The sequence below is a fragment of the Serratia sp. ID 25-353 genome, assembly GCF_054792795.1.
The window spans coordinates 3,061,305-3,116,707 of sequence record NZ_CM139236.1; the positions used below are offsets into that span (position 1 = coordinate 3,061,305).

The 55,403-nt window shown below is 60.9% G+C and carries 56 protein-coding genes, 1 tRNA gene and 1 riboswitch (2 of these 58 cut by a window edge); of the genes, 30 read left to right on the plus strand and 27 right to left on the minus strand.

Features of this window, described 5'->3' with window-relative positions:
* From dacA to lipA, 4 genes are all read left to right on the plus strand, one after another.
* A protein-coding gene (gene dacA, locus ACYF6X_RS14810) for a D-alanyl-D-alanine carboxypeptidase DacA (protein ID WP_004940010.1) crosses the window boundary here: on the plus strand, window positions 1–1,063 show its 3' portion. The gene continues 149 nt to the left of window position 1, outside the view; only the last 1,063 of its 1,212 coding nucleotides appear in the window; its start codon lies off the left edge, out of view; the stop codon is at window positions 1,061–1,063.
* A 104-nt stretch (window positions 1,064–1,167) separates the two neighbouring features.
* The gene (gene ybeD / locus ACYF6X_RS14815; protein WP_004940012.1) at window positions 1,168–1,434 is read left to right on the plus strand and encodes a DUF493 family protein YbeD; all 267 of its coding nucleotides are present in this window, start codon (window positions 1,168–1,170) and stop codon (window positions 1,432–1,434) included.
* Window positions 1,435–1,568: 134 nt separating this feature from the next.
* Entirely contained in the window at window positions 1,569–2,237 is a 669-nt protein-coding gene (lipB, locus tag ACYF6X_RS14820; protein WP_063991084.1) for a lipoyl(octanoyl) transferase LipB, read from the plus strand.
* A complete protein-coding gene (gene lipA, locus ACYF6X_RS14825; protein WP_063991083.1) occupies window positions 2,230–3,195 on the plus strand; it encodes a lipoyl synthase in 966 nt (321 codons plus the stop codon). Before lipB ends, lipA begins: the two co-directional genes overlap by 8 nt.
* A 93-nt stretch (window positions 3,196–3,288) precedes the next feature.
* Here lipA and tatA read toward each other — a convergent pair whose 3' ends face one another.
* Complete coding sequence (gene tatA / locus ACYF6X_RS14830; protein WP_130017566.1) at window positions 3,289–3,504, minus strand: Sec-independent protein translocase subunit TatA; 216 nt, start codon at window positions 3,502–3,504, stop codon at window positions 3,289–3,291.
* A 218-nt stretch (window positions 3,505–3,722) separates the two neighbouring features.
* On the opposite strand from tatA, the gene ACYF6X_RS14835 reads away from it, so the two are divergent.
* Window positions 3,723–4,790 (plus strand): diguanylate cyclase, encoded by a 1,068-nt coding sequence (locus ACYF6X_RS14835; RefSeq protein ID WP_130017565.1) that lies wholly within the window; start codon window positions 3,723–3,725, stop codon window positions 4,788–4,790.
* A gap of 1 nt (window position 4,791) precedes the next feature.
* On the opposite strand, the gene ACYF6X_RS14840 is transcribed toward ACYF6X_RS14835, so the two are convergent.
* Entirely contained in the window at window positions 4,792–5,220 is a 429-nt protein-coding gene (locus tag ACYF6X_RS14840) for a GNAT family N-acetyltransferase (protein WP_063991081.1), read from the minus strand.
* 81 nt (window positions 5,221–5,301) lie between these two features.
* A riboswitch (Fluoride riboswitch) is annotated at window positions 5,302–5,364 on the plus strand.
* 79 nt (window positions 5,365–5,443) lie between these two features.
* On the opposite strand from ACYF6X_RS14840, the gene crcB reads away from it, so the two are divergent.
* The 3 genes from crcB (at window position 5,444) to ACYF6X_RS14855 (ending at window position 7,909) form a co-directional block, all read left to right on the plus strand.
* Window positions 5,444–5,827, plus strand: coding sequence for a fluoride efflux transporter CrcB (crcB, locus tag ACYF6X_RS14845; RefSeq protein ID WP_004940022.1), 384 nt, complete (start codon window positions 5,444–5,446; stop codon window positions 5,825–5,827).
* A gap of 288 nt (window positions 5,828–6,115) precedes the next feature.
* Complete coding sequence (locus ACYF6X_RS14850; protein WP_107227267.1) at window positions 6,116–6,712, plus strand: TetR/AcrR family transcriptional regulator; 597 nt, start codon at window positions 6,116–6,118, stop codon at window positions 6,710–6,712.
* Window positions 6,713–6,718: 6 nt separating this feature from the next.
* Entirely contained in the window at window positions 6,719–7,909 is a 1,191-nt protein-coding gene (locus ACYF6X_RS14855; protein ID WP_130017564.1) for a multidrug effflux MFS transporter, read from the plus strand.
* A 57-nt stretch (window positions 7,910–7,966) separates the two neighbouring features.
* On the opposite strand, the gene cspE is transcribed toward ACYF6X_RS14855, so the two are convergent.
* The gene (gene cspE / locus ACYF6X_RS14860) at window positions 7,967–8,176 is read right to left on the minus strand and encodes a transcription antiterminator/RNA stability regulator CspE (RefSeq protein ID WP_004940030.1); all 210 of its coding nucleotides are present in this window, start codon (window positions 8,174–8,176) and stop codon (window positions 7,967–7,969) included.
* Window positions 8,177–8,522: 346 nt separating this feature from the next.
* On the opposite strand from cspE, the gene ACYF6X_RS14865 reads away from it, so the two are divergent.
* The 6 genes from ACYF6X_RS14865 (at window position 8,523) to ACYF6X_RS14890 (ending at window position 14,439) form a co-directional block, all read left to right on the plus strand.
* The gene (locus ACYF6X_RS14865; protein WP_130017563.1) at window positions 8,523–9,686 is read left to right on the plus strand and encodes a M20 peptidase aminoacylase family protein; all 1,164 of its coding nucleotides are present in this window, start codon (window positions 8,523–8,525) and stop codon (window positions 9,684–9,686) included.
* Window positions 9,687–9,874: 188 nt separating this feature from the next.
* A complete protein-coding gene (locus tag ACYF6X_RS14870) occupies window positions 9,875–11,200 on the plus strand; it encodes an LLM class flavin-dependent oxidoreductase (protein WP_063991077.1) in 1,326 nt (441 codons plus the stop codon).
* A gap of 26 nt (window positions 11,201–11,226) precedes the next feature.
* Complete coding sequence (locus ACYF6X_RS14875; RefSeq protein WP_130017562.1) at window positions 11,227–12,147, plus strand: ABC transporter substrate-binding protein; 921 nt, start codon at window positions 11,227–11,229, stop codon at window positions 12,145–12,147.
* Between the two features lie 9 nt (window positions 12,148–12,156).
* Complete coding sequence (locus tag ACYF6X_RS14880) at window positions 12,157–12,684, plus strand: GNAT family N-acetyltransferase (RefSeq protein WP_107227266.1); 528 nt, start codon at window positions 12,157–12,159, stop codon at window positions 12,682–12,684.
* Between the two features lie 30 nt (window positions 12,685–12,714).
* Window positions 12,715–13,602, plus strand: a complete 888-nt coding sequence (locus ACYF6X_RS14885) for an amino acid ABC transporter permease (protein WP_063991074.1) — start codon at window positions 12,715–12,717, stop codon at window positions 13,600–13,602.
* 9 nt (window positions 13,603–13,611) lie between these two features.
* Window positions 13,612–14,439 (plus strand): amino acid ABC transporter ATP-binding protein, encoded by an 828-nt coding sequence (locus ACYF6X_RS14890; protein ID WP_015376924.1) that lies wholly within the window; start codon window positions 13,612–13,614, stop codon window positions 14,437–14,439.
* Between the two features lie 36 nt (window positions 14,440–14,475).
* Here ACYF6X_RS14890 and ACYF6X_RS14895 read toward each other — a convergent pair whose 3' ends face one another.
* A complete protein-coding gene (locus tag ACYF6X_RS14895) occupies window positions 14,476–14,985 on the minus strand; it encodes a VOC family protein (RefSeq protein WP_038877409.1) in 510 nt (169 codons plus the stop codon).
* Window positions 14,986–15,151: 166 nt separating this feature from the next.
* Between ACYF6X_RS14895 and ACYF6X_RS14900 the strand changes: the two genes are divergently transcribed.
* The gene (locus tag ACYF6X_RS14900; RefSeq protein WP_004940042.1) at window positions 15,152–15,631 is read left to right on the plus strand and encodes a cold-shock protein; all 480 of its coding nucleotides are present in this window, start codon (window positions 15,152–15,154) and stop codon (window positions 15,629–15,631) included.
* Between the two features lie 81 nt (window positions 15,632–15,712).
* Window positions 15,713–15,874 carry a YnfU family zinc-binding protein gene (locus tag ACYF6X_RS14905; protein WP_216637450.1) on the plus strand — a complete coding sequence of 54 codons (162 nt, stop codon included), beginning with the start codon at window positions 15,713–15,715 and terminating at the stop codon, window positions 15,872–15,874.
* A 6-nt stretch (window positions 15,875–15,880) separates the two neighbouring features.
* Here ACYF6X_RS14905 and ACYF6X_RS14910 read toward each other — a convergent pair whose 3' ends face one another.
* The 3 genes from ACYF6X_RS14910 to ACYF6X_RS14920 all read right to left on the minus strand — a co-directional run bounded on the left by ACYF6X_RS14910 (window position 15,881) and on the right by ACYF6X_RS14920 (window position 19,534).
* Window positions 15,881–17,329, minus strand: a complete 1,449-nt coding sequence (locus ACYF6X_RS14910; RefSeq protein WP_063991178.1) for a GGDEF domain-containing protein — start codon at window positions 17,327–17,329, stop codon at window positions 15,881–15,883.
* 629 nt (window positions 17,330–17,958) lie between these two features.
* Complete coding sequence (locus ACYF6X_RS14915; protein WP_004940045.1) at window positions 17,959–18,510, minus strand: flavodoxin family protein; 552 nt, start codon at window positions 18,508–18,510, stop codon at window positions 17,959–17,961.
* A gap of 118 nt (window positions 18,511–18,628) precedes the next feature.
* Complete coding sequence (locus tag ACYF6X_RS14920; RefSeq protein WP_063991072.1) at window positions 18,629–19,534, minus strand: LysR family transcriptional regulator; 906 nt, start codon at window positions 19,532–19,534, stop codon at window positions 18,629–18,631.
* A gap of 97 nt (window positions 19,535–19,631) precedes the next feature.
* Here ACYF6X_RS14920 and ACYF6X_RS14925 point away from each other — a divergent pair, with 97 nt between their 5' ends.
* On the plus strand, window positions 19,632–20,696 hold the full coding sequence (locus ACYF6X_RS14925; RefSeq protein ID WP_063991071.1) for an aldo/keto reductase: 1,065 nt from the start codon (window positions 19,632–19,634) through the stop codon (window positions 20,694–20,696).
* 180 nt (window positions 20,697–20,876) lie between these two features.
* Here the strand turns inward: ACYF6X_RS14925 and ACYF6X_RS14930 are convergent, their stop codons facing one another.
* The 5 genes from ACYF6X_RS14930 to ACYF6X_RS14950 form a co-directional block, all read right to left on the minus strand.
* Window positions 20,877–22,409 (minus strand): glycosyltransferase family 39 protein, encoded by a 1,533-nt coding sequence (locus tag ACYF6X_RS14930; RefSeq protein WP_130017561.1) that lies wholly within the window; start codon window positions 22,407–22,409, stop codon window positions 20,877–20,879.
* 125 nt (window positions 22,410–22,534) lie between these two features.
* A complete protein-coding gene (locus ACYF6X_RS14935; RefSeq protein WP_162846218.1) occupies window positions 22,535–22,678 on the minus strand; it encodes a hypothetical protein in 144 nt (47 codons plus the stop codon).
* Between the two features lie 108 nt (window positions 22,679–22,786).
* The gene (locus ACYF6X_RS14940) at window positions 22,787–23,113 is read right to left on the minus strand and encodes a gamma-glutamylcyclotransferase family protein (RefSeq protein WP_063991069.1); all 327 of its coding nucleotides are present in this window, start codon (window positions 23,111–23,113) and stop codon (window positions 22,787–22,789) included.
* A 131-nt stretch (window positions 23,114–23,244) separates the two neighbouring features.
* Window positions 23,245–23,321 (minus strand) — tRNA-Arg (locus tag ACYF6X_RS14945).
* Window positions 23,322–23,734: 413 nt separating this feature from the next.
* On the minus strand, window positions 23,735–23,944 hold the full coding sequence (locus tag ACYF6X_RS14950) for a hypothetical protein (protein ID WP_207221079.1): 210 nt from the start codon (window positions 23,942–23,944) through the stop codon (window positions 23,735–23,737).
* A 205-nt stretch (window positions 23,945–24,149) separates the two neighbouring features.
* On the opposite strand from ACYF6X_RS14950, the gene folD reads away from it, so the two are divergent.
* Together folD and ybcJ are read left to right on the plus strand one after the other, a co-directional pair.
* Window positions 24,150–25,016: a bifunctional methylenetetrahydrofolate dehydrogenase/methenyltetrahydrofolate cyclohydrolase FolD gene (gene folD, locus ACYF6X_RS14955; protein ID WP_004940177.1), complete on the plus strand. Its 867-nt coding sequence runs from the start codon at window positions 24,150–24,152 to the stop codon at window positions 25,014–25,016.
* A 10-nt stretch (window positions 25,017–25,026) separates the two neighbouring features.
* Window positions 25,027–25,239 (plus strand): ribosome-associated protein YbcJ, encoded by a 213-nt coding sequence (gene ybcJ / locus ACYF6X_RS14960; RefSeq protein ID WP_055312584.1) that lies wholly within the window; start codon window positions 25,027–25,029, stop codon window positions 25,237–25,239.
* A 61-nt stretch (window positions 25,240–25,300) separates the two neighbouring features.
* On the opposite strand, the gene cysS is transcribed toward ybcJ, so the two are convergent.
* Window positions 25,301–26,686, minus strand: a complete 1,386-nt coding sequence (gene cysS, locus ACYF6X_RS14965) for a cysteine--tRNA ligase (protein WP_130017560.1) — start codon at window positions 26,684–26,686, stop codon at window positions 25,301–25,303.
* 309 nt (window positions 26,687–26,995) lie between these two features.
* Between cysS and ppiB the strand changes: the two genes are divergently transcribed.
* From ppiB to purK, 4 genes are all read left to right on the plus strand, one after another.
* Window positions 26,996–27,490, plus strand: coding sequence for a peptidylprolyl isomerase B (ppiB, locus tag ACYF6X_RS14970; RefSeq protein WP_004940183.1), 495 nt, complete (start codon window positions 26,996–26,998; stop codon window positions 27,488–27,490).
* Between the two features lie 10 nt (window positions 27,491–27,500).
* Window positions 27,501–28,223 (plus strand): UDP-2,3-diacylglucosamine diphosphatase, encoded by a 723-nt coding sequence (locus ACYF6X_RS14975; RefSeq protein WP_063991023.1) that lies wholly within the window; start codon window positions 27,501–27,503, stop codon window positions 28,221–28,223.
* A gap of 149 nt (window positions 28,224–28,372) precedes the next feature.
* Window positions 28,373–28,897: a 5-(carboxyamino)imidazole ribonucleotide mutase gene (gene purE, locus ACYF6X_RS14980; RefSeq protein WP_039566960.1), complete on the plus strand. Its 525-nt coding sequence runs from the start codon at window positions 28,373–28,375 to the stop codon at window positions 28,895–28,897.
* A complete protein-coding gene (purK, locus tag ACYF6X_RS14985) occupies window positions 28,894–29,961 on the plus strand; it encodes a 5-(carboxyamino)imidazole ribonucleotide synthase (RefSeq protein ID WP_063991022.1) in 1,068 nt (355 codons plus the stop codon). Before purE ends, purK begins: the two co-directional genes overlap by 4 nt.
* Before the next feature lie 64 nt (window positions 29,962–30,025).
* On the opposite strand, the gene ACYF6X_RS14990 is transcribed toward purK, so the two are convergent.
* From ACYF6X_RS14990 to ybbA, 3 genes are all read right to left on the minus strand, one after another.
* Window positions 30,026–31,432, minus strand: a complete 1,407-nt coding sequence (locus tag ACYF6X_RS14990) for a sugar porter family MFS transporter (protein WP_033642138.1) — start codon at window positions 31,430–31,432, stop codon at window positions 30,026–30,028.
* Between the two features lie 353 nt (window positions 31,433–31,785).
* Entirely contained in the window at window positions 31,786–34,218 is a 2,433-nt protein-coding gene (gene ybbP / locus ACYF6X_RS14995; RefSeq protein ID WP_130017559.1) for a putative ABC transporter permease subunit YbbP, read from the minus strand.
* Window positions 34,215–34,901 (minus strand): putative ABC transporter ATP-binding protein YbbA, encoded by a 687-nt coding sequence (ybbA, locus tag ACYF6X_RS15000; RefSeq protein ID WP_004940192.1) that lies wholly within the window; start codon window positions 34,899–34,901, stop codon window positions 34,215–34,217. The genes ybbP and ybbA overlap by 4 nt, the downstream gene beginning before the upstream one ends.
* Between ybbA and tesA the strand changes: the two genes are divergently transcribed.
* From tesA to ACYF6X_RS15015, 3 genes are all read left to right on the plus strand, one after another.
* Window positions 34,872–35,510 carry a multifunctional acyl-CoA thioesterase I/protease I/lysophospholipase L1 gene (gene tesA, locus ACYF6X_RS15005; protein WP_165384367.1) on the plus strand — a complete coding sequence of 213 codons (639 nt, stop codon included), beginning with the start codon at window positions 34,872–34,874 and terminating at the stop codon, window positions 35,508–35,510. The two genes, ybbA and tesA, sit on opposite strands and share 30 nt — an antisense overlap.
* A 26-nt stretch (window positions 35,511–35,536) precedes the next feature.
* On the plus strand, window positions 35,537–36,313 hold the full coding sequence (locus ACYF6X_RS15010) for an SDR family oxidoreductase (RefSeq protein ID WP_107227211.1): 777 nt from the start codon (window positions 35,537–35,539) through the stop codon (window positions 36,311–36,313).
* 77 nt (window positions 36,314–36,390) lie between these two features.
* The gene (locus ACYF6X_RS15015; protein WP_033647233.1) at window positions 36,391–37,245 is read left to right on the plus strand and encodes a co-chaperone YbbN; all 855 of its coding nucleotides are present in this window, start codon (window positions 36,391–36,393) and stop codon (window positions 37,243–37,245) included.
* Window positions 37,246–37,528: 283 nt separating this feature from the next.
* Here the strand turns inward: ACYF6X_RS15015 and cfa are convergent, their stop codons facing one another.
* The 5 genes from cfa to ACYF6X_RS15040 form a co-directional block, all read right to left on the minus strand.
* Window positions 37,529–38,680: a cyclopropane fatty acyl phospholipid synthase gene (cfa, locus tag ACYF6X_RS15020; RefSeq protein ID WP_107227210.1), complete on the minus strand. Its 1,152-nt coding sequence runs from the start codon at window positions 38,678–38,680 to the stop codon at window positions 37,529–37,531.
* A 194-nt stretch (window positions 38,681–38,874) separates the two neighbouring features.
* Window positions 38,875–39,777, minus strand: coding sequence for a carbamate kinase (locus ACYF6X_RS15025; protein WP_107227209.1), 903 nt, complete (start codon window positions 39,775–39,777; stop codon window positions 38,875–38,877).
* Between the two features lie 21 nt (window positions 39,778–39,798).
* Window positions 39,799–40,668: an oxamate carbamoyltransferase subunit AllH family protein gene (locus ACYF6X_RS15030; protein WP_130017557.1), complete on the minus strand. Its 870-nt coding sequence runs from the start codon at window positions 40,666–40,668 to the stop codon at window positions 39,799–39,801.
* A 16-nt stretch (window positions 40,669–40,684) separates the two neighbouring features.
* The gene (locus ACYF6X_RS15035; RefSeq protein WP_055312589.1) at window positions 40,685–41,950 is read right to left on the minus strand and encodes a YlbE family protein; all 1,266 of its coding nucleotides are present in this window, start codon (window positions 41,948–41,950) and stop codon (window positions 40,685–40,687) included.
* Between the two features lie 9 nt (window positions 41,951–41,959).
* Window positions 41,960–43,627, minus strand: a complete 1,668-nt coding sequence (locus ACYF6X_RS15040) for an acyl-CoA synthetase FdrA (protein ID WP_130017556.1) — start codon at window positions 43,625–43,627, stop codon at window positions 41,960–41,962.
* Window positions 43,628–43,985: 358 nt separating this feature from the next.
* On the opposite strand from ACYF6X_RS15040, the gene allD reads away from it, so the two are divergent.
* The 4 genes from allD to allE all read left to right on the plus strand — a co-directional run bounded on the left by allD (window position 43,986) and on the right by allE (window position 48,556).
* On the plus strand, window positions 43,986–45,035 hold the full coding sequence (gene allD / locus ACYF6X_RS15045; RefSeq protein ID WP_063991013.1) for an ureidoglycolate dehydrogenase: 1,050 nt from the start codon (window positions 43,986–43,988) through the stop codon (window positions 45,033–45,035).
* Between the two features lie 173 nt (window positions 45,036–45,208).
* On the plus strand, window positions 45,209–46,456 hold the full coding sequence (gene allC / locus ACYF6X_RS15050) for an allantoate deiminase (protein WP_130017555.1): 1,248 nt from the start codon (window positions 45,209–45,211) through the stop codon (window positions 46,454–46,456).
* Complete coding sequence (locus ACYF6X_RS15055) at window positions 46,453–47,712, plus strand: MFS transporter (protein WP_130017554.1); 1,260 nt, start codon at window positions 46,453–46,455, stop codon at window positions 47,710–47,712. The genes allC and ACYF6X_RS15055 overlap by 4 nt, the downstream gene beginning before the upstream one ends.
* Window positions 47,713–47,770: 58 nt before the next feature.
* Window positions 47,771–48,556 (plus strand): (S)-ureidoglycine aminohydrolase, encoded by a 786-nt coding sequence (gene allE, locus ACYF6X_RS15060; protein ID WP_049213831.1) that lies wholly within the window; start codon window positions 47,771–47,773, stop codon window positions 48,554–48,556.
* Window positions 48,557–48,609: 53 nt separating this feature from the next.
* On the opposite strand, the gene ACYF6X_RS15065 is transcribed toward allE, so the two are convergent.
* The 6 genes from ACYF6X_RS15065 to allR all read right to left on the minus strand — a co-directional run.
* Window positions 48,610–49,752, minus strand: a complete 1,143-nt coding sequence (locus tag ACYF6X_RS15065; protein ID WP_130017553.1) for a glycerate kinase — start codon at window positions 49,750–49,752, stop codon at window positions 48,610–48,612.
* A gap of 129 nt (window positions 49,753–49,881) precedes the next feature.
* A complete protein-coding gene (locus ACYF6X_RS15070) occupies window positions 49,882–51,135 on the minus strand; it encodes an MFS transporter (protein ID WP_223915619.1) in 1,254 nt (417 codons plus the stop codon).
* Between the two features lie 253 nt (window positions 51,136–51,388).
* Complete coding sequence (gene glxR / locus ACYF6X_RS15075) at window positions 51,389–52,270, minus strand: 2-hydroxy-3-oxopropionate reductase (RefSeq protein WP_063991007.1); 882 nt, start codon at window positions 52,268–52,270, stop codon at window positions 51,389–51,391.
* Window positions 52,271–52,280: 10 nt separating this feature from the next.
* Window positions 52,281–53,060, minus strand: a complete 780-nt coding sequence (hyi, locus tag ACYF6X_RS15080) for a hydroxypyruvate isomerase (RefSeq protein ID WP_039566969.1) — start codon at window positions 53,058–53,060, stop codon at window positions 52,281–52,283.
* A gap of 11 nt (window positions 53,061–53,071) precedes the next feature.
* Window positions 53,072–54,853 carry a glyoxylate carboligase gene (gene gcl, locus ACYF6X_RS15085; protein WP_107227200.1) on the minus strand — a complete coding sequence of 594 codons (1,782 nt, stop codon included), beginning with the start codon at window positions 54,851–54,853 and terminating at the stop codon, window positions 53,072–53,074.
* A 119-nt stretch (window positions 54,854–54,972) separates the two neighbouring features.
* Window positions 54,973–55,403: the 3' portion of an HTH-type transcriptional repressor AllR gene (allR, locus tag ACYF6X_RS15090; protein WP_063991005.1), read on the minus strand. Its footprint extends 385 nt past the window's final position; only the last 431 of its 816 coding nucleotides appear in the window; its start codon lies beyond the right edge, outside the window; its stop codon occupies window positions 54,973–54,975.

The window sequence follows — 55,403 nt, forward strand, 5'->3', positions numbered from 1 at the left end:
CCTGATTGATTACAACTCCGGCAAGGTGCTGGCCGAGATGAACGCCGACGCGCGTCGCGATCCGGCCAGCCTGACCAAAATGATGACCAGCTACGTCATCGGCCAGGCGCTGAAAGCGGGTAAAATCGGCCAGGACGATCTGGTGACCGTCGGCCAGGACGCCTGGGCGACCGGCAACCCGGTGTTCAAAGGCTCCTCGCTGATGTTCCTGAAGCCGGGCGATCGCGTGCCGGTCTCCAAACTGACCCGCGGCATCAACCTGCAATCCGGTAACGACGCCTGCGTGGCGATGGCCGACTACGTCGCCGGCAGCCAAGACGCGTTCGTTAACCTGATGAACACCTACGTCAGCAAGCTGGGCCTGCAGAACACCCACTTCCAGACGGTACACGGCCTGGATGCCCAGGGCCAATACAGCTCGGCGCGCGACATGGCGCTGATCGGCCAGGCGCTGATCCGCGACGTGCCGGAAGAGTACGCGATTTACAAAGAAAAAGAGTTCACCTTCAACAATATCCGCCAGATGAACCGCAACGGTCTGCTGTGGGATAACAGCCTGAACGTCGACGGCATCAAAACCGGCCACACCGACGCGGCGGGTTACAACCTGGTGGCTTCGGCGACCGAAGGCCAGATGCGTCTGATCTCCGCTGTGATGGGCGGCCGCACCTACAAAGGCCGCGAAGCCGAAAGCAAGAAACTGCTGACCTGGGGCTTCCGCTTCTTTGAAACCGTGGCACCGCTGAAAGTCGGTAAAGAGTTCGCTTCCGAGCCGGTCTGGTTCGGCGATGCCGACCGCGTTGAGCTGGGCGTGGACAAAGACGTCTACCTGACTATCCCGCGCGGCCGCATGAAAGATCTGAAGGCCAGCTATGTGCTGAACACCCCTGAAATTCACGCGCCGCTGGCGAAAAACCAGGTGGTCGGCAGCATCAACTTCCAGCTGGACGGCAAAACCATCGACCAGCGTCCGCTGGTGGTGATGAACGAAGTGAAAGAAGGCGGTTTCTTCAGCCGCATCGTGGACTACATCAAACTGATGTTCCACCACTGGTTCGGTTAACGGTTGAAACGGGCGAAATTGCCCCCATATACTGAATAACATTAACTCCCGCCCCGGCGGGAGTTATAATTTATAGATTAGCTAGCACTCTGGAGCGCACGCACATGCAAAAAACTAAACTGAACGAACTGCTCGAATTCCCTTGCTCGTTTACCTACAAGGTGATGGGCCTGGCGCAGCCTGAGCTGGTTGACCAGGTAGTTGAAGTGGTGCAGCGCCATGCACCGGGCGATTACAACCCGCAGGTTAAGCCGAGCAGCAAAGGCAACTACCACTCGGTCTCCATCACCATCAACGCCACTCACATCGAGCAGGTCGAAACCCTGTACGAAGAGTTGGGCAATATTGAAATTGTTCGCATGGTGCTGTAATCCCAGCATAAAACCCTGCTTATCAACCCGGGATGGCGCAGCGTCTTCCCGGGTTGCGCATTTTTGGTCAGCGAAAGGCTGGCCGCAGACCGGAGCGCCCGGTATAATGGCTTTACCACTTCTGTAACCTGACGATGACTCTTTTGCAACCAGACAAGATCATTTTGCGTCAGCTGGGGTTGCAGCCCTACGCGCCTGTATCCCAAGCCATGCATAACTTCACCGACAGACGTACCGAGACTACGCCGGACGAACTGTGGCTGGTGCAGCATCACCCGGTGTTCACCCAGGGCCAGGCCGGCAAAGCCGAACACGTGCTGATGCCCGGCGATATCCCGGTTGTCCAGAGCGATCGCGGCGGCCAGGTGACCTACCACGGGCCGGGCCAGCAGGTGATGTACGTGATGGTCGATCTGAAACGCAACAAGGTCGGCGTACGCCAATTGGTCACGGCAATAGAAGATACGGTTATCAACACCCTCGCCCACTTCCGCCTCGAATCGCGCGCCCGTCCGGATGCGCCGGGCGTGTACGTGGGGGAGCAGAAAATCTGTTCGTTGGGTTTGCGGATCCGCAAAGGCAGCTCATTCCACGGCCTGGCCCTGAATGTGGCGATGGATCTCAGCCCCTTCCAACGCATCAACCCTTGTGGTTACGCCGGCATGCAAATGACGCAGGTCAGCGCGCTGGCGCCCGGCGTTGGCATTGAAGACATACACCCAATCCTGGTACAGGAATTTGTTCATTTACTCGGCTACCAGACGGTCGAGCTTCGTAACTGGAACCTGCACGATTATGAGTAAACCAATTCAGATGGAACGCGGCGTCAAATACCGCGATGCTGACAAAATGGCGCTGATCCCGGTCAAAACGGTGGTCACCGAACGGCAGGAGCTGTTGCGTAAACCCGAGTGGATGAAGATCAAACTGCCTGCCGATTCAACGCGCATTCAAGGCATCAAAGCCGCCATGCGTAAGAACGGCCTGCACTCCGTCTGTGAGGAAGCTTCGTGCCCTAACCTGTCCGAGTGCTTCAACCACGGCACCGCCACCTTCATGATCCTCGGTGCTATCTGCACCCGTCGCTGTCCGTTCTGCGACGTGGCCCACGGCCGCCCGATCGCGCCGGACGCCAACGAGCCGGAAAAGCTGGCGCAAACCATCGCCGACATGGCGTTGCGTTACGTGGTAATCACCTCGGTTGACCGCGACGATCTGCGCGACGGCGGTGCTCAGCACTTTGCCGACTGCATCTCGGCCATCCGCGCCAAGAGCCCGAACATCAAAATTGAAACGCTGGTGCCGGACTTCCGCGGCCGTATGGATCGCGCGCTGGAGATCATCACCGCCACGCCGCCGGACGTGTTCAACCACAACCTGGAAAACGTGCCGCGCGTATATCGCCAAGTGCGCCCGGGCGCCAACTACGAGTGGTCGCTGAAGCTGCTGGAGCGCTTTAAAGAAGCGCACCCGGATATCCCGACCAAATCCGGACTGATGGTCGGCCTGGGTGAAACCAATGCGGAAATCGTCGAAGTGATGCGCGATCTGCGCCGCCACGGCGTGACCATGCTGACGCTGGGCCAATACCTGCAGCCGAGCCGTCACCACCTGCCGGTGCAGCGCTACGTCAGCCCAGCCGAGTTCGACGAGATGAAAGAAGAAGCGATGGCGATGGGCTTCACCCACGCCGCCTGCGGCCCGTTCGTGCGTTCGTCTTACCACGCCGATCTACAGGCCAAAGGGATGGAAGTGAAATAACGCGTAATAGTTTGTTACGCTAAAGACGGCGGAAACGCCAAAAAACGGATGTCCGCAAGGCATCCGTTTTTTATTGCGCGCCGTCAGACGGGGTTAAACGTCTTTCTTTTCGACGCTCTGCTGAGCGGACTGGCTCTCGGCGGTGTTGTTGCTGGCGGCCGGCGGCGTGCTGTCGTCGCCCACAGCTTTTTTAAAGCCTTTCAGCGCCGCGCCAAGATCGGCGCCGAGCGTGCGCAGTTTGCTGGTGCCGAACAGTAAAATCACCAATACCGCAATCACCAGAAGTTTGGTAATACTGATACCTTCCATACTCACCTTCTTATCATAGAGCGCTGCGTGAACAGCGAGAAAAACTGACCTTGCCTGCGAATATTTAGCGACTTTCCCCCCGCTCGCACAACCGCAACATGTAACAGAGTGAGATCCGTCGCAGGAATGCCACGCGGCCCCGCGGCATGAATCCCAGACTATTCTTAGTTTATCACCCGCATGATACGCTGCCGTGATACTTATCAGGGAGAGGCCGGATGTATATTGCTCCATCCATTTTCGATGCCCGAAAATCCGGCCTCAGCTTCGCCAAACGCACCTATCTGCCCCGCGTCGCCGGCCTGGGGCTCGGCTTTATTTGCGTTTGCGCCGCGCTCTACCCCTTGGCCCCGCCCACGGCGGTCTGGCTATTGCTGGCCTTTCACGGTTTTCTCTGGCCGCATCTCGCCTACCGCCTGGCCTGCCGCGCCAAAGATCCGTTCAAAGCCGAGATCCGCAATCTGCTGATCGACTCCGCCTTCGGCGGCTTCTGGGCGGCGATGATGGCGTTCAACGCGCTGCCGGCGATTGTCATCCTGTCGATGATGAGCATGAACAACATCGCTTCGGCCGGTAAGATACTGTTTGTCAAAGGGTTGGCGATTCAATTGGCCACGGCGGCGCTGACCGGCGCGCTGCTCGGCTTCCCGTTCCACCCGCACAGCACGCCGCTACAAATCTATCTGTGCCTGCCGATGATCTACCTTTACCCGACGCTGCTCGGGCTGGTGACCTACCGCACCGCCAAACGGCTGGCGGAAAAGAAACAGGAGCTGCAACGCATCAGCACCCGCGATGGACTGACCGGCTTGTATAACCGCCGCCACTGGGAACACCTGCTGCATCGCCAGTTCGACAGCTGCCGCCGCTACCAGGACAACGCCACGCTGATTCTGATGGATATCGATCGCTTCAAAACCATCAACGACACCTTCGGCCATGCGCTGGGGGATGAAGCCCTGGCGGCGCTGGCGGAAGAGCTGCTGATCGGCTTGCGCAACGTGGATATCGTCGGGCGCTACGGCGGCGACGAGTTTGGCGCGGTGCTGCCGAACACCAGCGCTGAACAGGCGGAAATCGTCCTGCGGCGCATCCAACAGCGGCTGGACGCCGTTATCTTCAAAGAGGCGCCACAGCTGCGGCTGCAGATCAGCGCCGGCATCGCCAACTACCACCCCACGCTGGGCGGTTATCTGGACTGGCTGAAAGCGGCCGACGGCGCGCTTTACCGGGCCAAGCAAAATGGCCGCAATCGGCTGGAAACGGCGGCGCCGACGGGCGACTAACTTACTGGTTTAATAATTTGGCAAAATACTTCGGCGCTTCGACAAAGCCTTCGCGCCGGTAAAACGCATGCGCCCGCTCGCGGCGGCTGTGGCAATGGACCTCCAAGCGATCGCAGCCGCGACGGCGTGCCAGCATCTCGCCCTCCACCAGCAACCGCCGCCCTACCCCCGCGCCGCGCGCCCGATCGTCGACGCAAAAATAGCTGATGCGGCCAATGTCGCCGGCCAACGCCAGCTGCGGCAGAAAATGCAGCGACAGCACGCCCAGCACCTGCTCGCCTTCCACCGCCACCAGCAGCGCCTCGTCCGGATGCGCCAGCAGTTGGCGCATCCGCTGCGTCAGAAACGCTTCGGTGCCGGGATAATCCAACGCCGTCATTAATTCGGCGATAGCCTGGCGATCGCTCAGGCGCGCCGTTCTGATTTCCATGGGGTGACCTCGCAGGTTGTCGATACTACAAAATAGGCGGCGTTAGGTGTAACATCCACCGGGTACGGCAAAAAGGCCGTGCGGCACGCTGGAGATGACATTCCTCCCTAACCGCCTTCACAGGCTGATGATGTCTACGTAACCTCTCGGAGAGAGGCGCGTAGCGTTACGCCTGTCCCTTTCCGAGTCCCGTGAATTTCTCTGATTGAAAGGTAGTTGCCCCATGTTGAGCTCTTTACTGGCCGTATTTATCGGCGGCGGCGTCGGCAGCGTTTTACGCTGGGCGGTAAGCATGAAAATGAATCCGCTGAACGCCCATATTCCGCTCGGTACGCTGATGGTCAATCTGATCGGCGGTTTTATCATCGGCCTGGCGATGGCGATTTTCACCCGCATGACGCATCTGGATCCCACCTGGAAATTACTGATCACCACCGGGTTCTGCGGCGGCCTGACCACCTTCTCCACCTTTTCGCTGGAGGTGGTGTACCTGATGCAGGATGGCCGCTTCGGCTGGGCGCTGGCCAATATGCTGCTCAACCTGGCCGGATCGCTGGCGATGACGCTGCTGGCTTTCATGCTGGTGATGTGGGTCAACGGGCGCTAAGCCTTAATGTTTCCTTAATCTTGCATGCGCATAATCTCATCCAGTACTCCTGACTGGATGAGAAACCGCTATGTTTAGCCTGCCGAAAACCGCCGCCGAAGCGATTGCCGTTGCGCTGTGCGTGCTGATCGTCGCCGCCTTTATCAAATCCTACCTGTTCGCTTAAGCGCCTTTTCCCCGCAGCACGCGTTCATCTTGCGTCTTTCCGGCCGATTACACTACAATTGAGAATGAACGTTCACACCCAAAAATGTGAACCCGGCTCACGCGTAGCAAAGGATCGGGCAGATGCTCTCCCCCAACGACAGTAAACAGGCCAAGGTGCAGGCCCGTCGCGATCAGATCGTCGAAGCGGCGAAAACCAGCTTCCGCCGCCACGGCTTCCACGCCGCCAGCATGGCGGAAATCGCCCAGGGCTCGCAGCTCAGCGTCGGGCAAATCTACCGCTATTTCGCCAATAAAGACGCGATTATCGAGGAGATCGTCAACCGCATCATCGCCAGCAAGATGCAGCGACTGGAAAACCTTGGCGATCACATCAACCTGATCGCCGGCACGCTGGCGGCGCGCACGCTGTTTCAGCAGCCGGGCGAAAGCGAAACCGATCACATGCTGATGCTGGAAGTGACCGCCGAAGCCACGCGCAACCCGGTGGTGGCCAAAATGCTCAGCGATGCGGAAGCGCGGCTGTTTCGCCACGTGTGCCACAATCTGCAGCGGCTGTATCCCCATTTCAGCGCGGAGGAGATCGCCGCGCGGGTGGAATTTATCGCCGTCATGAGCGAAGGCACCGGTTACCGTATCCTTACCACGCAAAAAGCCGATGCGTCCCTGCTGCGCGATCTGTATCAGCAGGCCATTTCTCACCTGTTCAGGAAATCTTAATCTCCCATGACCAAACACTTAGCCAGACAACGTCTGGTGTACGCCGTCGTGCTTGGCCTGTTGGCCGCGCTGGGGCCGCTGTGCACCGATCTCTACCTGCCCGCCCTGCCGGAAATGGCGGGCGAGCTGAATACCTCCACCGCCGCCGCGCAGCTCAGCCTGACCGCCGGGCTGCTCGGTCTGGGCGTCGGCCAGCTGATTTTCGGCCCTTACAGCGACAAACTGGGCCGCATGCGCCCGCTGTTGCTGTCGCTGATCCTGCTGCTGGGCGCTTCGCTGTGGTGTGCCTTCGCGCCCACCATCGACCAATTGCTGATCGCCCGTCTGCTTCAGGGCATCGCCGGTGCCGGTGGCGCGGTGATTTCCCGCGCCATTGCCCGCGATCTGTACGCCGGCCATGAGCTGACCCGCTTCTTCGCCCTGCTGATGCTGGTCAACGGCCTGGCGCCGATCGTCGCGCCGGTACTGGGCGGCGTTATGCTGCAGGTGATGAACTGGCGCGGTATCTTCGGCGTGCTGGCGGCCATCGCCGTGCTGCTGTTCAGCCTGTCGGCGCTGAAACTGCGCGAATCCCTGCCGGTAGAACGCCGCAGCCAGGGCGGTATCCTGGCGATGTTGATGTCGCTGGGCAGTCTGTTGACCCAACGCTACTTCATGGGCCTGTGCCTGACGCAGGGCTTCGTGATGGCCGGCATGTTCGCCTATATCGGCGCCTCGCCTTTCGTCTTGCAGCAGATCTACGGCCTCAGCCCGCAGATGTTCAGCCTGTGTTTCGCCATTAACGGCGTCGGGCTGATCATTGCGGCGCAGCTGGCCAGCCGCCTCAGTTCACGTTGGGGGGAGCGTCGGGTGTTGAGGGGCGGGCTAACGCTGGCGGCCGTCGCGTCGCTGTTGCTGCTGTTGGCCGCCGCGCTGCATGCGCCACTGGTATTGTTGCTGGTCCCGCTGTTCTTTTCGGTGGCGGTGATCGGCATCGTCGGCCCGACCGCCTCTTCGCTGGCCATGCAAAGCCAGGGTGACAAAGCGGGCAGCGCGTCGGCCTTGATCGGCGTGTGCATGTTCGCGCTCGGTGCCTGCGCCGTGCCGCTCACCGGGTTGGGCGGCACTTCCAGCCTGTCGATGGCGCTGACCATCGTCGGCTGCTACGCCGTCGCCATCCTGCTGTTCAGTCTGTTAGGCCGCCGTAGCGAGGCATAACGTACCCAATAAAAAACCCGCTCAATGAGCGGGTTTTAAGAAATTCAGCTACGCAGCTTAGATAGCAGTAACGTTAGCGGCAGATGGGCCTTTGGCACCGTTCGTGATTTCAAATTCTACACGCTGGCCTTCAGCAAGCGTTTTGAAACCGTTGCTAACGATGGCAGAGAAGTGAACGAAAACGTCCTTGCTACCATCTTCCGGAGTAATGAAACCGAAGCCTTTGGATTCATTAAACCACTTAACGCTACCTTTAATCTTAGACATCAAACTTACCTTTAACGTGAATGAAAGACACAAAACCTGTGTCGATTACAGTACAGCAAGCAGGCAGGATTTTGTCCACCACCGCGATCACAGAAATCCGATAAAGAGTGAAAAAATCCGTGTTGTCCGGTGTAAATGCATTGCACCGGTTGCGATAAGTTACCGTTCCAGGTCAATCCTCTCCATGCGCCGGCGAACAACGCGCGAACGCCCAAACCCGCCCGCTTACCCCAGCATTGACGCACCCGTGCAGACGCAATCGCTATGAAATATAACCAGATGGTCTTTTTGCTTCGGCGGCCGCTGCACTAGGGTTAGGGTTTATTTCCCACTGTGAGCCAAGCCTATGACCAGCCAGTTGGCAGACAAAATCATCGCCTATCGGCGTGAGCTGCACCAAAACCCGGAGCTTTCCAATCACGAATTCGCCACCACCGCCCGGCTGACGCGCTGGCTGCAAGAGGCGGGCATTCGTCTGCTGCCGCTGGCGCTGAAAACCGGCGTCGTGGCGGAGATCGGCAGCGGCAAGGAGCCGATTATCGCGCTGCGCGGCGACATCGACGCCCTGCCGATCGACGAAATAGCCGACGTGCCCTTCAGCTCGCAAAACCACGGCGTGATGCACGCCTGCGGCCACGACTTTCATACCTCGGTGATGCTCGGCGCCGCACACCTGCTGAAAGCGCGTGAGGCCGACCTGCCCGGCACGGTACGCATCTTCTTCCAGCCGGCGGAAGAGACCTTCAACGGCGCCCGGCACCTGATCGACGCCGGCGCACTGGATAACGTCGCGGCGGTATTTGGCCTGCATAATGCGCCGGAGCTGCCCACCGGCACTTTCGCCACCCGCGCAGGGCCGTTCTACGCCAACGTCGATCGCTTCCAGATCCTCATCACCGGCAAGGGCGCCCACGCCGCCAAACCGGAACAGGGCGTCGACACCATCGTCACCGCCAGCCAGATCGTCGGCGCGCTGCAGACGCTGCCCAGCCGCAGCTTCAGCTCGCTGGAATCACTGGTGGTGAGCGTAACGCGCATCGAAGGCGGCAATACCTGGAACGTGCTGCCGCAAACCGTGGAGCTGGAAGGCACGGTGCGCACCCACAGCGATGCGGTGCGCCGCCAGGTGCCGGACAAAATTCGCCAGGTGATCGACGGCATTGCCGCCGCGCTGGGCGCACAGGCCGAACTCCGCTGGCAGCCGGGGCCGCCGGCGGTGATCAATGACCCCCATTGGGCGGCGTTCAGCAAAACCGTCGCCGCCGAGGCCGGCTACCAGGTCGAAGAGGCGGACTTGCAGATGGGCGGTGAAGATTTCGCGCTGTATCTGCATCACGTGCCGGGCGTATTCGTCAGCATCGGCTCCGCCAGCGAGTTCGGTCTGCATCATCCGCGTTTCAATCCCGATGAACGCGCCCTGTTCCCCGCCGCGCAATATTTCACGCTGCTGGCGGAACGCACGCTGCAACAATTAACCACCGCGCCGGAAAAAGCCCTCAGCAACGCCTGAATAATGAAAAGTAGTATTTCCCCGACGCCGCACATGCCGCGTCGGGCTTTATTATTTCACCCGTCATGATATTTGCAGTTTTCAACATTTGAATATGCTGTTTTGTTGTTTTACATCCCGCCGCCGCTCATCAATAGTGAACCCATCAGACACCGCGCGCCTCTGCGGCGCATGACAGGATAATCACGATGAGCGACAACGCGAATAATCAACGGCAATTGCGCCTGGGCGCCATTCTGCATGGCGCATCGGGAAATATGTCCGCCTGGCGCCATCCGGACGCCACCGCCGACGCCAGCATTAACCTCGAATTTAATATCGCCTCGGCGAAAAAAGCCGAACAGGGGAAATTCGATTTCGTCTTCGTCGCAGATGGGTTATATATCAACGAAAAATCCATTCCGCATTTTCTTAATCGTTTCGAACCGCTCACCCTGCTGGCAGCGCTGTCCGCCGCCACCGATAAAATCGGCCTGGTGGGCACCCTCTCCACCTCCTATAGCGATCCGTTCACCGTCGCCCGCCAGTTCGCCAGCCTCGATCACCTGAGCAACGGCCGCGCCGGCTGGAACGTGGTGACGTCGCCGCTGGAAGGCTCGGCCAAAAACTTCTCGCGCACAGAACACCCGGAACACAGCCTGCGTTACCGTATCGCCGGCGAATTTCTCGACGTCGCCAAAGGGCTGTGGGATTCCTGGGAAGACGACGCTTTCGTGCGTAATAAGGCCAGCGGCGAATTCTTCCGCACCGGCAAACTGCACACTCTCAATCACCAGGGGGAGTTTTTCTCGGTGCAGGGGCCGCTGAACATCGGCCGCACGCCGCAGGGGCGCCCGATCCTGTTCCAGGCCGGCGCCTCAGAAGACGGCAAGCATCTGGCGGCCCAACACGCCGATGCGATCTTCACCCATCACGACACGCTTGAGCAGGCACAGGATTTCTATCAGGACGTGAAGCGGCAGCTGGTGGAACAGGGGCGCGAACCGGACGACCTGCGCATTTTCCAGGGCGTCAGCGTGATCGTCGGCGACGACGACGCGGACGTCGAGCGCCAGTACCAGGAGACCGCCCGCTTGGTCAGCATCGAGAATGCCCTCAACTACCTCGGCCGCTACTTCGAGCATTACGACTTCGCCCGTCATCCGCTGGACGCGCCCTTCCCGGACATCGGCGATCTGGGGCAAAACAGCTTCCGCAGCACCACCGACGCCATCAAGCGCAGCGCCCGCGAGCGTAATCTCACGCTGCGCCAGGTAGCGCTGGAGGCCGCCTCGCCGCGCCCGGTGTTCAGCGGCACGCCGGAAGCGGTGGCGGACGGTCTGCAACGCTGGTTCGACGGCAAAGCCGCCGACGGTTTCATCATCAGCGGCGGTACGCCCAACGCCTTCGGCCACTTCGTCGATCGGGTGGTGCCCGTCCTGCAACAACGTGGCCTGTTCCGCCAGGCGTACCACGGCGACACGCTGCGCGAACACCTGGGCCTGAAGCGCCCGTTGAACAGATTCACCCAATAATAAGATCGCTTTCAGGGATACCCGCTATGCAGAAAACCGTTACCGCCGCCCTCGTGGCGGCCTTGCTGAGCCTGACCGGCGCCGCGCAGGCGGGCACCGGCATCGATTTACAGGCCAATGAAATCCCGATCCACGCGCCGAAAAATCCTCAGGCGATCGCCAAAATGCCGGCCGATTTCCACTTCGTGAAGCCGGGCCAATTCACCGTCGCGATCGCCGCGCTCAACACGCCGCCGCTGGCGCTGTTCGCTGCCGACAACCGGCGGCTGATCGGCAGCGAAGTGGATATCGCGCAGCTGGTGGCCGACAGCCTGGGCCTAACGCTTAACGTGGTGCAAACCTCGTGGGAAGACTGGCCGCTCGGGGTGGTTTCCGGCAAGTATGATGCGGCCATCACCAACGTCACCGTGACCAAAGAGCGCAAAACCCGCTTCGACTTCGCCACCTACCGCATCGACTCGCTCGGCTTTTACGTCAAAACCGGCGGCAAGATCGCGACGATCAAACAGCCTGCCGATATCGCCGGATTAAAAATTATCGTCGGCTCCGGCACCAATCAGGAAGCCATCTTGCTGGCGTGGGACAAGCAGAATCAGCAGCAGGGGCTCAAACCCTTCCAGCCGATCTACGTGACCGACGATGCGGCCGCCACGCTGGCGATCCAGTCTGGTCGGGCCGACGCCTACTTCGGGCCGAACGTGCTTGGCGCCTATAAGGCGGCGCTGAACGGCCGCACCCGGCTGGCGGGCACGGTGGAAGGCGGTTGGCCCAAGGCGGCGCACATCGCCGTCACCACCCGTAAAGGCAACGGGCTGGTGCAGGCGGTGAACGAAGCGCTGAACGGCGCGATCCGCGGCGGGCAGTACGATCGGGTGCTCAACCGCTGGGGCGAGAGCGTCGAACGCCTTGCGCAGTCGGAAATCAACCCGCCCGGCCTGGGCGATTAGGAGCGCGCGATGACGCAAGACACCTTCATTCAAACGCTGCCGACCGATCCGCTGATCGCCCCGGTGATCGAGGGGCTGTTCGGCGAATATCGCCAGCGTTACGGCGACTATTTTGGTGACCAGGAACCGGAAGCGCTGGATCTGTACGCGCCGCCGCAAGGGGCCTTCATCGTGCTGTTGCGCGCCGGCACGCCGATCGCCATGGGCGCCTTCAAACGCTATGACGCACAAACCGCCGAGCTGAAGCGCATCTGGACGCGGGGCGATCTGCGGCGCCAGGGCCTGGCGCAGCGGGTGTTACAGCAGCTCGAAACGCTGGCGCTGGCGCAGGGATATCGCCGGCTCTATCTGACCACCGGTTTTCGCCAGCCCGAAGCGGTGGGCCTGTATCTGCGCAACGGGTATCAGCCGCAGTTCGATCCCACCGTCGACAGCGAGGTTTACAGCCGCCCGCCCTACGATGGCCGCCTGCCGTTCCGCAAAAGCCTGATTGCAGAGGACGCGTGTTGTTGCGCGTCGGAAAGGAAAATCGCCTAAGGCCCCTTTATCTGTATCAGGAGACATAAAATGTCCAAACAAGACGTCTTGAAAGTGGTGCCCGCCCGCTATCCGCTGCGGCTGATCGGCGCGCTGTTTTCGCTGTTTATTCTGGCCGCCATCGTGCAATCGGTGGCGGGCAACGCGCGCTGGGAATGGGGCGTGTTCGCCGAATGGTTCTTCGCGCCGGCGGTGCTGGCGGGGCTGGGGCAAACCCTGCTGCTGACGCTGCTCGGCACGTTGTTCAGCATCCTGTTCGGCACCCTGCTGGCGCTGGCGCGGCTGTCGCGCTCTTACCTGTTGGCGTCGCTGGCCTGGGGTTATATCTGGCTGTTTCGCTCACTGCCGCTGATTCTGGTGCTGATCATTCTGTACAACTTTTCCTACCTGTACGAGGCCATCTCGCTGGGCATTCCCTTCACTTCCGTGGTGTTCGCCAGCTACCCGACCATCGACATTCTCGGCCAGTTCGCCGTGGCGGTGCTGGGCCTGACGCTGGTGCAGTCCGCCTACACCGCCGAGATCATCCGCGGCGGCATCCTGGGTGTGGATTACGGTCAGCACGAAGCGGCGGCGGCGCTGGGCCTGCCGGGCTATCGCCGCACCTTCCGCATCATTCTGCCGCAGGCGCTGCGCTCCATTATTCCGACCGGCTTCAACGAGATCATCAGCCTGGCGAAAGGCACCTCAATCGTTTACGTGCTGGCGCTGCCGGAGCTGTTTTACACCATTCAGGTGATCTATAACCGCACCCAGCAGGTGATACCGCTGCTGATGGTCGCCACCGTCTGGTATCTGTTCATCACCACCGCACTGTCGGTGATCCAATACTACATCGAGCGCTATTTCGCCCGAGGCGCAGTGCGCGAACTGCCGCCGACGCCCTGGCAGAAACTGGCCGGCTGGCTAAAACGTTAGGAGACCCACATGTCTGAAGCCATTGATTATTATGCCTTGCCCGAGCAGCCGGCGCGCAATCTCACCCCGGTGCCGGCACGCGGCCTGATCGAAATCAGCAACGTCAGCAAGTTCTTCGGCAAACACAAAGCGTTGGACGACGTTAGCCTGACGCTGCAGCCGGGTACCGTGACCGTGATCCTCGGCCCTTCCGGTTCCGGCAAGTCGACGCTGCTGCGGGCGATCAACCACCTGGAGCGCGTCGATGAGGGGTTTATCCGCATCGACGGCGACTACGTCGGCTATCGCCGCAAGGGCAACCGGCTGTATGAGCTGAAGGAAAAGGCCATCCTTCGGCAACGCATCAACGTCGGCTATGTGTTCCAGAACTTCAACCTGTTCCCGCACCTGACGGTGCTGGAAAACATCATCGAAGCGCCGGTGGTGCACAAGATCCACTCCCGCGAACGGGCGAAAGCGGTGGCCTATGAACTGCTGGATACCGTCGGGCTGCGCCACAAGGCGGATGCCTACCCGCGCCACCTCTCCGGCGGCCAACAGCAGCGCATCGCCATCGCGCGTGCGCTGGCACTGAACCCGAAGGTGATCCTGTTCGATGAACCGACCTCCGCGCTCGATCCTGAGCTGGTCGGCGAAGTGCTGGACGTGATAAAGGGGTTGGCGGATCTGGGCGTCACGCTGGTGGTGGTTACCCATGAAATCGGCTTTGCGCGCGAAGCGGCGGATCGGGTGGTGTTTATGGTCGACGGGCAGATTGTCGAGCAGGGCGATGCCAGGCAAGTGCTGGCTCAGCCGCAACATCCGCGCACCGTCAACTTCCTCAACAAAGTGCTGTGATCGTCGGGGCGCCGCGGCGCCCCGTACCCGAGCCGCTTACCGGCCGGCGAAACGCCGCTTCTCGGCGGCGAAATCCAGTGGGCGGATCCCCTGCTGGTTTTTGTCCTCGTCGGTCAGCAGCGCCGGCGGAATAAACCAGGTCACCTCGAACAGCAGCCCGTCCGGATCGTGACCATAAATGCTCTTGTGCACACCGTGATCCTCTTCCAGCCCGAGAATGCCGCGTTCGGCCAACTGGTGACGAATGCGCTCCAGCTCCTCCAGGCTGTCCACTTCCCAGGCCAGATGGTACAGCCCAGCCGGTGGCTCATGCTCCGCCGGCGGCTCGTTGTTGGCGCGAAAGACCCCGGCGCGCTGCTGGCCCAGGTTCTTGCTGAACAGCGCCAAATCGTGATCGTTGTCCGAATCGGCGGCCTGGGTAAACACCGCCCGATCGGGACTGTCGGACGGCTTGAGCTTAAACCCCAACACCTGATGATAAAAGTCGGCGCTCTGCCGCACGTCGCTGACATACAGCACGGCGTGATTGAGACGTTTGATGCCCATCGATATTCCTTTTTCGCATTGAATGAAGTCAGCATGAACATAGCATGTGGGGGGAAAGCCGCTAAATGCCGTTATCGCATGACTAAATGCCGCCCGCGCAATCTGTCGCTGCAAGGCATTCCGCGCTATCATAAGCGCTGTATAGAACCCTTTTGTGAGAATAGCGATGAACGGCAAGATAACGACTTTTTTTGAAGACAAAGGCTTCGGCTTTATTACCGACGAGAACGGAGAAAATCGTTATTTTCACGTGATTAAAGTGCAAAACCCGGAGCTGATTAAGAAAAACGCAGCGGTGACCTTCGAACCGACCAACAACACCAAAGGCCCGTCGGCTTATGCGGTCAAAGTATTGGCGCCCAGCAAATACATCATCATCGCCAATGAAAGAATCAAGATCACCAGCATCAAGTCTTTCAATACTTTCACCAAGGAAGTGCCGGTCAAAGCCGACGTGGATAAAGAGAACACCGTGCTGTCGGTCGGCCTGCTGATGAACCGCATTCGCCCGCAGTCAGAAGACCAAGCGCAGGCCATGCAAACGCTGCGCATGCTGACCATCACCACCTTCCAGAACACCACCCATACCTTCTCCGAGCACGAGATCGATATGGATGAGACCATCAAGGCGCTGAAGAGCCTGTAAGCAGCGATGTGCAGAAAATAACCAACGTAATTTATCGTCTCCTGTGTTAGCGTGAGTTTTCACCTGGCACAGGCTATCGATATGTCCGATTCCCACAGCGTCAAAGGTTTTACCAACCGTTCCACCAACATCGTCTGCCCTAAATGCGGCTATGTTACCCGGCAGAAATGCGCGGCGATGCTGCAAGACGTAATACTGATTTGCCCTAATTGCGAGACCCGATTCGAACCCAGACAGGGCTGAAAACGCTTAGCGAAACAGGATATGCTCGACGCTGTTGCCGCTCACCACGTTGAACGACTCCACCCGATTACGCCCCTGCGATTTGGCGCGATACAGCGCGATATCCGCCATATTCATCAACTGCTCCAGCGATTTGACCTCGTTCATCGCCAGGCTGGCGACGCCGACGCTGATGGTGATTTTCAGCGTCTGTTTGCCCTCCGCCTGCAGCTGCGCCTGCTCCACCAGCCGGCGCAGATGCTCCCCCAGCGCCACGCCCTGCGCCGCCAGCGCGCGCGGCAGCATGATGGCGAACTCTTCCCCGCCCAGGCGGCCGAACAGCTGATCGTGGCGCAGTTCGCGCCGCACGATGTGCGCGAACGACGCCAAAACCTGATCGCCGGCGCTGTGGCCGTGCGTATCGTTGATCTGCTTGAAATGATCGATGTCGATCAGCAGGAGCGACACCGCCTCTTTCGAGCGGTGCTTGTGCTCCAGCAGCTCGCCCGCTTTGCGCGTCATCGCGCTGCGCGCCAGCACCCCGGTCAGAAAATCGTGGTTGGCGCTGTGCTCCAGACGCCGCATCAGCTTGCGATTGGCGGCGATAGAGCTGGCGAGGATCAGCGGCCCCATCACCAGCATGGCGATGCCCAAGCGGGCGGACATCAGCGTGTCGAGGAAGGCGTTGTGGTTGTTCGGCGTTTCGTACAGCACCAGGTTGGCGGAAATGCTGCTGATTTCGGTCATGCCGGTCAACAGCGTCAGCAACGTCACGGGGAACAGCGGGTAGCGCACCGCGCACCACAGCAGCGCCGGGATCGGGAAGGCGATGGCGCCCGGCCCGCCGATATAGACGCTGAACACCAGCGACAGCAGCAGCGCCAGCAGCGGCAGGCAGCCTTTCAAACGCCAACGCACCTGCATGCGCAACAGCTGCTTCAGCCGCGGCGCCGCCATCAGCACCGGCAACAGCAGCAAGGTCGTCGAGAACTGCTCGCTGAACCAGGCCAGCCAGGCAACCACCACCGTGTTGTTGTACAGGCTGTCGTTGCGCAGCACCGACAGCGTCGACGCCACCGCCGCACCGGCCAGACTGGCGCTGAACATATAGAGTATCGCCTGGGGTTTACCCATGCGCCGTTGAGACTGGGGCAGCATCAGCATGATGCCGTAACCGACGGCGATCAGCGACATGTTGCAGGCGTTCAGCCACAGCGCCAGGGACCAGCCTTCGCCGGTGCTGAGATCGGCGGCGACCATGCCCAGATAGGTGGTAAGCCAGCCGAGCGGCGTGGCATAAACGGGTTTGCGCAGCAGCAGGCCGAGCAGAATCGCATTCACCGGCCAAAATAAGGAAAGCGAGCCAATCGGTCGGCTAAGAATACCCACCAGAGAAAGTAAAAAAGCCAGCATGAAAAGATTGATCAGCTGAACCGTTAGCGGCAGGCCATGCCTGGCGTTTATTCTGGCGTTCATCGCCTCGCCCATATTTTGCTAATAACCAGAATAATAATATGCATACTCTCTCGCCCGGCCAGTGAGGGATAGTCAATTCGAATTTCAACCAAAAAAGCCAGACAAATCAATAATAAAAATAGTTAACATTTAATTAACAGACTTTTCTTAGCCTGATGCGACCGCGGCGGTCTCACCCGCATAGCGTCAGCAAATAATGCCGACTCTGCTGTCAGCATAGCGCATAGCGTAATAGGCCGCCGACGGCGTTAATTACATTAATAAGCTTGTGGTTATTGGTCGTTGAATGATGTTTGAATAACTGCGCGATTATTTTCCTGCAACTGGGCCGCCCGTGCAATAACAACCCAAAAAAAGCCCGCATAGCGCGGGCTTGCCTGAACAACAGCAAATCGACAGTTACAACACGGCCATGCATTGCATGCTCGTGCTGCCGCGCAGTATAGCGGTGAAAGCTTAAGCGGACCTTAGCAACAAAAAACCCGGCCTAGGAACCGGGAATATTTGTACGAAATGCAGTGTTAGCCCAAGCAGGCTAATAACATTTCGCAGCTTACACGCCAATTGTGCAGAGAAAATGAACGCGGCGTCCGTTCAACCGCACCGCCGCTCTCTCTGCACGGAAGGCCTTACGCCAGTTTGGCGGCAAAGCCCGCTACGCGCTGACCATAGAGCTTGGCGGTCGCCAGATCGCCCGACAACATCTCATCCACGCCGGCATCCGCCGGGGTCTGCACCAGCAGCCCCACCGAACCGCCCAGGTTATTGACGTCGGTGCGCTGCGCCGATTTGGTGTTGGCCGGCAGCAGCCCCAGGCTGACCCACAGGCCACCATGTTGCGAAGCCAGCGTCTGCAGCGCGATCAGCGTCACCTGCTTGTCGCCGTTCAGGCTGGCGCTGTTGGTAAAGCCGCCGAACACTTTGTCCTGCCACTTGCGGCCGAACCAGGCCTTAGAGCTCGCGTCGGCGAACTTCTTGAACTGCCACGACGGGCCCCCCATATAGGTTGGCGAACCAAAGATGATGGCGTCCGCCTCATCCAGCGTCTGCCAGGCTTCGTCGCTGATATCACCGTTCTGATCGATGGCGATCAGTTCCGCCCCGGCACCTTCCGCTACCACTTTCGCCAAACGCTCGGTATGGCCGTAGCCGGAATGAAACACCACTACTGTCTTCGCCATAGAAATTCTCCACTCATTGCACAAAGGCACCGACGGCACCCCTCTCGCGTTCAATCTAATCAAGCGCGCAGCGGCTGAATACCGAATAAAACTGACGGTGTTATTCAAAAAAATCGCGTTACACGCCCTGCTCTGCCGGTTGACGAGCAAAGTCGATAAAAGCGCGCAGCGGGCGCGGCATTTGGCGATTTGCCGGATAGTACAGATAGAAACCGGGGAACGGCGGCGTCCAGGCATCGAGCAGCGGCAACAACCGGCCATCGGCCATACCGGCGGCAACCTGTTGCTCAAACAGGTAGGCAATGCCAGCCCCATCCATCGCAGCCCGCACCAAGACTTCCGGCTCATCGACTATCACCGGCCCTTCCACGGCGATCTCCTGCTTTTCACCGTCGCGCTCAAATTCCCAGCGATACAAACTGCCGTTGGTCGGCCAGCGGTAATTCAAACAGCGATGTCGATGCAGGTCGCTCGGTGTTAACGGCCGGCCGTGACGCGCCAAGTACGCCGGCGAAGCGACGACGCGCATCCGCACCTCCCCGCCCAGTTTGACCGCCACCATATCTTTCGCCAGTTTCTCGTGCAGCCGCACGCCGGCGTCAAAACCGCCGGCAACGATATCCACCAGCCGCTCCTCAACATTAAGATCGAGCGTAATATCGGGGTATTGATGATGAAACGGCGCGATCAAGGGCGCCAGAAAATGCAACGCCGCCACGCGGGTTACGTTAAGCCGCAAAAGACCTGAGGGGTTCTGGCGTTGCTCTACCGCCTGCGCCACCGCCGCGTCGATCTCGGCCATCGCGGGCGTCAGGCGCGCCAACATCAGTCTTCCGGCTTCAGTCGGCGCCACGCTGCGAGTGGTGCGATTCAGTAAACGCACGCCCAGACGCGCCTCCAGGTTGCGCAGCGTTTGGCTGAGCGCCGAAGCGGACACGCCCAAATGTGCGGCGGCACGGGCGAAACCGCCGTGCTCAACAATCGCGGCAAAGGCGCGCAACTCGGCGAAATCACTGCCCCTCATTATGCTCTCTCTCCTTAATAATTCATGAAGATTATAGCGCATTCCTTAAACAACCTGCGGGCGCTATCGTAGACGCTACCTACACGGGAGAATGCCTATGAACACCTCACTATCGCTGGATCACTATCGTTTATTGGGCCGTTCCGGCCTGCGCGTTTCACCGCTGGCACTGGGCACCATGACCTTCGGCGCCGACTGGGGTTGGGGTGCCGAACAGGCCGAGGCTCGGCGCCTGTTTGACGTTTATGTCGAACGCGGCGGCAACTTTATCGATACCGCCAACCGCTATACCGAGGGCAGCGCCGAACGTTTCGTGGGGGAATTCGCCACCGGGCGCCGCGATCGGCTGGTGATCGCCACCAAATACACCCTGCCGATGCAGCCGGACGATCCCAATTCCGGCGGCAACCATCGCAAAAGCATGCTGCGATCGGTTGAAGAAAGCCTGCAACGGCTCAATACCGACTACATCGACCTGCTCTATCTGCACGCCTGGGATTTCACCACCCCGGTGGAAGAGATCATGCGCGCCCTGGACGACCTGGTGCGCGCCGGGAAAGTGCTGTATGTGGCGGTGTCCGATCTCCCCGCCTGGCAGGCGTCCAGAATGCAAATGCTGGCGGACCTGCGCGGCTGGTCACCGCTGATCGCCCTGCAAATCGAGTACAGCCTGCTGGAGCGCACCGTCGAACGCGAACTGCTGCCGATGGCGCAAGAATTGGGGTTAGGCGTGATCCCCTGGTCGCCGCTGGCCGGCGGCGTATTAAGCGGCAAATACCGGCGACAGGATCTGCAACCGTCGCCGGATGAAGCGCGCACTCGGCGCGAAGCCGTGCGCGCCAAGGGGACATTGAACGCACGCAATCTCGGTATCGCCGACGCCGTCAACCAGATAGCTCACGAGACCGGGTATACCCCATCACAAATCGCGCTAGCCTGGACTCTGCGTCACCCGACGGTTACCGCGCCGATTGTCGGCGCCCGTACCCTGTCGCAATTGGAAGATAACCTCGGTGCATTGAAGGTGGCGCTGGCGGAAGATCATTGGCGACGGTTGGACGATCTCAGCGCCATCGAGCTGGGATTCCCGCACGATTTTCTCGCCCTGCCGGTCACCCGCAACATCATGACCGGCGGCGTGCATCTCGCCCGGCGCAGATAAAAAAAATCCCGCACAAGGCGGGATAAACTTAACAGGGATGGGGTAATACACTACAGGGAATGGATAACACACAACATCATCGGGTAGAGCTACAGTACCAATCCCAATGTATAGAACTGTCATCCCCGCGTAAGTTTGCTCGGCCAGATGTAACGCCGAATGGGAAATATGACATTTTTCTCAACGCACCACGAACAGGCGTGACTCAAAACCGCCGCTTTTGAAGGTGCTGGTATTGACCCATCCCGGCGGCGAACGGCCGAAGTCCTGATTGAAATCGCCGCCGCTGACCAGCCAGACCCGGCGATGGGCTTTCGATAAAACGCTGAGCTTATCGACGTAGGTCTGCGCCGCCCGATCGTGGAAAAACGTGCCGAAACCATAGGCATTGGGCTTGCCCGAAATGCCGTTGGGCCTGGCCGGGGTATACAGCAGAGCGCGATAGCCCTTCTTGTTGTAATACACATAGCTGAGGTAGTTGAACATATTGCTGACCACCACCGCATCGTTGGGCTGATAGTGGCTGTTGATGTAGTGCACCATCGCCTTGAACTCATCTTTCTCGACCGGGTAATCGTTACGCACGCCGCAGCCGAACAGCAAACTGAAGAACAACAGCAAAGAGATCCCGCGCACCCGGCTTTTCGTTCCTGCGTTCAGCACGCCCAACACCAACGGAATGCCGAGCGCAGCCGAGTAGAGATAGCGATCGACAAACAGCGGCGAACGCCAGGAAATGGCGAATACCAACGTCACCGGGATCAGAATGCCGCCGAGCAGCAGCAGCGAGAATGTTCTCGGCGTCTCCCGCCGCCACAGTAGCAATGAACATAGGGCGATAAACATCGCCGGCAGCAGCCAGAGAATGACCGTCGGATAATTGCTGCCATCATGACCGGTGAGAAAACGCCAATACATCGCCGGCAGATCGCCCCAGGAAACCTGAGGGATCCAACCGACGTCGCCGCCGACCCGCAGCTCGGCGATATGCGCCAGCAGATTGAACAGCACCAGCAGCCAGGGAATGTAGGCCACCCCGATCGCCACATTGGCCAGCCACCACGCCGGCTGCTTGATGTAACGTACGCCTTCGCGGCGGCACGACAGCGCCAGCAGCACCAGCCAGTGAGCGATCAGCGTAAAAATCGTGAAGTAGTGGGTATAAAAACTCAGCGTCATCAATAACGCATACAGCGCCAGGTAACGGTGGTTATCCGGCGTTTTCAGCCACTTCGCCAACGCCATGGCGGCGGCGATCGCCAGCATCCCCATCAGCGCGTACATGCGCGCCTCCTGGCTGTAACGCACCGCCATCGGCATGATTGCCATCAGCCACCCCGCTATCAGCGCCGCCCGCTCATTGGCCAACCAACGGGTAAAGCGCATCGCCAGCACCACCGTCATTACGCCGAACACCAGGCTCAGCGAGCGGGCCGCCATGATGCCGTCTCCAAACAGCGCCATCCAGCCATGCAGCAACAGGTAATAAAGCGGCGGGTGAACATCGAAAGAAGCGTGGTACAGCAAAGCGCCCACGTCATAGCGGCTGGTCAGTACGCTGGAGGCTTCATCGCACCAAAAATACCGATCTGATAAGGAAATAAATCGCACGATCGCCGAAAACGCCACGATCGCCAACGCGAAATGTTTGTAACCGATGCCCTTTAAGCCATTGTTGCTCAAAGAAACATTCGATACCTGCTGCAGTGACATAACGGCATTCCGCCCAAGAGAACCACACCGTGTGGAGACGCAGCGTCATCATTGCCGACGGCGGGTAAATGGCGGGTAAATCGGTGCGAAAAAGTCGGTGCAATCACCGCGGCGCCGCGTGGCTCTCAGCGGATTTCAACGGTGATATCCGGGTAGGCTTTCTCGCCATCGCTGAGGTAATGCCCCAGCGCCCGGTAAGCCATGACGTACAGCACGGCGGCGGCGCACAGGCACAGCAAGGTCACGAGCAGGAATCTGGATTTGCGCACGATAGGCTCCACGGGGAAATTTTCGCCTATTGTAGCGCGGCAAAATAAACGAAAGTTCAATTGCCGGCGGGTCAAGCACCTCGCACCCACTCGGCGAGGCGGTTCGTATCATTTCTTCAACATGTAGATAAACGAATCGACGGTTTCGCCGCCGGCGGTGGTGACGCTGACCGCCACCCGCGCATAACCCTCGCCTTCGAACGCATCGAGAGTCGGCCAGTGATTGACGAGATTAGCTGAACGGAACAGAAAACCGTTCACCCGATTGCCGCTGTTATCCAGCACGATGCCCGGGTAGCCCATCTCGGCGCCCCAGCCTTGGTTAAGCAGCGATCCGCCGACGCTGCCTTCTTCCCAGCTGCCGCCGATGGCTTCCATAATGTGCGCGTTGGGTCTGCCCGGCCCCAGGGTGCCGTATACGAATAAGCTTTGCATTTTTCACTCTGCCACTGTCTTAAATTTAGCGAACGAACATAGCATGGCGCTCAATGGCGAGCCAACGGGAGTATGGATTACACAGTCGAATTTTCAAGGGAAAAAGTAGGGGGAAGAACATCAGGGAGTAATGGCACGCCCTATAGGATTCGAACCTATGACCTACGGCTTAGAAGGCCGTTGCTCTATCCAACTGAGCTAAGGGCGCATTGAGATGCGGCAACCTGCGGCTGCGGGTTGGGATTATACGGTCAGAGGTTAGCGAGTCAATGCCTTTTCATGACGTTACGGCGGCGGCCGTGCTTTATGGCGTTTTTTCCGCCAGCGCCCGCGCGGCGAGGGTTCCCGTCAACCGGTCGCCACGATGCTGAACCAGACCGACGCCTACGTAAATCGGCGCGCGTTCAGACCACTGCCGCACGTCGCCCCGCCACCGGCAAAGGTGAGCTGACTGCACCACCGCGGCGATGTTACCCCAATCCGCAAGCTCAACCCCCCGTGCGTTGCAGGTCGTCGCCATCCTTTCCCCCAGTGTAGCGTCAGGGCGTGCGCTGTTTAAAGAAGCCTGGCTCCACGGCGCCCAAACCAACAATAGCGTGCAGCCTACCCAGGCGCAGCCCTTCATGCGCACAGCCTCCGCCACAGCGCGCTCAAGCGCGCCCGCCACGACGGCGCTCCTTCATGCTTACCGAGCTGATGCAGCGCGGTGAGTTGCGCGCTGTCCGCCGGATGCAGCGAAGAATCGAACACCGTTTCTCCCATATGTTTAGGCTCCACCGGTTGCTCGCCAGGCTGGTGATGCAACGGATAAAGCCGGGTTATCGCTCTCATGATCCTGCCCTCTTTCGCCCTGTGTATGGCCCCAGCGTATGCAAATGCAGGTAAAAATGGCGTAGAGGATCCTGAGGCGGGCATAAAAAAAGCGTAAATCGCCGCCGGCAACGGTCGCGAGGGTGATTCTGCGCCTGACAGCGCGCTCAGCTTCTGCCAGAATAGCGGCATCCCCGCTTTTCTTAATTGATGGATTTCCACACTGATGTCAGCAAAGATTATTGATGGTAAAACGATTGCGCAGCAGGTTAGAAACGAAGTGGCTGAGCAAGTGAAACAACGTCTGGCGGCCGGCAAACGCGCCCCAGGGCTGGCGGTTGTGCTGGTCGGCGAGAACCCGGCTTCGCAAATTTACGTCGCCAGCAAGCGCCGCGCCTGCGATGAAGTCGGCTTCCTTTCCCGCTCCTACGACCTGCCCGCTGCCACCAGTGAAGCCGAGCTGCTGGCGTTGATCGACCAGCTGAACGCCGATGAGGAAATCGACGGCATTCTGGTGCAGCTGCCGCTGCCGGCCGGCATCGATAACGTCAAGGTGCTGGAACGCATCCACCCGGACAAAGACGTCGACGGCTTCCACCCATACAACGTCGGCCGCCTGTGCCAGCGCGCCCCTAAGCTGCGCCCGTGCACGCCGCGCGGCATCGTCACCCTGCTGGAGCGTTATAACATCGATACCTACGGCCTGAACGCCGTGGTGGTCGGCGCGTCCAACATCGTCGGCCGCCCGATGAGCATGGAGCTGCTGCTGGCCGGCTGCACCACCACCGTCACCCACCGCTTCACCAAGAATCTGCGTCATCACGTCGAGAACGCCGATCTGCTGGTGGTGGCGGTCGGTAAGCCGGGCTTCATTCCGGGCGACTGGATCAAACCGGGCGCCATCGTGGTGGACGTCGGCATCAACCGCTTGGAAAGCGGTAAAGTGGTGGGCGACGTCGATTTCGACGCCGCCAGCGAGCGCGCCGCCTACATCACCCCGGTGCCGGGTGGCGTTGGCCCGATGACCGTTGCTACACTGATCCAAAATACCTTGCAGGCCTGCGAGGAATATCACGACGTTCAACCTAAATAAGTAAGGCAGTATGGAAATTTTCAATCTGGACAATCATCCCCACGTCGAACTGTGCGATCTGCTGAAGTTCCAGGGCTGGTGTGAAAGCGGCGGCGGCGCCAAAGAAGTCATCGCCGAAGGGCGGGTGAAAGTCGACGGCAAGGTCGAAACCCGTAAGCGCTGCAAGATCGTCGCCGATCAGGTAGTGGAGTTCAACGGCGGCAAGGTCGTGGTTAAACCCTAACCCGCAGCCATAGAAAAAGGCGCTGAATTCAGCGCCTTTTTTGTTTTTCCCTGCGGCCGGATTACTTGCGGCGCCAGGTGGTGCCCTGTGGGCCGTCTTCCAGCACGATATTCATCTCGTTCAACCGATCGCGAGCGGCATCCGCCAGCGCCCAATCCTTCGCGGCGCGCGCTTCGTTACGCTGTTTGATCAGCGCTTCGATCTCCGCCACTTCGCCGTCGTCAACCTGAGCGCCCCCTTGCAGGAACTGCTCTGGCTCCTGCTGCAGCAGGCCGAGCACGTTCGCCAGCTTGCGCAGTTCCGCCGCCATGCCGTTGGCCGCCACCATGTCTTCACCCTTGAGGCGGTTAACCTCGCGCGCCAGATCGAACAGCGCCGAATAGGCTTCCGGGGTGTTGAAGTCGTCGTCCATCGCTTCGCGGAAGCGGGCTTCGAACGCTTCGCCGCCGGCCGGCGCGGCGTCGGCATCGGTGCCGCGCAGCGCGGTATAGAGGCGCTCCAGCGCGGTGCGCGCCTGCTTGAGGTTCTCTTCGCTGTAGTTCAGCTGGCTGCGATAGTGGCCGGACATCAGGAAGTAACGCACCGTCTCCGCATCATAATGGCCGAGCACGTCGCGAATGGTGAAGAAGTTATCCAGCGATTTGGACATCTTCTCTTTGTCGATCATCACCATGCCGGAGTGCATCCAGTAATTGACGTACGGACCGTCGTGGGCGCAGCTCGACTGCGCGATCTCGTTCTCGTGGTGCGGGAACATCAGATCGGAACCGCCGCCGTGGATATCGAAGTGGGTGCCCAGCTGTTTGCAGTTCATGGCGGAGCATTCGATGTGCCAGCCCGGACGGCCCGCCCCCCACGGCGACTGCCAGCTCGGCTCACCCGGCTTGGACATCTTCCACAGCACGAAGTCCATCGGGTTGCGCTTCACGTCGTCGATCTCTACGCGCGCGCCGGCCTGCAGCTGATCCAGATCCTGGCGCGACAGCAGCCCGTATTGCGGATCGCTGTCGATGGAGAACATCACGTCGCCGTTGCTGGCCACGTAGGCGTGATCGCGATCGATCAGGCGCTGGGTGATCTCGATGATCTCGGCGATATGCTGGGTCGCACGCGGCTCTTGATCCGGGCGATCGATCAGCAGCGCGTCGAAGTCGGCGTGCATTTCCGCCAGCATACGTTCGGTCAGCTGGTCGCAAGTCTCATGATTTTCCGCTGCACGGCGGATGATTTTGTCGTCCACGTCGGTGACGTTGCGCACGTAGTTCAGCGAATAGCCGAGGTAGCGCAGGTAACGCGCCACCACGTCGAAAGCGACAAAGGTACGACCGTGGCCGATGTGACACAGGTCATAGATGGTTACCCCGCACACGTACATGCCCACTTTCCCGGCATGAATGGGTTTGAATTCCTCTTTTTGACGACTCAGGGTATTAAAAATCTTTAGCATCGGGAGATTCCGTGGTGTGCGTGATAACAAAAAAGATAACCGGGCTTCAGGTTTTCCGCCCGGTAGCGTATTGAAACCTGAAGCCTGATCTATTGCAAGGTTAAGGCCATGCTTTGCTGACTTCACGCGAATAAAATGCACGAAATTCAGCGGCCGACGCAGTTGTTATAATATAACAACTGCACGATTACCACAGACAGTGCGCGGTTGAGCCGCTGCTGACTCGCTGGGGCGGATATGTTATAAGGGCGGTCTGAATGTTCACTCGCTTTACGTGACGTCTCACTTCACCTTGTTAGGATTAAAACTATGGTTACTTTCCACACCAATCACGGCGATATCGTTATCAAGACCTTTGCTGACAAAGCGCCGGTTACCGTTGAAAACTTCCTGAACTACTGCCGCGCCGGTTTCTACGACAACACCATCTTCCACCGTGTGATCAACGGCTTCATGATCCAGGGCGGCGGTTTCGAGCCGGGCATGAACCAGAAAGCGACCAACGCGACCATCAAGAACGAAGCCAACAACGGTCTGAAAAACACCATCGGCACCCTGGCAATGGCGCGTACCAACGATCCGCACTCCGCCACCGCACAGTTCTTCATCAACGTGGCTGACAACGACTTCCTCAACTTCCGCGGCGAAAACGTGCAGGGCTGGGGCTACTGCGTGTTCGCTGAAGTGGTTGAAGGCATGGACGTGGTCAACAAGATCAAAGGCGTGAAAACCGGCCGTAGCGGCATGCACCAGGACGTACCGGTAGAAGACGTGGTGATCAACAGCGTGACCGTCAGCGAGTAATCGCGGCTGCATGAGTACGCTGTTCATCGCAGATCTGCACTTGTGCGCACAGGAACCGGCAATCACTGCCGGTTTTCTGCGTTTTTTACGGCGCGAAGCGGTGCACGCCGACGCGCTGTACATCCTTGGCGACCTGTTTGAAGCCTGGATCGGCGACGACGATCCCGAGCCGCTGCACGCGGAGATCGCCGCGGCGCTGAAAGCGCTGCAACAGGCCGGCGTGCCCTGCTACTTCATCCACGGCAACCGTGATTTTCTGCTCGGCAAGCGCTTCGCTCGCGCCAGCGGCATGCAGCTGCTGCCGGAAGAAAAAGTGCTGGAGCTGTACGGCCGCAGGATCCTGATCCTGCACGGAGACACCCTGTGCACCGACGATCAAGCCTATCAGCAATTCCGCCGTAAAGTGCACAACCCGCTGATTCAAAAACTGTTCCTGGCGCTGCCGCTGCGCTGGCGACTGAAGATCGCCGCCAACATGCGCGCCCGCAGCCAGCAATCCAACCAGGGCAAGTCGGACGCCATCATGGACGTCAACCCGCAGGCAGTCGAACAGACGATGCTGCACCACGACGTGCACTGGATGATCCACGGCCATACCCATCGCCCGGCGGTGCACCGGCTGGCGTTGAGCAACGGCGAAGCCCATCGCGCGGTGCTGGGCGCCTGGCACGTCGAAGGATCGATGATCAAAGTCAGCGCCGACGCCGTCGAGCTGATCCAATTCCCATTCTGAGCCCCGGGCTGGCGCGCGAGTGAAAATTCGCGCTTTCGGCGCTGAAAACCGGCGACGCAACCGTTTTCCTCGCCGTGCGCTCATGGTATGCTCTACGCCCTCATTCGGCCCTCAGCCGACGCCAGAAAAATCACAGGAGCCTTACACCCATGGGAGCCAACGCCGCTTCAGCCGCCACTACCGGGGCGAAAATCGCAATTGTAATGGGATCGAAAAGTGACTGGGCCACCATGCAGTTCGCCGCCGAAGTCCTGACCCAGCTCGATGTCCCCTTCCATGTCGAAGTCGTTTCCGCTCACCGCACGCCGGACAAGCTGTTCAGCTTCGCCGAGCAGGCTACCGCCAACGGTTTTGACGTGATCATCGCCGGCGCCGGCGGTGCGGCGCACCTGCCGGGCATGCTGGCGGCGAAAACCCTGGTGCCGGTGCTGGGCGTGCCGGTGCAAAGCGCCGCGCTGAGCGGCGTAGACAGCCTGTACTCCATCGTCCAGATGCCGCGCGGCATTCCGGTGGGCACGCTGGCGATCGGCAAAGCCGGCGCCGCCAACGCCGGGCTGCTGGCGATGCAGATCCTGGCGCTGCACGACGCCGCGCTGGCGCAGCGTTTGGCGGACTGGCGTCGGGCGCAGACCGAAGACGTCTTGAACCACCCCGATCCGCGGGAGGACGCATGAAGCCGGTTTGCGTACTGGGCAACGGCCAACTGGGGCGCATGCTGCGCCAGGCCGGCGAACCGCTGGGCATCGCCGTTTACCCTGTCGGCATCGATGCCGAACCCGAGGCGGTGCCGTATCAGAACAGCGTCATTACCGCCGAGATCGAACGCTGGCCGGAAACCGCGCTGACGCGCGAGTTGGCGACCCACAGCGCCTTCGTCAACCGCGACATCTTTCCGCGTCTGGCGGATCGCCTGACGCAAAAACAGCTGCTCGACCAGCTCGGCCTGGCGACCGCGCCGTGGCAGCTGCTGGCGAGCGCCGCCGAATGGCCGCAGGTATTCGCTTCGCTGGGCGAGTTGGCGATCGTCAAACGCCGAGTCGGCGGCTATGACGGCCGCGGCCAATGGCGTTTGCGTCCGGGCCAGGAAGCCGAACTGCCGGCCGACGCCTATGGCGAGTGCATCGTCGAGCAAGGCATCAATTTCTCCGGCGAAGTATCGCTGGTGGGCGCACGCGGCCACGACGGCCGTTCGGTATTCTACCCGCTGACCCACAACCTGCATGAAGACGGCATCCTGCGCACCAGCGTGGCGCTGCCGCAGCCCAACGCGGCGCTGCAGCAACAGGCCGAGCAGATGCTGGCGGCGATCCTGAACGAGCTGAACTACGTCGGCGTAATGGCGATGGAGTGCTTTATCGTCGGCGATCGGCTGCTGATCAACGAACTGGCGCCGCGCGTGCACAACAGCGGCCACTGGACGCAAAACGGCGCGTCCATCAGCCAGTTCGAACTGCATCTGCGCGCCATCCTCGGCCTACCGTTGCCGCAGCCGGTGGTGAGCACACCGTCGGTGATGGTCAACCTGATCGGCACCGCCGTCAACGAACAGTGGCTGTCGCTGCCGCTGGTGCATCTGCACTGGTATGAGAAAGAGGTGCGCCCGGGCCGCAAGGTCGGCCATCTCAATCTGAACGACCCGAGCGCCGCCGATCTGCGCCAGGCACTGCAGGCGCTGGCGCCGCTGCTGCCGGGCGAATACCAAAGCGGGCTGGCCTGGGCACAGCAGAAGCTGGCTTAACGGTTTACACCGCCGAAAAGAAGAAGGTTCAGCCCAGGCTGAACCTTTTTTATTGTCGCAAAGATCAACGTGAGCCGATGTTACGCAACGGTTTGCCGGCCATCAGATTGCGTTCAATGTGTTCCAGCGAAATATTTTTGGTTTCCGGGATCAGCGCCAGCGTGATGAAAACAAACAGCACGTTAAGCCCCGCGTAGACCCAAAAGGTGTGAGCGCTACCCAACGAATTCAGCATGGTCAGGAATGTCGCCCCCACGATCATATTGGCGATCCAGTTAGTGGCGGTGGAACAGGTGATGCCGAAATCGCGGCCTTTCAATGGCTGGATCTCTGAACACAGCACCCAAATCAACGGGCCGGCGCTCATGGCAAAGCCGACGATAAACATCAGTAGCATGACGATGGCGAAATATTGCTCCGCCGCCGAGTTCATGCCGATGTTCATCATGGTTCCCAGCGCCCCCATGCCGACAGCCATCACGATAAACCCGAGGATCAGGGTGGGTTTGCGGCCCCAGCGATCGACCAGTCCAATAGCGATAAAGGTGGCCAGCACGTTGACCAAACCGACGATCACCGTGCCCCACATCTGCTGTTCCGTACTGGCGAAGCCCGCCAGACCGAAAATCTTCGGCGCGTAATACATGGTGACGTTCATCCCGGTGAACTGCTGCATCACCTGGAGAAGAATGCCAAGGAAAACCGCGCGGCGGAAATTTTTATTGCCTTTGAACAACGCCCAACCGCTTTGCTTCAGTTTGAGGCTTTCACGAATTTCATTCAGCTCATACTGCGCCTGGGCACTGCTGTCGCGCAGCTTCTCCAACACCTGACGCGCCTGCTCATGACGATTGCGCGAGGCCAACCACCGCGGGCTGTCAGGTAAAAAGAACACGCCGACCAACAACAGCCCCGCCGGGATGGTGATGACGCCCAACATCCAGCGCCAGGCACCGGTATAGCTGAACGCCGTATCAGACAGGTAAGCCGCCAAAATACCAATGGTGATCATCAATTGATACATCGAGATCATGCTGCCACGGATTTTTTCCGGCGCGATTTCAGAGAGATAAATCGGCGCAGTATAAGAAGCGATACCCACCGCCAATCCCAGCAGAATGCGTGAAACGATCAGGACCTCCACGTTGGGGGCGAACGCAGAACACAGCGATCCCGCCACGAACAGGATGGCGCCGATCATCAAACTGTATTTGCGCCCCAGCCGGAAGTTCATCCAACCGCTGCCGATGGCACCGACGGCGGCGCCAAACATCATTGAGCTGACCACCCACTCCTGCTGAGAGCTGGTGATCTGAAATGTGTCGGTAATAAACGGCAGAGCGCCGGCGATTACGCCGATATCCAGACCGAACAACAGGCCGGCCAACGCGGCTAAAAAACAGACGAAAAAAGTCATGCCGACATGGGTCGGGCTTTTCTCCGCCGGTGTAACTTTGACGGTATCGCTCATACAGCCTCCAGGAGAAAACGGTCATCAGTGTGCGACATGATAGGAGGCAATGCGTCGGAGATAAGTGAGTGCGATCACATTAGTGAAAACGATTACACTCTATTAAAAATGGATGCGCTGTTTTTTAAGGCGACAAAGTCACTTTATTTATGCATAAAACTCTAAATTAATGCATAAAACAGGCGAGACTGACCCGATATCCGTTGCACCGATGATTAACGGCAACCGTATCGACATGACATAAATGTAATCGATTTCACTCAGGGTGGGCATGAAGATGAATAGCGCCAGTAACGCGCGAAAAAACGGCAGGCCCGGCCACGCCTGGCGGCAACAGACCTGCGATAGCAAGATCAGCCCTCATAACTGCGGAACAGCGCCCGGCCGCGCAGCAGGCGCACGCCCAGCCAACCGCCGCACAGCGACAGCAGCAGCGCGCTGGTCAGCGGCAGCGCCCACCACAGCACCGGCGTCGGCGTCCACGGGAAGTCGAATACCCGGCTCTGCAGCAGCCACAGCGCCGCCTCGGCACCCACCGCCGCCGCGATGCCCGCCACCAGCCCCAGCAGGGCGAACTCGCACCACAGCGTGCGGCGCAGCAGCCGTTTGCCGGCCCCCAGCGTGCGGTACACCACCAGCTCCTGACGCCGCTGACGCATGCCGACCTGCACCTGCGCCAGCAACAGCAGGCCGCCGCACAGCACCACCAGCACCACCATCACTTCCAGCGCGCGGCTGACCTGCTGCAGCACGCCGCCGACCTGTTTCAGGATCGCGCCGATATCCAGCAGGCTGAGCGTCGGAAACTGGCGGTTGAGCTGGGTCAGCATCTGGCCGTCGCCGTCGTAGCGGAAGCTGGTGAGCCAGGTCTGCGGCTGGCCGTCCAGCGCGCCGGGCGGGAAGATAAAGTAAAAGTTCGGCTTCAGGCTTTCCCAATCCACCTGGCGCAGGCTGGTGACCTTCGCGCTAAACGCCTGGGTATCGCCGCTGAAGGTCAGCGTGTCGCCCAGCGTGATCTTCAGCCGCCCGGCAATGCCTTCATCCATCGAGACCTCGCCGCTTTTCGGCGGCCAACTGCCCGCCACCAGCGGATTGTGAGCCGGCAGATCGGCCAACCAGGTCAGGTTCAGCTCGCGGTTCACCGCCTCGCCGCCCGGATCGTCTTCATGCACCCGCTCGGTCGCCACCTGCTGGTTTATCTCGGTCAGACGCACTCGAACGATCGGATAATAGGTTTCCGGCTTGATCTGGTGCTGCTGCAGGAAGGTTTTCACCTGCGGCACCTGCGCCTCGGTCATGTTGAGCAGGAAATAGTTCGGGCTGTCCGGCGGCAGCTGTTGCTGCCAGCGTTCGAGCAGATCGCCGCGCAGCACCAACAGCAGCGCCAGCAGCATGAACGACAGCGAAAATGCCGCCAGCTGGCTGATGGTCACCCACGGCTGATGCAGCAGGCGGTTGACCGCCAGCCGCAGCGCCAGGCTCTTGAGCGTGATGCGTCGCAGCAACAGCAGGCTGCCCCAGCCGATGCCGCCCAGCAGCAGCGCCAGCACCGCCATACCGGCCAGGATCGCCCATAGCAGTGTGCTGGCCCCCATCAGCGTCACCAGCAGCACCACCACGACCGCCGCCGTCACCGGCAGGAAGTAGCGCAGCGGCCAGACGTTGGCCACCACATCGCGGCGCAGCACCCGCAGCGGCTGGGTAGCCAGCAACTGACGGTACGGCCGCAGCCCGACCAGCAGTGAAATCAGCACCAGCGCGCCGAGCGCCCACAGCCACGGCCAGGCGCCGGCGGCGGGCAATGCGGCCGGCAACACCGGCTTCAGCAGGCGAATCAACAGCGCTTCGAACGCCAGCCCGATCCCCCCGCCACACACCGCCGCCAGCGCCATCACCGCCAGCCACTGGCCGACGATCAGCTTACGCAGCGCGCCGCGCCCGGCGCCGAGGGTTTTCAGCACCGCGATCAGATCGTAGCGGCTGCGGCAATAGTGGCTCATCGCCACCGCCACGGCGGCGATCGACAACAGCAGCGTCAGCAGGGCCGACAGCAGCAGGAACTGTTGGGATCGCTGCAGCGACTTGCCGAGCGCGCTGCCGGACTCCTGCAGCCCGAACCAGCGCTGATCCGGCGTCAACAGCGGCGTCAACCGTCCTTCGTAACGCTGAATATCCGGCTCGGCGCCGGCGAACATGTAGCGATAGGTCAAACGACTGCCCGGCTGCACCGCGCCGGTCTTATCGACGTCCGCCAGGTTGATCATGATGCGCGGCGCGGTCTGGAACGGGTTGAAGCCGGCGTCCGACTCCTGAATGATTTCACCGGCGATGCGCAGCGTGGTGTCGCCCACCTCAAGCGAATCCCCCACTTTCACGTTCAGCAGCGCCAGCAAACGCGGCGCCACCAGCACGCTGCCCGGTTCGGGTTTGATGTTGGCCGGGCGCGTTTCCAGCTTGCCGTACAGCGGATAGGCCAGATCGGTGGCTTTCACGTCCGCCAGCTGCGGCCGATCGCCGGCATAGGTCATGGTGGTGAACGACAGCTGACGGCTCAGTTTCAGCCCCTGCTGCTGCGCGTCCAGCAGCCAGCCTTCCGGTACCGGATGCGCGCTGCGCAGCACCCGATCGCCGGCGATAAAGTCGCGGCTCTGCTGGCTGAGCCCTTTGTCCATGCGATCGCTGATGCTGCCCAGCGCCAGCACGCAAGCGACGGAGAGCGTCAGCGCCAGCCAAACGATCAGCAGCGACGGCGAGCGCCATTCGCGCCAGAACCAGCGCCAGATCATGCTTCCTCCCACAGCTTGCCTTCGCGCAGCCGCAGCCGCCGCTGGCAGCGCGCCGCCAGGGTTTCGTCATGGGTCACCAGGATCAGGGTGGTGTCAAAATCGCGGTTGAGGGAGAACAACAGATCGGCGATGCGATCGCCGGTCTGGCGATCGAGATTGCCGGTCGGTTCATCAGCGAACAGCACCCGCGGCCGGCCGCTGAAGGCGCGCGCCAGCGCCACGCGCTGCTGCTCGCCGCCGGACAGCTGCGCCGGCAGGTGATCGAGCCGTTTGCCCAGCCCCAGCTGTTCCAGCAGTTGCACCGCCTGCTCGCGGCTCTGCCTGTCGCTCTCGCCGCGCAGCAGCGCCGGCAGCTGCACGTTTTCCAGCGCGTTCAGCGTCGGCACCAGCATGAACGACTGAAACACGAAGCCGACGTTCCTGGCGCGCAACGCGGCGCGGCCTTCTTCGTCCAACGCGGTCAGCGACTCGCCAAGTAGGCGCACCTCGCCCTCGCTGCCGTCATCCAGCCCGGCCAAAATGCCCAGCAGGGTCGATTTCCCCGATCCGGATTCGCCGATCAGGGCGATCGTCTGCGCGGGTTTGACAAGCAGCTCGACTCCGGTAAGGATGGTGAGCTGATGCTCACCCTGACCAACGTGTTTACTAAGATGATGAACTTCAAGAACGTTTTCCGCTGGCATCTTCCCTTCCTTTTGCTGTTGGGATTATTCAGTTTACGCGCTGTCGCCGCCGATACCTTGTTGATTTTGGGCGACAGTTTAAGCGCCGGCTACCGCCTGCCGATCGAGCGGGCCTGGCCGACGCTATTGGCCGAACAGTGGCAGAAAAAACCGGGCGCGCCGCAGCTGGTCAACGCCAGCATCAGCGGCGACACCGCCGCACAGGGGCTGGCGCGTCTGCCCGCGCTGTTGAAACAGCATCAGCCGCGCTGGGTGCTGATCGAGCTGGGCGCTAACGACGGCCTGCGCGGCTTCCCGGCGCAGGACATACAGCGCGAACTCGGCCAGATCATCACGCAGGTGCAGCAGGCCGGCGCACAGCCGCTGCTGATGCAGATCCGTATCCCGCCGAACTACGGCCGCCGCTATACCGAGGCGTTCAGCGCCGTCTACCCGGCGCTGGCCAAACAGTTCAACATTCCGCTGCTGCCGTTCTATATGGAACAGGTGGTGGTGAAGCCGGAATGGATGCAAGATGACGGATTGCACCCCAATGGGGACGCCCAGCCGTTTATCGCCACTTGGATGGCGGAGCGCCTGGAACCGCTAGTAAAACATGAGTCTAACTAAATTAGGGTCGTACACTAGGTAAAGTTATGCAAAAAGCAGTATTGATAACCGGCTGCTCCAGCGGGATTGGACTGATTGCGGCGCAGGATCTGCGCAACCGCGGCTACCGGGTGTTGGCCGCCTGCCGCAAGCCGGAGGACGTGGAAAACATGCGCCAGCTCGGGCTGGAAGGCATCGAGCTGGATCTGGACGACAGCGCCAGCGTCGAGCGCGCCGCCGCCGAGGTGATCGCGCTGACCGACGGTCGCCTGTACGGCCTGTTCAACAACGGCGGTTTCGGCGTTTACGGCCCGCTCAGCCGCATTTCGCGCAGCCAGCTGGAGCGGCAGTTCGCCACCAACCTGTTCGGCACCCACCAGCTGACCCAGCTGCTGTTGCCGGCAATGTTGCCGCACGGCGAAGGGCGCATTATCCAGACCAGTTCGGTGATGGGGCTGGTCTCTAGCGCCGGGCGCGGCGCCTACGCCGCCAGCAAGTTCGCGCTGGAGGCCTGGTCGGACGCGCTGCGCATGGAGCTGCACGGCAGCGGCATTCAGGTCAGCCTGATCGAACCGGGGCCGATTTCCACCCACTTTAGCCAGAACGTCAACCAGGCGCAGAGCGACAAGCCGGTGCACAACCCCGGCATCGCCAAACGCCTGACGCTGCCGCCGGAGGCCATTCTGCCCAAACTGCGCCACGCGCTGGAAAGCCCGCGCGCCAAACTGCGCTACCCGGTGACCCTGCTGGCGCACGCCATGAGCGTGCTGCGCCGTATTCTGCCGGGCCGCTGTCTGGATTGGCTGCTGCGCAGCAACGCTTAATTCGCCCGCCGGGGTTGAAGAATGGCGGCGCGCCCCCATCTACACCCCATGGCTCCGCACGATCAGAGAGAAAAAAGATGCTAGCTCAAGCTGTTGTTGATATTAACGAAACTAACCTGCACCAGACGCTGGAACAATCGATGTCCATTCCGGTGCTGTTCTACTTCTGGTCCGAGCGCAGCCAACACTGCCTGCAGCTCACGCCGGTGCTGGACAAGCTGGCGGCGGAATACGCCGGTCAGTTCATTCTGGCCAAGGTGGACTGCGACGCCGAACAAATGATCGCCTCCCAGTTCGGGCTGCGCTCCATTCCGACGGTCTACCTGTTCAAAGACGGCCAGCCGGTCGACGGCTTCCAGGGCCCGCAGCCGGAAGAAGCGATCCGCGACTTGCTGCAGCGTTTCCTGCCGAAGGAAGAAGATCTGAAACTGGCGCAGGCGCAGGAACTGCTGGCCGCCGGCAACGCCGCCGAAGCGCTGCCGCTGCTGAAAGACGCCTGGCAGAGCAGCCAACAGCGCAGCGACATCGGCCTGACCCTGGCCGAAACTCAGATCGCGCTCAGCCGCAGCGAAGACGCCGAAGCGGTGCTGGCGACCATCCCGCTGCAGGATCGCGATACCCGCTATCAGGGCCTGGTGGCGCAGATTGAACTGTTGAAGCAGGCGGCGGACACGCCGGAAATCCAACAGCTGCAACAGCAGGTGCAGCAGCAACCGGGCAACGTCGAGCTGGCAGTACAGCTGGCGCTGCAGCTGCATCAGGTCGGGCGTAACGAAGAAGCGCTGGAACTGCTGATGGGGCATCTGAAGAAAGATCTGGCCGCCGCCAACGGCAACGCGCGCAAGACCCTGATGGACATTCTGGCCGCGCTCGGCACCGGCGACGCGCTGGCCGCTAAATATCGCCGCCAGCTGTACTCGCTGCTGTACTGATATACCCTTCGTCTTTCCAGCCGCATCGTTGTTGGCTGCACGTTCGAACCCCAGTCTCTTAGTTATCTAAGCGCCTGGGGTTTCTCACGTTTGCCGCCTGGACGCAACTGGAAATCCATTGGGTATATGTGTTGTCCCAAAGTAAATATTGAAGGGTATCCCCTAAATAGTTCGAGTTGCATCAAGGCGGCAAGTTTGTCAGTCCCCGGGAACTTACTCAAGTAAGCGACCGGGGCGCGCAAACGCAGCCAGCACTGATGTAGCTTGAAATATGACGGGGATATCAACGATAGACCCGCACCCCGCCCTCCACGCCCGCCGGGCTGAACAACACCTGCCACAGCTGAATGTTGCGCGAACGGAACGCGCCGGCGCAGGCGTTCAGGTAGTAAGTGAACATGCGTTCGAAGCGCTCGGAATAGCCGCCCGCCAACTCAGGCCACGCCCGCTTGAAGTTCTCCAGCCAGGCCATCAGCGTGCGATCGTAATCGGCACCAAAGTTGTGCCAATCCTCCATCACGAAACGCCCTTCGCTGGCCTCGGCGATATGCCGCACAGAAGGCAGGCAGCCGTTGGGGAAGATGTATTTGTCTATCCAGGCGTCGACGTTGAGATCGGTCTGATTGGAACCGATGGTATGCAGCAGGAACAGGCCATCGGGCTTCAGGTTGCGCGCCGCGACGCTGAAATAGGTCTCGTAGTTTTTCGGCCCGACGTGCTCGAACATGCCGACCGACACGATGCGATCGAACTGGCGATCCAGATCGCGGTAATCCTGCAGCAAAATCTCGACGTTCAGCCCGGCGCAGCGTTCCTGCGCCAGCTTCTGCTGCTCGGCCGAAATGGTCACGCCGTGCACCGTGACGCCGTAGTTTTGCGCCGCAAACTGCGCCAACCCGCCCCAGCCGCAGCCGATATCCAGCAGCGTCATGCCCGGTTTCAGCTGCAGTTTTTCGCAGATCATCCGCAGCTTGGCCTGCTGTGCCTGCTCCAGCGTCTGCGCCTCTTTCCAATAGCCGCAGGAGTATTGCATGTAAGGGTCGAGCATCGCCCGGAACAGGTCGTTGCCGATGTCGTAGTGCTCTTTGCCCACCTGCCAGGCGCGCTTGCGCGATTGGCGGTTGAACAGCCGGGCATAGGCAACGCGCGCAATGTCGCTCAGGCTTTTCGGCAGCCGCTCATCGACGCCGGCCTGCAGAATGCGGGTGAACAGCATGTCCAGCCGTTCGCACTCCCACCAGCCGTCCATGTAGCCTTCGCCAAAACCGAGCGAACCTTCCTGCAAAATGCGTTTGAACAGCGCCGGGTTGTGCACCCGGATATCCCAGGCGCGCGGGCCGTTGATGGCGACGCCGGCTTCCGCCAACATCTCCTCCACAATGCGATACCAGCGATCCTTCTTCTGGGCGAGTTCATCAACACTGAGCGAATCCATAACAATCCTTGGCCGAAATGTCATTTCAAAAAGCATAGTCGCAAATAAAAATGACAAATTTTTGACGGTAAATACCGGGGTGTTTTTACTCTAGCCAAGGCGAGCAACATCATGAAATGAATAAAAATTATTGAAATCATGCCATTTAGGCATACTTATCCGCGCCAGCGCGAGCGCGGATCAACCGACGGCGGCTAAGGTAAAATAGAGGTGCCGGCCTGGCCCGCCAGCACCGCGTCGATATCCTGCAGGCCACCGATATGGGCCGTCCGCCCGGTGCGATCGACGAAGCGGCTGACCGCCATGATCTTCGGCCCCATGGCGCCGTCCGCCACCGCCATCGGCGCCAGCTCCTGCGTGGTGGTGCGCCGAATGGCGCGCTGGCGCGGCGTGCCCCACTCCTGGTACACCGCGTCGGCATCGGTGAGGATCACCAGATGATCGGCCCCCACCTGCTCCGCCAACAGCGCCGCCGCCAGATCTTTGTCGATCACCGCTTCGCTGCCCATCAGCCCATGCTCGCCGGCGATCATCGGAATACCGCCGCCGCCGTTGCAGATCACGATGTGCCGCTGCGACAGCAGCAGCGTGATCGCCTCGATGTCGAGGATCTTTTGCGGTGCCGGCGAAGGCACCACCCGGCGGATGTAGTTGCCGTCCGCCTTCAGCGTCCAGCCGTATTTGGCCTCCAGCGCCTGCCGCTGTTCCGGCGCATACACCGGCCCGATGAACTTGCTCGGCGCCTGATAATCCGCATCCTGCGCATCCACCAGCACCCGCGTCAGCAGCGTGGACACCGGCTGCTGCGGATGGCTGGCGCTCAGCTGCTGCGCCAGCATATAGCCGATCATGCCCTGGCTTTCGGCCACCAGAATATCCAGCGGATAAGGCGGCACATCGCGGTACGCCAGGTTCTGCAACGCCAGCAGCCCCACCTGTGGCCCGTTGCCGTGTACGATGGCGATGCGGTATTTCTGCGCCAGTTTGCCGATGGCGTCGGCGATCAGGGCGATGCTCTTATACTGATTTTCCGCAGAGAGCACGGCTCCGCGCTGCAACAGGGCGTTGCCGCCCAACGCAATGACCAAGGTTTTCATGGTTTGCACCCGTAGTTGAAATCATACCTTCCCGGCCGGATCCGCGATCCGGCCCTCGTGTTCACACCGCGCGCCGCACAGTGCGTTAATCGTCGTCACCCCCAGCCACACGCCCAGTAGCGTGTCCGCTCCCGAGAAGTGCCCCAGACTCAGCACCGCCTTCACCGCCGCCGATACCTCTTCAGGCGCCCGCAGCCCCTGCGCCAACGTATGCAGCGGCGTGGCGAACACGCCCTGCTCGGCGTAACGCAGGTAATGCGCGCTCACCAGCGTGGTCAGCGCTTCCAGCGGTGGCGTCTGGGCGAAAAACGGCGCCAGCCCGGTAACCTGGATGCGGCTGTCGAGGTGGGCGCTCAGCAGCAGGCCGAGCAAGGTGTCGTCGTTGCTCGGCGTCAGCCCCGGCCCCTTGCCCAGCGCCTGGTGCCAGTCGACCGTGTCGCCCCGCAGCCAACGGGAAAAATCCCGCACCAGCGCGGCCGGCTCCGGCGTTAACGGCTGCCTCACCAATCGGCCCAGCTCGCCGTGCAACCCACACAGCGCCGTGCAGTGCTGCAATACCGCCGTCAGCGGCCGATCGGCAATGGCCGCACGCGGCGCCAGCGCCAGATCCCGGGCCGCCGCCGCAGGACGGACAAAGAGCGTATCCAGCAAGAGGCCAGAGGCGGAGAAAGCGCAGCGTCGTACGGACGACACCGCATGCCGCACGCGATCGAAATCCCGCGCGCCGAGCTGCCACCCCATCGGGCTCAGGCCGCTGCCGGCGCGGTGCAGCGTCAGCAGCCGCGCGTTTTCCGTCAGGAAATTGATCGCATTGTTGAAGCTGCCGACGCAGCGCAGCGCGCCGTAGTCCTGCGTCGCATGGCGGCTGCCGGCTAACGCGATAATGTCCATACGCGCCTCCGTTCGTTTACGCCGTAATGCCGAGCTTATCGGCCAGCGCTTCGATCGCTTTCTCAAAGCAGCCGAGCGGCGCGCGCACCGTGCCGGCGCCGATCTGTCCGACTCCGGCTTCGCGGTGGGCGATGCCGGTGTTGATCAGCGGCGTGATGCCGGTTTCCACCACCCGGCGAGCATCCAGCCCCAGGCAGGCGCCCTGGAAGTCCCAGGTCGGGATCTGCAGCATCATGTTGCGTTCGAGGTAGATCTCCGCCATTTCCTCGGAGATGTCGGTGGCGGCGCTCATGCCGCCGGAAGCCCCGACGAAGCGCGTCACGCCCGGTGCCGCCACCATCGCCGCGCCGCCAATGCCGAAGGTTTCGGTGATCGCGCTGTCGCCGATGTCCGGGTTGGCGTCCGCCTGGCTGAAGCCGGAGAAGAACAGCCCTTCCGGCGTGTTCACCGGCGCGGTGAACCAACGATCGCCCATCCCGCTGATCTTGATGCCGAAATTCTTGCCGTTGCGGGTCATTACCGTGACGATGGTGCCCTGTTCAATCTCCGCCCCGGCGTCCATCGCCGCCTTGCAGTAGGCCATCGCCAGATTGAGGAAGAACTGATCGGTGATGCTGAGGAACTGCATCACCTGCGCCAGCTCCGCCTTATCGCGCGGCAGCAGGCTGATCTCCGGCGCCAGCCTGCGCATCAGCAGCGCCGAGGCCGCGATATTGCGCTGGTGGAATTCGTCCCCCATGCTGATCGCCTGCGCCATCAGCGCGGTCAGATCGATCCCTTCCTCCAGCGTCGCCAACACCGCTTTCAGCACCGGGGCCAGCGAGTCGCGCATCCAGCGCAGGCGCTGCTGCACGTCCTCGCCGTAGGCGCCGAAGCGCATCACTTTGCCGATACCTTCGTTCATGTTGCAGTAGGCGTAGTTGCCGTGAACGGTGTTCCTGACCACCACCATCGGCATGTGGGCCGAGGTGATGCCGCCCATCGGCCCCACCGCGCTCACGCTGTGGCACGGGATAAACTCGATTTCCCCCTGCGCCAGCAGCGCCAGCGCCTGCTGCTCATCCTGCGCCCAGCCTTCGAACAGGCAGGCACCGATGCAGGCGCCGCGCACCGGGCCGCTCATCTCTTGCCAGGTGACCGGCGGGCCGGCGTGCAGCAGCTTGCGCCCTTCGGCCAGCTGCGGGATCAAGCGGTGCGCCAGATCCACATCCTGCCAGTGCGGGCGCGCCTCGCGGATACGGGCGATAACGGCGGCGTTTGCTTGCTCAATCGTTGCGTACATAGCGGTTCCTTACTTTAATTTTTTCAAGATGTTGGCTAATCGTTGATCGCCACCGGCTACCGGCGCCCACTGGTAATGCACCACCGGAATGTCGCTGGTTTGCAGGTCATCGGCGAAGCTGCGCAGCCCGGCGTTGATCACCGCGACGCCGTCCAGCAAGGCCGGCCGTTCGCGTTCGAGTGCGGGTAAGACGGGGGTAATCAGCTGATGCGCCAGCGCGACCGCCGCCGGCAGCGACGGCATCACCGCGATGCCGGCTTCCTGCAGGGTGGCGATTTGCCGCGAGCGCTGCTGCGGATCCTGTTCGGTGCCGGTGACGGTGGCGATCGCCGCCAGCGGGTGGGCCGCGCCGCGCGCCGCGCGCACGTTGGCCACCTCGGCCGCCAGCGACGCCGCCGGATCGTCCTGAGCGCCGAAGCCGATCACCACGTCCAGCAGCAACACGCCGGTCTGCGGCTGCTGCGCCAGGCGGGCGATCTCTTGATTGCGGGCGGTCGGGTCAATCATCGGGTGCGGGCGCCCCTGGGTGTAGAAGTCATCGCCCATGTCGATGATGCGATGGCCGTTGGCCACCAGCATGGCGCCGCGCGGGTGCTCGCTATCCAGCGGCAGGGACAGTTTTTCCGCCAGCAGCATCGCGCATTCGGCGGCCAGCGTGCCGCCGGCGTACAGCCCGGCGATTTTGCCGCCGGGCACCGCAGGCTGTTGCGCCGCCTGTTGCTGCACGCAGCCCAGCATCGCCGCCAGCCGCGCCGCTTCATCCAGCGTGGCGGCGAACGTGATATTGCCCTCCTGGCGCACGGCGGACTGCGCGCCGAGGAACAGCGCCACCACCGGCTTGCCGAGCGCTTTCATCTCGTCGATCACCCGTTGGCGCACCTCGGGCGCCGGCGGTTTGGACACGAACGCCAGCACAAGACTCTGCGGATCCGCTGCCAGCATGCGCAGCGCGCTGATGGCGCTGATGCCGCCGATCTCCGCCGTCAAATCCCGCCCGCCGAGGCCAATGGCGTGCGAGATGCCCTGGCCTGCCAGGGTAATTTGCGAAATAAGCTCCTGAATGCCGGTGCCGGAGGCGCCCACCACGCCGATAGATCCGGCGGGGGCCACGTTGGCGAACGCCAGCGGCGCGCCGGCGATGCAGGCGGTGCCGCAGTCCGGCCCCATCACGATCAGCCCGCGTTCGCGCGCCTTGGTTTTCAGCGCCACTTCTTGCGCCACGCTGACGTTGTCGGAGAACATCATCACGTTGCAGCCGTCTTCCAGCGCGCTATCCGCCAGCTCCGCCGCGTATTCGCCGGCGATCGAGATCAGCGCCAGATTGGCGGCGGGCAGCTTTTGCCTGGCGGTGCGCCAGCTGCGCGCCCGCAGCAGTTTTTTGCCGCCCTGGCTCCCCTGCGCAATCGCCTTGAGCGCCATCTCCAACGCCGCGCCGATCTCCTCGGCGATCGTCTCGTCGGCGGACTCCGCTTTGATCGCCACGCAAATATCGTTCGGCGTCGCTTCGCTAAACTGCGGGTGCCAGAAACCGGTCACCTCCAATAAAGATTTATTGGCCGGTGTCCCCATCATGACGGATATTTCCTCGACCTTGGGAGATTCACTGAGTTTGCGGGAGATCAACATCAGGCTGACGGAATCCTGAAAGCTCCCCTTTTTAATAAAAGCATGGATCATGGTGATATCCTTAAGACAGCATTTAATAATATCGGCAATATTTCCCGTACCGGCGGCACGGCGATGCATTGAATCCAGCGAAAAGGTTAATGATCAAGCTACAAATTAAAACCACGCCCTGAGGTGAGTACGGTCACACTTTATTCATTGTTAGAAAAAATAACTTAATCGCCTGAATATTAGTTAATCCAGACGGGAAAAAGCATTTATAAAAAAACTTCTAACAATGGCGATTTAATTCAACGAATTTTTAATCCAATCGGATAAAACGCATCTGGATCACATTATTCCCCCCCGGTATTTATACATTACAACGCAGAGGCGAATTAAATAAACCGTAGTGATAAAAGGACTGTATATGAAGGTCTCTAAACAACAATTACATCAGCTTATCCAGCAAAAAATTCACGCCGCCGGCCTGAGCCAGGAACACGCCGGCATCGTCGCCGACGTGCTGGTTCATGCCGATGCGCGCGGCATTCATTCTCACGGCGCGGTCAGGGTCGAATACTATTCCGAACGCATCAGCAAAGGCGGCACCAACAATCACCCGCATTTCACCTTTGAAAAAACCGGCCCCTGCAGCGCCATTTTCGACGGCGACAACGGCGCCGGGCACGTGGCGGCCAAGCTGAGCATGGATCGCGCCATCGAGATGGCGAAAGAGAACGGCGTGGCGGTGGTGGGCGTGCGCCGCATCGGCCACAGCGGGGCGCTGTCGTACTTCGTGCAGCAGGCGGCGCGCGCCGGCATGGTCGGCATTTCGCTGTGCCAGTCCGATCCGATGGTGGTGCCGTACGGCGGCGCCGAGGTCTACTACGGCACCAACCCCATCGCCTTCTCCGCACCGGGCGAAGGCGACGAGCTGATCACCTTCGATATGGCCACCACCGTGCAGGCCTGGGGCAAAGTGCTGGACGCCCGTTCGCGCAACGCCGCCATCCCCGATACCTGGGCAGTGGACGCCGAGGGCAAGCACACCACCGATCCGTTCGCCGTCAGCGGGCTGCTGCCGATCGCCGGGCCGAAAGGCTACGGCCTGATGATGATGGTCGACGTGCTGTCGGGCATTTTGCTCGGCCTGCCGTTCGGCAAACACGTCAGCTCGATGTATCACGATCTCAGCGCCGGCCGGGAATTGGGCCAATTGCATATCGTGCTGAACCCGGGTTATTTCACCAACGAATCCGCATTCCGTAAAAATATCAGCCAGGTCATGAAAGAATTGAATGCCGTTAAGCCGGCGCCGGGTGTCAGCAAAGTGCTTTACCCGGGGCAGAACAGCCATGCGCGTGAAATGGAAAGCGAGAAAAACGGTATCGAAATCGTCGACGATATTTATCAATACTTAATTTCAAATGCTCTTTACCAGCGTTCTTACGACCATAAAGATCCCTTCGCCAGTTAACGCACTCTTATTATCGTGGGCTTTTTACGCCGCGGCTCGCGGTTGATATGTCAGAGCCGGGGAGAAAAAAAGAAAACCTTCATCAGCGCGCTCAGCGCAATAGGCCGGCCGGCGGCGAATAGCCTCCGCCCTGGCCGCATCACCGCTGAGACATAACATGCGGGCAGGTAAACATGAAAGACTTCCAACAAGAAATCCGTGATATTTCCGGCTGGTTATCGAAAATCGGCGCCGACCCCAGCGGCGGCATGACGCGTCTGCTTTATACCCCGGAATGGATCGAAGCGCAGCACGCGTTGAAAAATACCTTCGAGGCCGCCGGGCTGAGCACCCATTTTGATGCGGTCGGCAACCTGTTCGGCCGACTGGAGGGCAGCAAATACCCCGACCAGGTGATTCTCTCCGGTTCGCACATCGACACGGTGGTCAACGGCGGCAACCTCGACGGCCAGTTCGGTATCGAAGCCGCCTTCATGGCGATCAAATACCTTAAAGACACCTACGGTCCGCCGCTACGCAGCCTGGAAGTCATCGCGCTGGCGGAAGAAGAAGGCAGCCGCTTCCCTTATGTGTTCTGGGGCAGCAAGAACATCGTCGGCCTGGCCCGGCGGGAAGACGTGCAGCACATTACGGACGCCAAGGGCGTCGGCTTCGTCAACGCCATGCGCGACGCCGGTTTCGATTTCCCCCCGCCGCATCAGCCGCTGCGCAGCGACATCGCGGCCTTCGTCGAGATCCATATCGAACAGGGCAAGGTTCTGGAAACCGAAGGCAAAACCATCGGCGTGGTGACCAGCATCGTCGGCCAACGGCGTTATGACGTGCGGCTGCAGGGCGAAGCCAACCACGCCGGCACCACCCCGATGAGCTACCGCCGGGATACCGTGCACGCCTTTAGCCGCATCTGCTGCGAATCGATCGCCAAGGCGCGCGCCGAGGGCGACCCGCTGGTGCTGACCTTCGGCAAGGTGGAGCCGAAGCCGAACACTGTCAACGTGGTGCCGGGCTTCACCCACTTCACCCTCGACTGCCGCCACACCGATCAGGCCGCGCTGCTGCGCTTCACACAGGAGATCGAGCAGGATATCCAGCGCATCTGCGCCGAGATGGGCATCGAGGCCGAGATCGATCTGTGGATGGACGAAGCGCCGATCCCGATGAACGAACAGCTGGTGGCCTGCGTTAGCCGCCTGTGCGAAACGCAGCGGCTGAATTACCGCATGATGCACAGCGGCGCCGGGCACGACTCGCAAATCTTCGCCCCGCGCATGCCGACGGTGATGATGTTCGTGCCGAGCATCGCCGGCATCAGCCATAACCCGGCGGAAAAAACCGCCGTCGCCGATTTGAACGAAGGGGTGAAAATCCTGGCGCAGACGCTGTATCAGCTGGCCTATACCGAACAGGGGGCCGAGGCATGAGCAACGACATCGACCCGCGCTACTGGAAAAAGATCGTCGTCGTGCTCTGTCTGGGCTGGGCGGTGATCTGGATCTATCGCACCGTCCTGACGCCGATCTTCCCCGAGATCCAACAAACCATCGGCGCGCACTCCAATGCGGAAATGGGGCTGATCGCCAGCTTCTACTTCTTCGCCTACACCGGGATGCAGATCCCGGCGGGCATCCTGGTGGACAAATTCGGCAAGAAGGTGGTGCTGATCCCGGGCTTCTGCCTGTTCATCATCGCCACGCTGCTGATCGGCAACGCCACCAGCCTGACCATGGTCTATGCCGGCAGCCTGCTGGCGGGCATGGGCTGCGGCTCGTATTACGGCTCGGCCTACTCCCTGTCGTCGGAGAATATCCCGCTGGAACGCCGAGGCCTGGCGACCGCGGTGATCAACAGCGGCTCGGCGCTCGGCATGGCCATCGGCCTGATCGCCTCCAGCCTGCTGGTGAAAAGCTTCAACATGAACTGGCAGATCATGCTGTTCATCATCACCGGCCTGCTGGTGGTGATGACGCTGGTGTTCGCCGTGGTCATCAAAGGCTCGCAGCCTCAAGCCGCGGCGGCCGTCAGCCAGACCGTTGCGCCGACGGCTGCCGAGCCCGAAGAGGACGGCCAGCCCAGCGGCCTGTTCAGCCTGCGCATGATCTCCGCCTACGCGATGTACTTCGCCACCTGCTACGGCTACTACATGATAGTCACCTGGCTGCCCTCGTTCCTGCAGCAGGAGCGCGGCTTTGAAGGGGTGGCCATCGGCTTCTCCTCCGCCCTGGTGGCGTTCGCGTCGGTGCCGGGCGCGCTGTTCTTCAGCCGCATGTCCGACCGTTTCCGCAACAAGAAGGTACAGCTGATCATTTTCCTCGAGCTGTGCGCGGCGGTGATGCTGGTTTGCACCGTCATTTCGCCGGACTCCACCATGCTGCTGATCAGCCTGATCCTGTACGGATTGCTGGGTAAACTGGCGGTCGATCCGATCATGATCTCCTTCGTCGCCGACAACGCGCCGAAGAAAGGCTATGGCACCAGCTTCGGCGTGTTCAACTTCTTCGGCATGTCCTCGTCGGTGATCGCCCCCTTCCTCACCGGCGTGATCTCCGACAGCACCGGCTCCAAGGTGATGGGTTTTTACATCTCCGCCGCCATCCTGCTGGTGGGCACCGCCATTTTCTTCACCGTCAACGTCTTGATGAAACGCACTACGGCAGCCCAAACGGCCACCGAGGCCTGACGGCGCTTTTTTTACCGGGCGCCGCCGCGGCGCCCTTTCAACGATCAGGAGAATCAACGTGGGTTACTTCAACAATCAAACCGGTTATCCAACCGACATTCTGTCAACGCGCGCCATCATCAAACGCGGCAACTATGCGCTGATCCCGCCGAACGGTCTGGTGCGCAACGTCATTCCCGGTTTTGAAAACTGCGACGTCACCATCTTGTCGACGCCGAAACTGGGCGCCACCTTCGTCGATTATCTGGTGACGCTGCACGACTGCGGCCGCAACACCAAAGGCTTTGGCGGCGAAGAGATCGAAACCTTCGTGTACGTCATCGACGGCGCCATCACCGCTTCCGCCGACGCCACCGACTACCCGCTGACCGCCGGCGGCTACCTTTACTGCCCGGCGGGCGTCACGATGCGGCTGGAAAACGCCAACGGCGGTCAATCCAGCCGCCTGTTCCTCTACAAGCGCCGCTACCAGCGCATCAAGGGCTATGAAGCGCACGTGGTCAGCAACAACGTCGCCAACCTGGAGAAGATCCACTACGAGGGTATGAGCGAGGTGATCCTGCAGGATCTGCTGCCGAAAGATCTGGGCTTCGACATGAATATGCACATCCTCTCCTTCGCCCCCGGCGCCAGCCACGGCTACATCGAGACCCACGTGCAGGAACATGGCGCCTACATTCTCAGCGGCGCCGGCGTGTACAACCTGGACAATGAATGGATGCCGGTGAAGCAAGGCGACTACATCTTCATGGGCGCCTATGTGCAGCAGGCGGGCTATGCGGTGGGCCAGGAAACCTTCAGCTACATCTACTCCAAGGACTGCAACCGCGACGTCGAGCCGTAAGCGCTTCGCCGCCAAAACCAAGGCCACCTGCTCGCGCAGCGTGGCCTTCTTTTTTATCCCAATCGGCGGCCGATGCGCATCGCGCGGGCGATGTTGGCGGCGCTGCGCTGCAGGTTGAGTTCCCCTTGCGACAGCGCGACCTCCAGCGTACTCAGGCGCGGCAGAATGCTGAACATCGCGTCGATTCCCTGCGCGTGCAGCGCCTCCGCCCCGTCCTCCACCACGCCGGCCAACGCGATCACCGGCAGGCCGCGCGCGCGCGCCAGACGGGCGACGCCGGACAGCGCCTTGCCGCCCAGCGTTTGGCTGTCGATGCGCCCTTCGCCGGTGATCAGCAAATCGGCCTCCGCCAGCGCCTGCTCCAGGCCCAGCGCCGCCATCACGATCTCGATACCCGGCTTCAGCGTTGCGCCGAGAAACACCTGGCAGGCGATCCCCATGCCGCCCGCCGCCCCGCCGCCGGCGACGTGCCGCACGTCGTGACCGGTGCTCTGGCGGATCACCTCGGTATACTGCGTCAGGCCCCGTTCCAACTGCGCCACCATCGCCGCCGTCGCGCCCTTCTGCGGCCCGAACACCGCCGCCGCGCCGCGCGGCCCCACCAGCGGATTGTCTACGTCGCAGGCGACCTCGATTCGGCACTGCCGCAGGCGCGCATCCAGCGTACTGAGATCGATTCCGCTCAGCGTCGCCAGCTCGCCGCCGCCCCACGGCAACGCCTTGCCGTCCGGGCGGTAGAAGCGCCCGCCCAGCGCCTGCACCATGCCGACGCCGCCATCCACCGTGGCGCTACCGCCGATGCCGAGGATCAGGTGGCGAATGCCCTGATCCAGTGCATGCCGGATCAGTTCACCGGTGCCGTAGCTGGTCGCCAGCAGCGGGTTACGGCGCGCCGCCGGCGTCAGCATCAATCCACTGGCCGCCGCCATTTCGATCACCGCCGTCTTGCCGTCGCCGCTGATGCCATAAAACGCCGTCACCCGTTCCCCCAGCGGCCCCGTCGCCGATACCGTCACCTTGCGCCCGCCGGTGGCGGCCACCAGCGCGTCCACCGTGCCTTCGCCGCCGTCGGCGATCGGCAGGCAGACGCACTCGGCATCGGGATAAACCTCGTGAAAGCCGCGCGCGATCGCCTGCGCCGCCCGTTCTGCGCTGACGCTTTCTTTAAATGAATCCGGTGCAATAACAATTTTCATGCTGCCTCCTTTATTCGAGACGAAATAAAAATGGCCATGCCTTCCCCCGCTGAAATAATCAGATGAGAAATGCATGGCGAAATAAAAATAAAACTGTTGCCGACTATTTAATGAAGCTGAAGGAAAGTGTTATTTATTGACCCATTTCGCCGGCACGCTGTAGGTTAATATCGCCCCCAGTATCATCATCGTCGACAAGACGCACATCGCCGCCAAATTGCTGTGGGTCAGCTGTTTGAAATAGCCGATGATATAAGGTGAAATAAAACCGCCGATATTGGCGATGGAATTGATGAGCGCAATGCCCGCCGCAGCGCAGGTGCCGGTAAAAATGGCGTTCGGCAGGCTCCAGAACAGCGGCGACGGCACCAGGCTCGACGCCACCGCCACGCACAGCGCCGCCATCACCACGTGCTTGTTGTCCGGGAACAGGCCGATAAAGATCAGCGACACCGCGGCGATGCAGAACGGCACGATGATGTGCCAGCGCCGCTCGCGATGCTTGTCCGAACTGCGTGCGGCCGCCAGCATTGCCACCACCGCCAGCATGTACGGCAGCATGGTCAGCAGGCCGATATCCATCACCGAGGTCACGCCGGTGTCGCGAATAATGGTCGGCACCCAAAACGCCAGCCCGCCCTGGCCCATCACGGTGCAGAAGCAAATCAGCCACATTTTGGTGAACGCGGACGATCTCAGCATGCTTTTCATCGTCCACTCCTGCCCGCCGGCGGCGCCCTGGCGCGGCGCGCTCTGCGCCATATCCTCTTTGATCAGCGCCTTCTCCTGCGGGCTGAGCCACTTGGCGCTCTGATAGGTATTATCCAGGAAACAGAAGATGACGATGGCGATCAGCAGCGCGCGCGGGCCGCTGATAAAGAACAGCCACTGCCAACCGGAGAGATTCATCAGGCCGTTCATGTGCTCGATGATCCACCCACACAGCGGGCCGCCGATGATGTTGCTGACCGGGATGCCGCATACGAACAGCGCCGTCATCTTGGCACGCTGGCTGGACGGGAACCACAGCGTCAGATAGAGGATCACACCGGGGTAGAAGCCGGCCTCCGCCAGCCCCAGCAGGAAACGCGCCAGGTAGAATTGCCAGGGGTTGGTGATAAAGATGCTCAGCATCGAGATCGCCCCCCACACCACCATCAGCAGCGCGATGATCTTTCTGGCGCCGTAGCGGCTCAGCAGAATGTTACTGGGTACCCCGGCGATGATATAGCCGATGAAAAACACCCCGGCGCCCAGCCCGTAAACGGCTTCGGCCATCGAGACATTGCCGTTCAGAATATCGGGCATCATTTGGAATTTCGAAAACGAGATCCCAACCCGATCGAGATAACCGACGATATAGCTCACTAATAAAATGGGCATAATGCGCCAGGCGATTTTTCGATATAAACGGTTTTTGTCAGGGGCGGTAAGAATATCTTTATCAATAACAGCATTATCGGTTGCCATATTCAGTGTCTCCTTGGTTGGCATCCTGCTTTTTACTTTTTATTGTGCTGAATCATTTTTTTTGGATTGGCGGGGACCCTCTTTATTTATCATAAAGAGGGCGTTATTAATGTCGAACATCTCTGATTCTAACGATAAGCCGGCAAATCAAATGCCGGGGGTGCTCTTAGCCGGCCACCCGGTGGTTACCCATGATTTCCAGCGCCCGCACCAGCGCGGAGTGATCCAGCTCGCCGTCGCCATTGGCGGCGCAGACGTTGAACAGCTCCTGGCAGGTGGCGGTATTCGGCAGGCTGAGTGCCAGCGCCTTCGCGCCCTGCAGCGCCAGATTGAGATCCTTCTGGTGCAGCGAGATGCGGAACCCCGGCGCGAACGCCCGCTTGATCATCCGCTCGCCGTGCACCTCCAGAATGCGCGACGAGGCGAAACCGCCCATCAGGGCTTCGCGCACCCGGGCCGGATCGGCGCCGGCGCGCGAGGCGAAGACCAGTGCCTCGGAGACCGCTTCGATGGTCAGCGCCACGATGATCTGGTTGGCGACCTTGCAGGTTTGCCCGTCGCCGTTGCCGCCGATCAGCGTGATGTTCTTGCCCATCAGCGCCAGCAGCGGCTGCACCCGTTCGAAGGTCGCTTCCTCGCCCCCCACCATGATGGTCAGCGTGCCCTGTTTGGCGCCCACTTCGCCGCCGGAAACCGGCGCGTCCAGGTACTGGGCACCCAGCTGGTTGATGCGCTGCGCGAACCGCTTGGTCTCCAGCGGTGAAATAGAGCTCATGTCCACCACCACTTTGCCGTTCAGCTTGCCGGCGGCGCAGCCACGTTCACCGAACAGCACCTCCTCCACCTGCGGCGTATCCGGCACCATGATAAAGATCACGTCCGCCTCATTCGCCACCTGTTGCGGATCGCGGCAGGCGATGGCCCCTTGCTGCAACAGCACCGCCGGCACCTCATGCCGGGTGTGGGCGTAAAGCGTATGCCCGCCCGCCAGCAGCTTTTCCGCCATCGGCGCGCCCATGATGCCCAGACCGATAAATCCCACTTTCATTTTCATCTCCTCAAGACAGGTATTTTTTAATCCATGATAGGCCGCTTTCCGTGGTGGTGAGCGGTTTGTATTCACAGCCGATCCAGCCGCGATAACCCATGCGATCCAGCTGCGCGAAGATAAACTCGCAGTTGATTTCGCCGGTGCCCGGCTCATGCCGCCCCGGGTTGTCGGCGACCTGAACGTGGTCGATCTTCGCCAGCAGGCGCTCGAGAGTCTGCGTCAGCTCCCCCTCCATGCGCTGCATGTGGTAAAGGTCGTACTGCAGATACAGGTTGGGGCTGCCGATCGCTTCGATCAGTTCGATCGCCTGCCGGGAGGTTTGCAGGTAGAACTGCGGCATGTCGTAGCGGTTGATCGGTTCGATCAGCAGACGGATATTCTGCCGCGCCAGAGTGTCGGCGGCGTAGCTCAGGTTCTCCTTCACCCGTTCGTCGGTGGTGTGGCGGCTGACGGCGGGATCAGGATTGCCGATCAGGCAGTTGATGCGATCGCAGCCCAGCGCCTGCGCATACTCGATCGCGCGCCCGACGCCGTCGCGGAACTCCGCTTCACGCCCCGGCAAGCAGGCGATGCCCCGTTCGCCCGCCGCCCAGTCGCCGGCCGGCAGGTTGAACAGCACCTGGCTCAGGCGATGCGCCTCCAGTTCGCTGCGCAACGCGGCGATCGGGTAGTCATAGGGGAACATGTATTCCACCGCGCTGAAGCCCTGCTCCTTCGCCCGGCGGAAGCGCTGCATGAAATCGACTTCGGTGAACAGCATGGACAGGTTGGCTGAAAATTTCGGCATGGTAAGGCTCCTCAACGGTAATCAAAGAAGTTGACCGAGGTCGGCGCGTCTTCCGGCGTTGCCGCCACCGGTTCGAACTCGTTGACGTTATCCAGCTCGGTACCCATGGAAATATTGGTGACGCGCTCCAGGATGATTTCCACCACCACCGGCACCCGGTGCTGCTGCATCAGTTCCTGGGCCTGACGGAACGCCGGCGCAATCTCTTCCGGTTTGAACACCCGCAGCGCCTTGCAGCCCAGCCCTTCCGCCACCTTGACGTGATCGACGCCGTACTCGCCAATCTCCGCATTGTTGATGTTTTCAAACGACAGCTGCACGCAGTAATCCATATCGAACCCGCGCTGCGCCTGGCGGATCAGCCCCAGATAGGCGTTGTTCACCAGCACGTGGATATAGGGCAGCTTGAACTGTGCGCCGACCGCCAGCTCTTCGAGCATGAATTGGAAATCATAGTCGCCTGACAGCGCGACCACCTTGCGCTGCGGATCGGCGGCGCATACGCCCAGCGCCGCAGGCAGCGTCCAGCCCAGCGGGCCGGCCTGGCCGGCGTTGATCCAGTGACGCGGCTCGAAAACGTGCAGCATTTGCGCGGCGGCGATCTGCGACAGCCCGATGGTGGTGACGTAGCAGGCGTCGCGGCCGAAGGCGCGGTTCATCTCTTCATACACCCGCTGCGGCTTGACCGGCACGTTGTCGAAGTGGGTTTTGCGCAGCAGCGTTTGCTTGCGCTGCAGGCAAGCGGCGCACCAGGCGTCGCGATTCGGCAACTCGCCGCGTTCGAAGCGGCGCTTTGCCGTGTCCACCAGCATTTGCAGCGCGATGCGCGCGTCGGAGACGATACCCAGATCCGGGCAGATCACCCGGCCAATCTGCGTCGGCTCGATATCGATGTGCACCACCTTGCGCCCGGCGGTGTACTTGTCCACCGAGCCGGTGTGGCGGTTGGCCCAGCGGTTGCCGATGCCGAACACCAGATCCGAATCCAGCAGGTTGGCGTTGCCGTAGCGGTGCGAGGTTTGCAGGCCCGCCATGCCCGCCATCAACGGGTGATCGTCCGCAATGGCGCCCCAGCCCATCAGCGTCGGGATCACCGGCACATTGCAGATCTCCGCCAGCTGCTGCAGCAGATCCGCCGCGTCGGCGTTGTGAATGCCGCCGCCGGCGATGATCAGCGGTTTTTTCGCCGCGCACAGCAGATCCAGCGCTTTGTCGATCTGCATCTGGGTGGCCGCCGGCTTATAGGCGGGCAGTGAAGAGTAGGTGTCCGGATCGAACTCGATCTCCGCCATCTGCACGTCGAACGGCAGATCGATCAGCACCGGGCCCGGTCGGCCGGAGCGCATCAGGTGAAACGCCTGTTGCAGCACGCGCGGCACCAGCGCCGGTTCCTGCACGGTGACCGCCATCTTGGTCACCGGCTTGGCGATCGATTCGATGTCTACCGCCTGAAAATCTTCTTTGTGCAAACGCGCACGCGGCGCCTGGCCGGTGATGCACAGGATCGGGATCGAATCGGCGGAGGCGGAGTAAAGCCCGGTGATCATGTCGGTGCCCGCCGGGCCGGAGGTGCCGATGCACACGCCGATGTTGCCGGCGGCGGCGCGAGTGTACCCTTCCGCCATGTGCGAGGCCCCTTCCACGTGCCGCGCCAGGTAGTGTTTGATGCCGCCGTGCCGCCGCATCGCATCGTAGAACGGGTTGATCGCCGCGCCGGGCACGCCGAACGCAGTGGTGATCCCTTCTTTTTCCAGCACGTGCATTGCCGCGTCTACCGCTCGCATAATTGCCATGTGATGCTCTCCTTAATTTATTGGAAAATTTTTCCAACTTAAAATTGCGGTCAAAAAAACCCGTTTGCTCATCAAACGGGGAGTCTTGCTTCGCGCCGGTTCAGCCCGGCGCGCGACGTTTACGCCCTGCTGCGCGATTCGCCCAGCGCGGCGCTGATATCTCTGGCCACTTCACCCACCAGTTCACCCAGCTCCTTGAACCGCTCCTTGCCGACTCGCGAACTCGGCCCTGAGATGGAGATGGCGGCGATCACGTTGTTGTTGCGATCGAAAATCGCCGAAGCCAGGCAGTTCAGGCCAAGCGCGTGCTCTTCATCGTCGATGGTGTAGCCCTGCGCCAGCGACTGATGCAGATCCTTGCGCAGCAGGTTCACGCTGGTCAGCGTCTTCGGCGTGTAGGATTGCAGCCCCGAACGCACGATCAGATCCAGCATCTCCTCTTCCGCCAGCGGGTACAGCAGCGCCTTGCCGGCGCCCGAGGCGTGCAGCGGCAAACGGCTGCCCAGCGGCGCGCACATGCGCACCATCGCCTGACACTCGCATTGACGAA

Coding starts and splice junctions, on each gene's coding strand:
- ybeD (WP_004940012.1), top strand. CDS start 1,168: ATGCAAAAAACTAAACTGAACGAACTGCTCGAATTCCCTTGCTCGTTT.
- lipB (WP_063991084.1), top strand. CDS start 1,569: ATGACTCTTTTGCAACCAGACAAGATCATTTTGCGTCAGCTGGGGTTG.
- lipA (WP_063991083.1), top strand. CDS start 2,230: ATGAGTAAACCAATTCAGATGGAACGCGGCGTCAAATACCGCGATGCT.
- tatA (WP_130017566.1), bottom strand. CDS start 3,504: ATGGAAGGTATCAGTATTACCAAACTTCTGGTGATTGCGGTATTGGTG.
- ACYF6X_RS14835 (WP_130017565.1), top strand. CDS start 3,723: ATGTATATTGCTCCATCCATTTTCGATGCCCGAAAATCCGGCCTCAGC.
- ACYF6X_RS14840 (WP_063991081.1), bottom strand. CDS start 5,220: ATGGAAATCAGAACGGCGCGCCTGAGCGATCGCCAGGCTATCGCCGAA.
- crcB (WP_004940022.1), top strand. CDS start 5,444: ATGTTGAGCTCTTTACTGGCCGTATTTATCGGCGGCGGCGTCGGCAGC.
- ACYF6X_RS14850 (WP_107227267.1), top strand. CDS start 6,116: ATGCTCTCCCCCAACGACAGTAAACAGGCCAAGGTGCAGGCCCGTCGC.
- ACYF6X_RS14855 (WP_130017564.1), top strand. CDS start 6,719: ATGACCAAACACTTAGCCAGACAACGTCTGGTGTACGCCGTCGTGCTT.
- cspE (WP_004940030.1), bottom strand. CDS start 8,176: ATGTCTAAGATTAAAGGTAGCGTTAAGTGGTTTAATGAATCCAAAGGC.
- ACYF6X_RS14865 (WP_130017563.1), top strand. CDS start 8,523: ATGACCAGCCAGTTGGCAGACAAAATCATCGCCTATCGGCGTGAGCTG.
- ACYF6X_RS14870 (WP_063991077.1), top strand. CDS start 9,875: ATGAGCGACAACGCGAATAATCAACGGCAATTGCGCCTGGGCGCCATT.
- ACYF6X_RS14875 (WP_130017562.1), top strand. CDS start 11,227: ATGCAGAAAACCGTTACCGCCGCCCTCGTGGCGGCCTTGCTGAGCCTG.
- ACYF6X_RS14880 (WP_107227266.1), top strand. CDS start 12,157: ATGACGCAAGACACCTTCATTCAAACGCTGCCGACCGATCCGCTGATC.
- ACYF6X_RS14885 (WP_063991074.1), top strand. CDS start 12,715: ATGTCCAAACAAGACGTCTTGAAAGTGGTGCCCGCCCGCTATCCGCTG.
- ACYF6X_RS14890 (WP_015376924.1), top strand. CDS start 13,612: ATGTCTGAAGCCATTGATTATTATGCCTTGCCCGAGCAGCCGGCGCGC.
- ACYF6X_RS14895 (WP_038877409.1), bottom strand. CDS start 14,985: ATGGGCATCAAACGTCTCAATCACGCCGTGCTGTATGTCAGCGACGTG.
- ACYF6X_RS14900 (WP_004940042.1), top strand. CDS start 15,152: ATGAACGGCAAGATAACGACTTTTTTTGAAGACAAAGGCTTCGGCTTT.
- ACYF6X_RS14905 (WP_216637450.1), top strand. CDS start 15,713: ATGTCCGATTCCCACAGCGTCAAAGGTTTTACCAACCGTTCCACCAAC.
- ACYF6X_RS14910 (WP_063991178.1), bottom strand. CDS start 17,329: ATGAACGCCAGAATAAACGCCAGGCATGGCCTGCCGCTAACGGTTCAG.
- ACYF6X_RS14915 (WP_004940045.1), bottom strand. CDS start 18,510: ATGGCGAAGACAGTAGTGGTGTTTCATTCCGGCTACGGCCATACCGAG.
- ACYF6X_RS14920 (WP_063991072.1), bottom strand. CDS start 19,534: ATGAGGGGCAGTGATTTCGCCGAGTTGCGCGCCTTTGCCGCGATTGTT.
- ACYF6X_RS14925 (WP_063991071.1), top strand. CDS start 19,632: ATGAACACCTCACTATCGCTGGATCACTATCGTTTATTGGGCCGTTCC.
- ACYF6X_RS14930 (WP_130017561.1), bottom strand. CDS start 22,409: ATGTCACTGCAGCAGGTATCGAATGTTTCTTTGAGCAACAATGGCTTA.
- ACYF6X_RS14940 (WP_063991069.1), bottom strand. CDS start 23,113: ATGCAAAGCTTATTCGTATACGGCACCCTGGGGCCGGGCAGACCCAAC.
- ACYF6X_RS14950 (WP_207221079.1), bottom strand. CDS start 23,944: ATGAGAGCGATAACCCGGCTTTATCCGTTGCATCACCAGCCTGGCGAG.
- folD (WP_004940177.1), top strand. CDS start 24,150: ATGTCAGCAAAGATTATTGATGGTAAAACGATTGCGCAGCAGGTTAGA.
- ybcJ (WP_055312584.1), top strand. CDS start 25,027: ATGGAAATTTTCAATCTGGACAATCATCCCCACGTCGAACTGTGCGAT.
- cysS (WP_130017560.1), bottom strand. CDS start 26,686: ATGCTAAAGATTTTTAATACCCTGAGTCGTCAAAAAGAGGAATTCAAA.
- ppiB (WP_004940183.1), top strand. CDS start 26,996: ATGGTTACTTTCCACACCAATCACGGCGATATCGTTATCAAGACCTTT.
- ACYF6X_RS14975 (WP_063991023.1), top strand. CDS start 27,501: ATGAGTACGCTGTTCATCGCAGATCTGCACTTGTGCGCACAGGAACCG.
- purE (WP_039566960.1), top strand. CDS start 28,373: ATGGGAGCCAACGCCGCTTCAGCCGCCACTACCGGGGCGAAAATCGCA.
- purK (WP_063991022.1), top strand. CDS start 28,894: ATGAAGCCGGTTTGCGTACTGGGCAACGGCCAACTGGGGCGCATGCTG.
- ACYF6X_RS14990 (WP_033642138.1), bottom strand. CDS start 31,432: ATGAGCGATACCGTCAAAGTTACACCGGCGGAGAAAAGCCCGACCCAT.
- ybbP (WP_130017559.1), bottom strand. CDS start 34,218: ATGATCTGGCGCTGGTTCTGGCGCGAATGGCGCTCGCCGTCGCTGCTG.
- tesA (WP_165384367.1), top strand. CDS start 34,872: ATGAACTTCAAGAACGTTTTCCGCTGGCATCTTCCCTTCCTTTTGCTG.
- ybbA (WP_004940192.1), bottom strand. CDS start 34,901: ATGCCAGCGGAAAACGTTCTTGAAGTTCATCATCTTAGTAAACACGTT.
- ACYF6X_RS15010 (WP_107227211.1), top strand. CDS start 35,537: ATGCAAAAAGCAGTATTGATAACCGGCTGCTCCAGCGGGATTGGACTG.
- ACYF6X_RS15015 (WP_033647233.1), top strand. CDS start 36,391: ATGCTAGCTCAAGCTGTTGTTGATATTAACGAAACTAACCTGCACCAG.
- cfa (WP_107227210.1), bottom strand. CDS start 38,680: ATGGATTCGCTCAGTGTTGATGAACTCGCCCAGAAGAAGGATCGCTGG.
- ACYF6X_RS15025 (WP_107227209.1), bottom strand. CDS start 39,777: ATGAAAACCTTGGTCATTGCGTTGGGCGGCAACGCCCTGTTGCAGCGC.
- ACYF6X_RS15030 (WP_130017557.1), bottom strand. CDS start 40,668: ATGGACATTATCGCGTTAGCCGGCAGCCGCCATGCGACGCAGGACTAC.
- ACYF6X_RS15035 (WP_055312589.1), bottom strand. CDS start 41,950: ATGTACGCAACGATTGAGCAAGCAAACGCCGCCGTTATCGCCCGTATC.
- ACYF6X_RS15040 (WP_130017556.1), bottom strand. CDS start 43,627: ATGATCCATGCTTTTATTAAAAAGGGGAGCTTTCAGGATTCCGTCAGC.
- allD (WP_063991013.1), top strand. CDS start 43,986: ATGAAGGTCTCTAAACAACAATTACATCAGCTTATCCAGCAAAAAATT.
- allC (WP_130017555.1), top strand. CDS start 45,209: ATGAAAGACTTCCAACAAGAAATCCGTGATATTTCCGGCTGGTTATCG.
- ACYF6X_RS15055 (WP_130017554.1), top strand. CDS start 46,453: ATGAGCAACGACATCGACCCGCGCTACTGGAAAAAGATCGTCGTCGTG.
- ACYF6X_RS15065 (WP_130017553.1), bottom strand. CDS start 49,752: ATGAAAATTGTTATTGCACCGGATTCATTTAAAGAAAGCGTCAGCGCA.
- ACYF6X_RS15070 (WP_223915619.1), bottom strand. CDS start 51,135: ATGCCCATTTTATTAGTGAGCTATATCGTCGGTTATCTCGATCGGGTT.
- glxR (WP_063991007.1), bottom strand. CDS start 52,270: ATGAAAGTGGGATTTATCGGTCTGGGCATCATGGGCGCGCCGATGGCG.
- hyi (WP_039566969.1), bottom strand. CDS start 53,060: ATGCCGAAATTTTCAGCCAACCTGTCCATGCTGTTCACCGAAGTCGAT.
- gcl (WP_107227200.1), bottom strand. CDS start 54,853: ATGGCAATTATGCGAGCGGTAGACGCGGCAATGCACGTGCTGGAAAAA.